Source organism: Clostridium sp., assembly GCF_036569345.1.
Classification (GTDB): domain Bacteria; phylum Bacillota; class Clostridia; order Clostridiales; family Clostridiaceae; genus Clostridium_AD.
The window spans coordinates 1-57,671 of the sequence record NZ_DATCQT010000170.1; the positions used below are offsets into that span (position 1 = coordinate 1).

Annotated in this window: 49 protein-coding genes and 1 pseudogene (1 of these 50 running past the window's edge); 14 read left to right on the forward strand and 36 right to left on the reverse strand. The window is 34.1% G+C overall.

What is annotated here, in order from left to right:
• The 9 genes from VIM70_RS16995 to VIM70_RS17035 form a co-directional block, all read left to right on the forward strand.
• The coding region (locus VIM70_RS16995) for an electron transfer flavoprotein subunit alpha/FixB family protein (protein WP_331946658.1) at nt 1-232 on the forward strand (232 nt) is incomplete at its 5' end.
• Between the two features lie 255 nt (nt 233-487).
• On the forward strand, nt 488-1,852 hold the full coding sequence (locus tag VIM70_RS17000) for a sigma-54 interaction domain-containing protein (RefSeq protein WP_331946970.1): 1,365 nt from the start codon (nt 488-490) through the stop codon (nt 1,850-1,852).
• 241 nt (nt 1,853-2,093) lie between these two features.
• The gene (locus VIM70_RS17005) at nt 2,094-3,641 is read left to right on the forward strand and encodes an acyl CoA:acetate/3-ketoacid CoA transferase (RefSeq protein ID WP_331946971.1); all 1,548 of its coding nucleotides are present in this window, start codon (nt 2,094-2,096) and stop codon (nt 3,639-3,641) included.
• A 175-nt stretch (nt 3,642-3,816) separates the two neighbouring features.
• Nucleotides 3,817-4,233, forward strand: coding sequence for a MaoC family dehydratase (locus VIM70_RS17010; protein WP_331946972.1), 417 nt, complete (start codon nt 3,817-3,819; stop codon nt 4,231-4,233).
• Nucleotides 4,234-4,552: 319 nt separating this feature from the next.
• Entirely contained in the window at nt 4,553-6,100 is a 1,548-nt protein-coding gene (locus VIM70_RS17015) for an acyl CoA:acetate/3-ketoacid CoA transferase (protein WP_331946973.1), read from the forward strand.
• Between the two features lie 145 nt (nt 6,101-6,245).
• Nucleotides 6,246-6,662 carry a MaoC family dehydratase gene (locus tag VIM70_RS17020; protein WP_331946974.1) on the forward strand — a complete coding sequence of 139 codons (417 nt, stop codon included), beginning with the start codon at nt 6,246-6,248 and terminating at the stop codon, nt 6,660-6,662.
• A 981-nt stretch (nt 6,663-7,643) separates the two neighbouring features.
• Nucleotides 7,644-9,041: a GntP family permease gene (locus VIM70_RS17025; RefSeq protein WP_331946975.1), complete on the forward strand. Its 1,398-nt coding sequence runs from the start codon at nt 7,644-7,646 to the stop codon at nt 9,039-9,041.
• Nucleotides 9,042-9,867: 826 nt separating this feature from the next.
• On the forward strand, nt 9,868-11,265 hold the full coding sequence (locus VIM70_RS17030) for a GntP family permease (RefSeq protein ID WP_331946976.1): 1,398 nt from the start codon (nt 9,868-9,870) through the stop codon (nt 11,263-11,265).
• A gap of 431 nt (nt 11,266-11,696) precedes the next feature.
• Nucleotides 11,697-13,094, forward strand: coding sequence for a GntP family permease (locus tag VIM70_RS17035; RefSeq protein ID WP_331946977.1), 1,398 nt, complete (start codon nt 11,697-11,699; stop codon nt 13,092-13,094).
• A 213-nt stretch (nt 13,095-13,307) separates the two neighbouring features.
• Here the strand turns inward: VIM70_RS17035 and VIM70_RS17040 are convergent, their stop codons facing one another.
• From VIM70_RS17040 to VIM70_RS17080, 9 genes are all read right to left on the reverse strand, one after another.
• Nucleotides 13,308-14,249: a 3-hydroxyacyl-CoA dehydrogenase family protein gene (locus tag VIM70_RS17040; RefSeq protein WP_331946978.1), complete on the reverse strand. Its 942-nt coding sequence runs from the start codon at nt 14,247-14,249 to the stop codon at nt 13,308-13,310.
• 256 nt (nt 14,250-14,505) lie between these two features.
• Nucleotides 14,506-16,221, reverse strand: coding sequence for a sigma 54-interacting transcriptional regulator (locus VIM70_RS17045; protein WP_331946979.1), 1,716 nt, complete (start codon nt 16,219-16,221; stop codon nt 14,506-14,508).
• Between the two features lie 175 nt (nt 16,222-16,396).
• Nucleotides 16,397-17,575: an acetyl-CoA C-acetyltransferase gene (locus tag VIM70_RS17050; RefSeq protein WP_331946980.1), complete on the reverse strand. Its 1,179-nt coding sequence runs from the start codon at nt 17,573-17,575 to the stop codon at nt 16,397-16,399.
• A gap of 35 nt (nt 17,576-17,610) precedes the next feature.
• Nucleotides 17,611-17,730: a 3-hydroxyacyl-CoA dehydrogenase family protein gene (locus VIM70_RS17055; protein WP_331947031.1), complete on the reverse strand. Its 120-nt coding sequence runs from the start codon at nt 17,728-17,730 to the stop codon at nt 17,611-17,613.
• A gap of 340 nt (nt 17,731-18,070) precedes the next feature.
• A complete protein-coding gene (locus tag VIM70_RS17060; RefSeq protein ID WP_331946981.1) occupies nt 18,071-19,939 on the reverse strand; it encodes an ATP-binding protein in 1,869 nt (622 codons plus the stop codon).
• 329 nt (nt 19,940-20,268) lie between these two features.
• The gene (locus VIM70_RS17065; RefSeq protein ID WP_331946982.1) at nt 20,269-21,108 is read right to left on the reverse strand and encodes a methyl-accepting chemotaxis protein; all 840 of its coding nucleotides are present in this window, start codon (nt 21,106-21,108) and stop codon (nt 20,269-20,271) included.
• Nucleotides 21,109-21,332: 224 nt separating this feature from the next.
• On the reverse strand, nt 21,333-22,316 hold the full coding sequence (locus VIM70_RS17070; protein WP_331946983.1) for a DUF3231 family protein: 984 nt from the start codon (nt 22,314-22,316) through the stop codon (nt 21,333-21,335).
• 168 nt (nt 22,317-22,484) lie between these two features.
• Nucleotides 22,485-25,181, reverse strand: a complete 2,697-nt coding sequence (locus VIM70_RS17075) for a CheR family methyltransferase (RefSeq protein WP_331946984.1) — start codon at nt 25,179-25,181, stop codon at nt 22,485-22,487.
• Between the two features lie 229 nt (nt 25,182-25,410).
• Entirely contained in the window at nt 25,411-26,856 is a 1,446-nt protein-coding gene (locus VIM70_RS17080; protein WP_331946985.1) for an ATP-binding protein, read from the reverse strand.
• 563 nt (nt 26,857-27,419) lie between these two features.
• Between VIM70_RS17080 and VIM70_RS17085 the strand changes: the two genes are divergently transcribed.
• Together VIM70_RS17085 and VIM70_RS17090 are read left to right on the forward strand one after the other, a co-directional pair.
• Nucleotides 27,420-28,043, forward strand: a complete 624-nt coding sequence (locus VIM70_RS17085) for a DUF47 domain-containing protein (RefSeq protein ID WP_331946986.1) — start codon at nt 27,420-27,422, stop codon at nt 28,041-28,043.
• Nucleotides 28,036-29,034, forward strand: a complete 999-nt coding sequence (locus VIM70_RS17090) for an inorganic phosphate transporter (RefSeq protein WP_331946987.1) — start codon at nt 28,036-28,038, stop codon at nt 29,032-29,034. Before VIM70_RS17085 ends, VIM70_RS17090 begins: the two co-directional genes overlap by 8 nt.
• 126 nt (nt 29,035-29,160) lie before the next feature.
• On the opposite strand, the gene VIM70_RS17095 is transcribed toward VIM70_RS17090, so the two are convergent.
• The 6 genes from VIM70_RS17095 to VIM70_RS17120 form a co-directional block, all read right to left on the reverse strand.
• Nucleotides 29,161-30,219 carry a peptidoglycan-binding domain-containing protein gene (locus tag VIM70_RS17095; protein WP_331946988.1) on the reverse strand — a complete coding sequence of 353 codons (1,059 nt, stop codon included), beginning with the start codon at nt 30,217-30,219 and terminating at the stop codon, nt 29,161-29,163.
• A 469-nt stretch (nt 30,220-30,688) separates the two neighbouring features.
• The gene (locus VIM70_RS17100) at nt 30,689-31,348 is read right to left on the reverse strand and encodes a hypothetical protein (RefSeq protein WP_331946989.1); all 660 of its coding nucleotides are present in this window, start codon (nt 31,346-31,348) and stop codon (nt 30,689-30,691) included.
• Nucleotides 31,349-31,422: 74 nt separating this feature from the next.
• Entirely contained in the window at nt 31,423-32,445 is a 1,023-nt protein-coding gene (locus VIM70_RS17105) for a macro domain-containing protein (protein WP_331946990.1), read from the reverse strand.
• 561 nt (nt 32,446-33,006) lie between these two features.
• Nucleotides 33,007-33,627, reverse strand: coding sequence for a heterodisulfide reductase-related iron-sulfur binding cluster (locus tag VIM70_RS17110; RefSeq protein WP_331946991.1), 621 nt, complete (start codon nt 33,625-33,627; stop codon nt 33,007-33,009).
• A 393-nt stretch (nt 33,628-34,020) separates the two neighbouring features.
• Nucleotides 34,021-35,694, reverse strand: a complete 1,674-nt coding sequence (locus VIM70_RS17115) for a sodium:solute symporter family protein (RefSeq protein WP_331946992.1) — start codon at nt 35,692-35,694, stop codon at nt 34,021-34,023.
• 444 nt (nt 35,695-36,138) lie between these two features.
• Nucleotides 36,139-37,047, reverse strand: a complete 909-nt coding sequence (locus tag VIM70_RS17120) for a choline kinase family protein (protein WP_331946993.1) — start codon at nt 37,045-37,047, stop codon at nt 36,139-36,141.
• Nucleotides 37,048-37,509: 462 nt separating this feature from the next.
• Between VIM70_RS17120 and VIM70_RS17125 the strand changes: the two genes are divergently transcribed.
• The 3 genes from VIM70_RS17125 to VIM70_RS17135 all read left to right on the forward strand — a co-directional run bounded on the left by VIM70_RS17125 (nt 37,510) and on the right by VIM70_RS17135 (nt 40,853).
• A complete protein-coding gene (locus tag VIM70_RS17125; protein ID WP_331946994.1) occupies nt 37,510-38,649 on the forward strand; it encodes a 1-propanol dehydrogenase PduQ in 1,140 nt (379 codons plus the stop codon).
• A 240-nt stretch (nt 38,650-38,889) separates the two neighbouring features.
• A complete protein-coding gene (locus tag VIM70_RS17130; protein WP_331946995.1) occupies nt 38,890-40,086 on the forward strand; it encodes a sensor histidine kinase in 1,197 nt (398 codons plus the stop codon).
• Nucleotides 40,083-40,853 (forward strand): DNA-binding response regulator, encoded by a 771-nt coding sequence (locus VIM70_RS17135; RefSeq protein WP_331946996.1) that lies wholly within the window; start codon nt 40,083-40,085, stop codon nt 40,851-40,853. Before VIM70_RS17130 ends, VIM70_RS17135 begins: the two co-directional genes overlap by 4 nt.
• 192 nt (nt 40,854-41,045) lie before the next feature.
• On the opposite strand, the gene eutM (VIM70_RS17140) is transcribed toward VIM70_RS17135, so the two are convergent.
• The 21 genes and pseudogenes from eutM (VIM70_RS17140) to VIM70_RS17240 form a co-directional block, all read right to left on the reverse strand.
• Nucleotides 41,046-41,345: an ethanolamine utilization microcompartment protein EutM gene (gene eutM, locus VIM70_RS17140; protein ID WP_331946997.1), complete on the reverse strand. Its 300-nt coding sequence runs from the start codon at nt 41,343-41,345 to the stop codon at nt 41,046-41,048.
• 95 nt (nt 41,346-41,440) lie between these two features.
• The gene (eutM, locus tag VIM70_RS17145) at nt 41,441-41,740 is read right to left on the reverse strand and encodes an ethanolamine utilization microcompartment protein EutM (RefSeq protein ID WP_331946998.1); all 300 of its coding nucleotides are present in this window, start codon (nt 41,738-41,740) and stop codon (nt 41,441-41,443) included.
• Nucleotides 41,741-41,762: 22 nt separating this feature from the next.
• Nucleotides 41,763-42,413 carry a phosphate propanoyltransferase gene (locus tag VIM70_RS17150; RefSeq protein ID WP_331946999.1) on the reverse strand — a complete coding sequence of 217 codons (651 nt, stop codon included), beginning with the start codon at nt 42,411-42,413 and terminating at the stop codon, nt 41,763-41,765.
• Between the two features lies 1 nt (nt 42,414).
• Nucleotides 42,415-43,947 carry an acetaldehyde dehydrogenase (acetylating) gene (locus VIM70_RS17155; RefSeq protein WP_331947000.1) on the reverse strand — a complete coding sequence of 511 codons (1,533 nt, stop codon included), beginning with the start codon at nt 43,945-43,947 and terminating at the stop codon, nt 42,415-42,417.
• Nucleotides 43,948-43,992: 45 nt separating this feature from the next.
• A complete protein-coding gene (locus VIM70_RS17160; RefSeq protein WP_331947001.1) occupies nt 43,993-44,637 on the reverse strand; it encodes a BMC domain-containing protein in 645 nt (214 codons plus the stop codon).
• A gap of 32 nt (nt 44,638-44,669) precedes the next feature.
• Nucleotides 44,670-45,344, reverse strand: coding sequence for a cupin domain-containing protein (locus VIM70_RS17165; protein WP_331947002.1), 675 nt, complete (start codon nt 45,342-45,344; stop codon nt 44,670-44,672).
• A 37-nt stretch (nt 45,345-45,381) separates the two neighbouring features.
• Nucleotides 45,382-45,930 carry a BMC domain-containing protein gene (locus VIM70_RS17170; protein ID WP_331947003.1) on the reverse strand — a complete coding sequence of 183 codons (549 nt, stop codon included), beginning with the start codon at nt 45,928-45,930 and terminating at the stop codon, nt 45,382-45,384.
• 1 nt (nt 45,931) lies between these two features.
• Nucleotides 45,932-47,260, reverse strand: a complete 1,329-nt coding sequence (locus VIM70_RS17175) for a 4Fe-4S dicluster domain-containing protein (protein WP_331947004.1) — start codon at nt 47,258-47,260, stop codon at nt 45,932-45,934.
• Between the two features lie 101 nt (nt 47,261-47,361).
• Nucleotides 47,362-47,625 (reverse strand): EutN/CcmL family microcompartment protein, encoded by a 264-nt coding sequence (locus tag VIM70_RS17180; protein ID WP_331947005.1) that lies wholly within the window; start codon nt 47,623-47,625, stop codon nt 47,362-47,364.
• Nucleotides 47,619-47,924, reverse strand: coding sequence for a BMC domain-containing protein (locus VIM70_RS17185; RefSeq protein WP_331947006.1), 306 nt, complete (start codon nt 47,922-47,924; stop codon nt 47,619-47,621). The genes VIM70_RS17180 and VIM70_RS17185 overlap by 7 nt, the downstream gene beginning before the upstream one ends.
• 12 nt (nt 47,925-47,936) lie before the next feature.
• A complete protein-coding gene (eutJ, locus tag VIM70_RS17190; protein ID WP_331947007.1) occupies nt 47,937-48,782 on the reverse strand; it encodes an ethanolamine utilization protein EutJ in 846 nt (281 codons plus the stop codon).
• Complete coding sequence (locus VIM70_RS17195) at nt 48,764-49,444, reverse strand: ethanolamine utilization protein (RefSeq protein ID WP_331947008.1); 681 nt, start codon at nt 49,442-49,444, stop codon at nt 48,764-48,766. Before VIM70_RS17195 ends, eutJ begins: the two co-directional genes overlap by 19 nt.
• Nucleotides 49,422-49,904 (reverse strand): EutP/PduV family microcompartment system protein, encoded by a 483-nt coding sequence (locus VIM70_RS17200; protein ID WP_331947009.1) that lies wholly within the window; start codon nt 49,902-49,904, stop codon nt 49,422-49,424. The genes VIM70_RS17195 and VIM70_RS17200 overlap by 23 nt, the downstream gene beginning before the upstream one ends.
• Nucleotides 49,901-50,254: a BMC domain-containing protein gene (locus VIM70_RS17205; RefSeq protein ID WP_331947010.1), complete on the reverse strand. Its 354-nt coding sequence runs from the start codon at nt 50,252-50,254 to the stop codon at nt 49,901-49,903. The genes VIM70_RS17200 and VIM70_RS17205 overlap by 4 nt, the downstream gene beginning before the upstream one ends.
• 43 nt (nt 50,255-50,297) lie before the next feature.
• Nucleotides 50,298-51,248, reverse strand: coding sequence for a choline TMA-lyase-activating enzyme (gene cutD, locus VIM70_RS17210; RefSeq protein WP_331947011.1), 951 nt, complete (start codon nt 51,246-51,248; stop codon nt 50,298-50,300).
• Between the two features lie 70 nt (nt 51,249-51,318).
• The gene (cutC, locus tag VIM70_RS17215; protein ID WP_331947012.1) at nt 51,319-53,862 is read right to left on the reverse strand and encodes a choline trimethylamine-lyase; all 2,544 of its coding nucleotides are present in this window, start codon (nt 53,860-53,862) and stop codon (nt 51,319-51,321) included.
• Nucleotides 53,863-53,954: 92 nt separating this feature from the next.
• Nucleotides 53,955-55,445 carry an aldehyde dehydrogenase family protein gene (locus tag VIM70_RS17220; protein WP_331947013.1) on the reverse strand — a complete coding sequence of 497 codons (1,491 nt, stop codon included), beginning with the start codon at nt 55,443-55,445 and terminating at the stop codon, nt 53,955-53,957.
• A gap of 75 nt (nt 55,446-55,520) precedes the next feature.
• Complete coding sequence (locus VIM70_RS17225) at nt 55,521-55,823, reverse strand: BMC domain-containing protein (protein ID WP_331947032.1); 303 nt, start codon at nt 55,821-55,823, stop codon at nt 55,521-55,523.
• Between the two features lie 15 nt (nt 55,824-55,838).
• Nucleotides 55,839-56,132: pseudogene (locus VIM70_RS17230) on the reverse strand (BMC domain-containing protein); the annotation flags it as partial.
• 360 nt (nt 56,133-56,492) lie between these two features.
• Nucleotides 56,493-56,759: a hypothetical protein gene (locus VIM70_RS17235; protein WP_331947014.1), complete on the reverse strand. Its 267-nt coding sequence runs from the start codon at nt 56,757-56,759 to the stop codon at nt 56,493-56,495.
• A gap of 4 nt (nt 56,760-56,763) precedes the next feature.
• Nucleotides 56,764-57,671: the 3' portion of a hypothetical protein gene (locus VIM70_RS17240; protein ID WP_331947033.1), read on the reverse strand. Its footprint extends 175 nt past the window's final position; 908 of the gene's 1,083 nt are visible here — the last part of the coding sequence; its start codon lies off the right edge, out of view — the gene reads right to left on this strand; it ends in the stop codon at nt 56,764-56,766.

A 57,671-nucleotide genomic window follows, 5' to 3' on the forward strand; every position in this document is an offset into this window, starting at 1 on the left:
AGTTCAAGTAGGCCAAACAGGAAAAACTGTAAGACCAACAGTATATATAGCTTGTGGTATTTCAGGAGCAATTCAGCATTTAGCTGGTATGCAAGATTCTGATTTTATAATAGCTATAAATAAAGATGCAACAGCACCTATAATGAAGGTTGCAGATATTGCAATAGCTGGAGATTATAGTAAGGTAATTCCAGAAATGATAGCTCAAATCAATACTTTAAAAAATAAATAATTTAATTTTTAATACTATTTAAAAATAAGGTTAAAATTTTTTAATAAAGTAATTTGATGTATAATTACATTAAATTGCTTTATTTTTTTTGAAATTATGGATTAATATACCAAATATTCATAAAAAAAGTACAAATTTTTTCATTAAATATATATAATACTGTAAATCTACTTTTCAAATCCATTAAAATAAACTAAAATAGTAATATTAGAGTACCCTTTTAGACACAATACATATGTGGGAGCTGATATTATAATGGATCTTAAAAAAGATGCTTATGAAATATTAAAAACGATTATAAATAATGATAGTGATGGCCTTCTCATTATAGATGAAAATTCAGTTATAACTATGATTAGCAAATCATATTCTGACTTTCTAGGAATGTCACAAGAAAATGCTATTGGAAAACATGTTACGGAAGTTATAGAAAATACAAGAATGCACATGGTAATTGAAACAAGGGAGCCAGAAACTGCTCAACTACAAAAAATAAAAGGAAGCTACATGATTGCAAGTAGGACTCCTATAATTAAAAATGGAAAATTAATTGGTGCATTTGGTAAGGTCTTATTCAGAAATGTAAAAGATCTAAGCAATCTTAATAATAAAATTAAAAACATGGAAAAGGAACTTCAAACATATAAAACTCATTTAACGCAGTTAAATGTTGCAAGTTATTCCTTTGATGACATTATAGGTTCAAGTGAAACAATCTCCGTTGCTAAATCTATAGGACGAAAGGCCGCTCAAACGCATTCTAATGTGCTTATACTTGGTGAGAGTGGTACTGGAAAGGAACTCTTTGCCCATGCGATACACTTAGCAAGTGAGCGTTCGTATGCACCATTTGTAAAAGTAAACTGTGGAGCTATTCCTTCTGGTTTATTAGAATCTGAGCTTTTCGGTTACGAAGGTGGTGCCTTTACAGGTGCTAAAAAAGAAGGTAAAATGGGTAAATTTGAATTAGCTAATGGTGGAACTATATTTTTAGATGAGATTGGAGATATGCCCCTTCATATGCAAGTAAAACTGTTAAGGGCAATTCAAGAAAAAGAAGTTGATAAGATCGGTTCAATTGGAAGTAAAAAAATTGATGTTAGAATAATTGCTGCTACTAATAAAAATCTTGAGAAATCTATGCACGATGGCAACTTTAGGCAAGATCTTTATTATAGATTAAATGTTGTAACTATTTATATTCCAGCTCTTCGGGAGCGAAAAGATGATATTTTACTTATTGCAAATCACCTTATTAAAAAGCTTTCTAAAGATCTAAATAAAAACGTAATTGGTATATCTAAAGATTCAGAATATTTTTTAAAAAATTATCATTGGGAAGGAAATATACGTGAACTTGAAAATATATTAGAAAGAGCTATTAATATAATAGAAGATAGTAATATTATATCAACTATAGATTTACCAAAAAAAATCACAGGTATAAAAGAAAAAATAATTATTAAAAGTCTTGAGGAAACTATGGCAGCATCAGAAAAGCAAGCTATTATAGATGCACTTAAATCTGCAGATGGAAATAAAACTAGAACTGCCAAAAATCTTGAAATTGGAAGAACAAGTTTATATGAAAAACTTTTAAAATATGATATACCTTTGTAATTGTAGGTATTTGTGAACAATATTTTAAACATTTAGAAATATTGTTGTAATTTTTGAACTAACTGTTAATGTTCTCAATATTCATGTTCTTTTTTCCGTACGATATTTTGTATTAAATATACAGAATACCGTATAAAAGCACGAAATTTTACCGATTATCTGTTTTTTTGCATTGTTTTGTTGGCATGATATTTGCTTGTTATATAAATAACAAGTTTCATTAATATAGGGAGGTAATAAAATGGGAAAAATTATATCTAGTGATGAAGCAATCGCTTTAATAAAAAATGGAGACACAGTTGCAATTGGGGGATTTTTGGGTTCCGCTCACCCTGAGGAATTGACCATAAAAATTAACGAATCTTTTCTAACAAAAGGAATCCCTAATGATTTAACTTTGGTATTCGCAGCTGGACAAGGCGACGGAAAAGAAAAAGGTTTAAATCATCTTGGTGAAGAAGGTTTAGTTTCAAAGGTAATAGGTGGTCACTGGGGACTCGCACCAAGACTTTCAAAATTAGCCCTAGAAAATAAAATTCAGGCTTATAATCTTCCTCAAGGAGTAGTATCTCACCTTTATAGAGATATTGCAGCAGGCAAACCTGGAACTATAACTCATGTTGGTTTAAAAACTTTTATAGATCCTAGAATTGAGGGTGGTAAGTTAAACGATATCACAAAAGAAGATATAGTTAAGGTAATTAAAATTGAAGACAAAGAATATTTGCTTTATAAAGCTTTTCCTATAAATGTTTCAATTATTAGAGCTACATATGCTGATGAGAGTGGAAATGCCACTATGGAAAGAGAAGCTGTAACACTTGATGGTTTATCTATGGCCCAAGCAGCTAAAAATTCTGGAGGAATCGTAATACTTCAAGTTGAAAAAATTGTAGCGAATGGTACTCTTGATCCAAGATTGGTTAAAATTCCTGGAATACTTGTAGATGCTATTGTAATTTCAAAACCTGAAAATCATATGCAAACTTTTGGTGAACAATTCAATCCATCTTATAATGGAGACATAAAAATGTCAGTAGATGGTCTTAAGCCGCTGAAACTTAATGAGAGAAAAGTAATAGCAAGAAGAGCAGCTATGGAACTTGTCCCTAATACATGTACTAACCTCGGTATAGGCGTTCCTGAAGGAATATCCATGGTAGCGAACGAAGAAGGCATTGGTAACGAGATGACACTTACTTTGGAATCAGGTGGAATTGGTGGAATTCCTGCTGGTGGCTTAAGCTTTGGTGCTGCAATAAATCCTGAAATCATACAAGATCAAAGTAGTCAATTTGATTTCTATGATGGAGGAGGTCTTGATGTAGCTTTCCTTGGTCTTGCTCAATGTGACGAAAAAGGAAATATTAATGTAAGTAAATTCGGACCTAAAATTGCAGGTTGTGGCGGTTTTATTAATATAACCCAGAACTCTAAAAAAGTTGTTTATTGTGGAACTTTTACAGCAGGTGGTTTAAAAGTTGAAGTAAAAGATGGAGAATTAAACATAATTAAAGAAGGTAAATCCAACAAATTTATTAAAACTGTTGAACAAATTACTTTTAGTGGTGAGTATGCTATGGATGTATCTCAACCAGTATTGTATATTACTGAAAGAGCAGTTTTTGAACTTACTAATAAAGGCCTAGTGCTTACCGAAATAGCTCCAGGAATGAATCTTGAAAAAGATATTTTAGCTCATATGGATTTCAAACCAATAGTTTCAAAAGACTTGAAGCTTATGGATAAAAGAATTTTTGAAGATAAAGTTATGGGATTGAAATTATAAATTTCATTCTTAATAATTTTAATTTGTAGATAACATGTTTGCATCTATGGGAGTTCTATAATAAGTAAAATTAAATATTATACCAATGATGCAAAATTTATGATCTTAATATGGTGGTATACTTTAATACACCATTAACAGATATCTTTAATAAAATAATAAGGAGGAATTATTAATGAAAGGTTTAACAATGAAACAACTAAACATAGGCGATAAAGACTCTTTTGAAAAAACTATAAGTGAATCTGATGTATATCTATATGCAGGAATAACTGGTGATTTAAATCCCGCTCATATAAACCAACGTCATGCAGAAACAACCATGTTTAAAGGAAGAATTGCACATGGTATGTTAACTGCTGGTTTGGTATCAGCAGTACTAGGAATGAAATTACCTGGACCAGGCACCATTTATCTAGGTCAAGAGCTTAAATTTACAGCTCCAGTTAGATTTGGAGATACAATAAAAGCTGAAGTTGAAGTTATTGAAAAGAAAGAAGAAAAAAACATCATGAAATTAAGCACAACATGTACTAATCAAGATGGAGTTGTTGTTCTTAAAGGTGTTGCAACCGTTATGCCTCCAAAATAACAAACAAATTTTTACAATATAACAGCTAAATTAAGAACGATATTCTTTAAATTAAGAATATCGTTCTTTTTTATGAACACATTGTTAATCTATCCCTTTTTATTGTTCAATTTTTAATACATATATTCATTTTTTAAATATTTATAGTTCATTAAACCGTACATAATTCTAAACTAAAAATACAAATTCATAGATAATAACAAATAAATTACAAAAATAGCCTGTTTAGAGGTGTTTTTAGGAGTTTTTTTTTTTGGCATAATGTTTGCTAGTTATAATTTTGAGAAACTTGATTAATATTTTTATAGGAGGCAAAAAAATGAAAAAAATTATGTCTAGTTCTGACGCGATTGCTTTAATCAAAAATGGTGACACTGTTGCAATTGGAGGATTTATCGGGTGCGGTCACCCCGAAGAATTAACCATAAAAATTAATGAGTGTTTTCTTGAAAAGGGAGTTCCTAATAAATTGACTTTGGTATATGCTGCAGGCCAAGGAGACTCGAAAGAAAAAGGCTTAAATCATCTTGGTGAAGAGGGTTTAGTTTCAAAAGTAATAGGCGGTCACTGGGGACTTGCACCAAGGCTTGCAAAACTAGCTATTGAAAACAAAATTCAGGCTTATAATCTTCCTCAAGGAGTAATTTCTCACCTATATCGTGATATTGCAGCAGGTAAACCAGGAACTATTACTCATGTTGGTTTAAAAACTTTTGTAGATCCTAGAATTGAGGGCGGTAAGTTAAACGATATCACAAAAGAAGATATTGTTAAATTAATTGAAATTGAAGGCAAAGAATACTTGCTTTACAAAGCTTTCCCTATAAATGTTTCAATTATCAGAGCTACATATGCTGATGAGAGTGGAAATGCTACTATGGAAAGAGAAGCTGTTACTTTGGATGGTCTAGCTATGGCACAAGCAGCTAAAAATTCTGGAGGAATAGTAATACTTCAGGTTGAAAAAGTTGTAGCTAATGGCACTCTTGATCCAAGAATGGTTAAAATTCCAGGAATACTTGTAGATGCTATTGTAATTGCAAAACCTGAAAATCATATGCAAACTTTTGCTGAATCATTCAATCCATCTTACAATGGCGAAATAAAAATGGTAGTAGATGGTCTTAAGGCTTTGAAACTTAATGAGAGAAAAGTAATTGCTAGAAGAGCTGCAATGGAGCTTGTTCCTAGTTCCGCTACTAACCTTGGAATAGGAGTACCTGAAGGAATAGCCATGGTAGCAAATGAAGAAGGTATTGGTAACGATATGATACTTACTTTGGAATCAGGCCCAATTGGTGGAATTCCTGCTGGCGGTTTAAGCTTTGGCGCTGCAATAAATCCTGAAATCATACAAGACCAAAGTAGTCAATTTGATTTTTATGATGGTGGAGGTCTTAATGTAGCTTTCCTTGGACTTGCTCAATGTGATGAAAAGGGTAATATTAATGTAAGTAAATTTGGACCTAAAATTGCAGGTTGTGGTGGTTTTATAAATATAACTCAGAACTCTAAAAAAGTTGTTTACTGTGGAACTTTTACAGCGGGGGGGTTAAAAGTTGAAATAAAAGATGGAAAACTAAATATAATTCAAGAAGGTAAATCTAATAAATTTATAAAGACTGTTGAGCAAATCACCTTTAGTGGTGAATATGCTGTTGATGTAGACCAACCAGTATTGTATATTACAGAAAGAGCAGTTTTCAGACTAACTAAAGATGGTGTTACTTTAGAAGAAATTGCACCAGGAGTTGATCTTGAAAAAGACATTTTAGCACATATGGATTTTAAACCAATAGTTTCAAAGAACTTGAAACTTATGGATGAAAGAATTTTCAACGAAAAATTAATGGGCTTGAAATTTTAAAAATATTTAATAACTATTAAATATTAAATAATCATAATTAATATATTTTTAATTATGATTATTTGTATCTATAAATGCCTCATAATAATCAAAAATTAAAGTTACCCTTAATGAACTTTTGTAAAATAAAAAGGAGGAATTATTAATGAAAGGTTTAACTATGAAAGAACTAAATATTGGGGACAAAGATTCATTTGAAAAAACTATAAGTGAATCTGATGTGTATCTTTATGCAGGGATAACCGGTGACTTAAATCCCGCTCATATAAATGAGCGTGAAGCAGCGACAACAATGTTCAAAGGAAGAATTGCACATGGAATGTTAACTGCCGGTTTAGTATCAGCAGTACTTGGCATGAAATTACCTGGAGCGGGAACGATCTATTTAGGACAAGAACTTAAATTCACAGCTCCAGTTAAATTTGGAGATACAATAAAAGCTGAAGTTGAAGTTATTGAAAAGAAGGAAGATAAAAATATTATAAAATTAAGTACAACATGTACTAATCAAGATGGAGTTATTGTTCTTAAGGGTGTAGCAACTGTTATGCCACCTAAATAATAATTTAACAAAGTTTTATAATATAATGGCTAACTCTAAAGAACGATATTCTTAAAATTGAGAATATCGTTCTTTTTTATAAACATTTTGTTAATATATGTTCTTATTTTGTTCCATTAAATAAACACTTAGTCATTATTTTTATATTTTCCGTTCTTGAATCCGTACATACTTCGATATTAAAAATACAAATTAGCTTATAAAGCCACAAATCAGCTTATAAAAACCCTACAATGACAATAATAATTTGTTTTTTTGTTGTTTTATGCCTTTTATTTTGGCATAATATTTGCTACTTATAGTTATGAGACACTTACTTAATATTTTTATAGGAGGTGAAAAACAAAAAAAGGTTTAAATTATCTTGGTGAAGAGGATTTAATTTCAAATCTAATAGAACGTCATGGGTACTTACAGCAAGACTTTCAAAATTAACTTTTGAGACAAAATTCAATCTAATAATCTTCCTAAGGAAGTAATCTCTCACCTTTATAGAGATATTACTGTAGTAAACCTTAAATTATAACTCATGTTGGTTTTAAAACTTTTGTAGATCCTAGAATTGATAGAGGTAATTTATACGATATACAGAAAGAACATATCGTTAAGATAATCGAAATCGAAGTCTAAGAAATATATATTTTGGTTGTATTGTCAGACTTCAGTTTGAAAACGTTGTCTCAAATGCCACTCTACATTGAAGAATTCAAACTTCTAAAGTACTTGTGGATACTATTGTAATTTCAAATCCTGAAAGGCATATGCATAAATATACAATCCATCATACTTGGAAAATAAAAATGGTAGTAAATAATCTTAAAAGTTTTGACCTAAATGAAAGATAAGTAATTACAAGAAAGACGAACAAGGAAATATTAATGTAAGTAAATTTATCTAAACACAGTCTTTGTAGTCATAATGTTATTAACTTAATTTTTAGTAAAATAATAAAATATAACTATATTAATGGAGGTTTTTTAAATGTTAGGAGTTATCGGAATTTTATTGGCCTTATGCCTATTAATGTTTATGGCATATAAAGGTTTCTCAGTTATTGTTTTCGCCCCTATTTTCGCAATCTTAGCTGCTATATTTTCTGGAATGGCTATTTTGCCAACGTATACAGAAATATTCTTACCCAATCTTGGTCATTATGTAACAATTTATTTTCCGTTCTTCCTTTTGGGAGCAATATTCGGAAAAACAATGGAACAATCTGGCGCTGCAAAATCCATCGCCAAGGCTATCGTAGAAAAATTAGGAAAAGAAAGAGCAATACTATCAGTAGTGTTATCAGCAGTTATCCTTACTTATGGTGGGGTAAGCCTTTTCGTTGTAGCATTTGCAGTTTACCCATTTGCTGCATCCATTTTTAAGGAAGCAGATATTCCAAAAAGACTTGTTCCAGGCACAATTGCACTTGGTGCTTTCACATTTACAATGGATTCTCTTCCTGGAACACCACAGATTCAAAACTCAATCCCAATGAAATTTTTTAATACAGATCTTTATGCCGCACCTGTTATGGGAATACTCGGAGCAATTATTATTATGACATGTGGTATCGCCTATTTAGAGTGGCGTAAGCGTACAGCTCAAGCAGCTGGAGAAGGATATGGTGAAAACCATACTAATGAACCTATTATGGTAGATGATGATAGTTTGCCAAATCCATTTTTATCAGCAATACCATTGATTGCAGTGCTAGTTGTCACACTTATTCTTCAAAAATTAGTTTTCCCACATTGGGATATTATGGCTTTAGTAACTAAGGAACCTTACAATATGTTGTCAACAGGCGTTGTAGGAACCATGAATAACTGGGCACTAATGATTTCACTTATCGTAGGAATTCTTCTTGCAATGTTAATTAATCCTAAACGTATGCAAGGCAATTTAGCTAAGGCTATAAATGCTGGTGCTATAGGATCACTGTTAGCTGTTTTAAATACAGCATCTGAAGTTGGTTTTGGTAATGTTATAAAAACACTTCCAGGATTTCAATCTATAGCACATGCTTTAACAAATATAAATCCTCATGGTAGTCCTCTATTGTCTGAAGCAGTTACAGTCAATGTTCTATCTGGTGTAACCGGATCAGCTTCAGGTGGAATGAGTATCGCTTTGGATACTTTTGGTAAGCACTACTTAGCTTGGGCAGCAAATACAGGTATAAGCCCTGAATTGCTTCATCGTGTTGCTGCTATGGCATCTGGTGGAATGGACACATTACCTCATAATGGAGCAGTTATTACACTACTCGGAATTGCAGGTTTAACACATAAACAAGCATATAAAGATATATTTGCAATTACACTCCTAAAGACAGGAACATGTTTCCTTTTAATTGGATTACAATCAATTTTTCATTTTGTTTAAATTCAAAAAAAATATTCTTATATCAAGATGGAGTTCTTATTCTTAAAAGTATTGAAACAGTTTAGAAAATTTTTTTCTATATAAACATGTAATTTAAAGAACGGTATTCTTAAACTTATGAATACCGTTCTTTTATTTGTACACAATGTTAATATGTGTATTTATTGTGTTCGTAAAAACTATCACTTTGGTATATTTTGTATTAATAATGTACGCAATTTAATACATATTTCTGTATATAATATGTAAAGTTGTATACGAAAACATATAAATTGCAATAATAGTCTATTTTTTTAGTATTTTTTTATATATTATTTTTGGCATAATATTTGCTAATTATTATTTTGCAACCGTAATTAAATACTAAGAGGAGGTAAATAAATTAAAAAAATAATATCTAGTTACGATGCAATTAGCTTAATTAAAAAATGAATACACCATTGTAGTGGGTGGATTTATAGATAATTCTGCTAGTAACCCTGGAACTATACCTCAGGTTTGTCTAATGACTTTGTGGATACTAGCGTTAAGGGTGGATAGTTAAACGGTTTCAAAAATATATTGTTAAAGTTATTGAAATTGATAGTGAAAAAAATTCTAATGGAATAATACTACTACAAGTCGAGAAAGTTTTAACTGCTATAGTGATTTCAAAATCAAAAAATCACATGCAGACTTTGCCAAAGAATATAATTCAATATTATTTGGCAAACTAAAAAGTATAAAAATTCTGTATTTTATAACATGATATATTAATATAATTTATTAAATGTGTAAATGTTTCAAAAAAGACAGGATAAAATTTAAATTAATGGAGGTTTTATAAATGTTAGGAGTTATCGGTATCTTATTAGCATTATGCCTATTAATGTTTATGGCATATAAGGGTTTCTCAGTAATTGTCTTTGCCCCTATTTTTGCACTTCTCGCTGCCATATTTTCTGGAATGGCTATTTTGCCAACATATACAGAAATATTCTTGCCGAACCTTGGTCATTATGTAACAATTTATTTTCCGTTCTTCCTATTGGGAGCAATATTCGGAAAAACAATGGAACAATCTGGCGCTGCAAAATCCATCGCCAAAGCTATCGTAGAAAAATTAGGAAAAGAAAGAGCAATGCTATCTGTAGTATTATCTGCAGCTATACTTACTTATGGTGGTGTAAGCCTTTTCGTAGTAGCATTTGCAGTGTACCCATTTGCTGCATCCATTTTTAAAGAAGCAGACATTCCAAAAAGACTTGTTCCAGGCACAATTGCACTTGGTGCTTTTACATTTACAATGGATTCTCTTCCTGGAACACCTCAAATTCAAAACTCAATCCCAATGAAATTTTTTAATACTGATCTTTATGCTGCACCTGTTATGGGCATACTCGGAGCAATTATTATTATGACATGTGGTATCGCCTATTTAGAATGGCGTAAGCGTACAGCTCAAGCAGCTGGAGAAGGATATGGTGAAAACCATACTAATGAACCTATTATGGTTGAAGATGATAGTTTACCAAATCCAATTTTATCAGCACTACCATTAATTTCAGTGCTAATTGTAACACTTATTCTTCAAAAATTAGTTTTCCCACATTGGGATATTATGGCTTTGGTAACTAAGGCACCTTACAATATGCTTTCAACAGGCGTTGTAGGAACCATGAATAACTGGGCACTTATGATCTCACTTATCGTAGGAATTCTTCTTGCAATGTTAATCAATCCTAAACGTATGCAAGGCAATTTAGCTAAGGCTATAAATGCTGGTGCTATAGGATCCCTTTTAGCTGTTTTAAATACAGCATCTGAAGTTGGTTTTGGTAATGTTATAAAAACACTACCAGGATTTCAATCAATAGCACATGCTTTAACAAATATTAATCCTCATGGTAGTCCACTATTATCTGAAGCAGTTACAGTAAATGTTTTAGCAGGTGTAACTGGGTCAGCTTCTGGTGGAATGAGTATCGCTTTGGATACTTTTGGTAAACACTACTTAGCTTGGGCAGCAAACACAGGTATAAGCCCTCAATTACTTCATCGTGTTGCTGCTATGGCATCTGGTGGAATGGACACATTACCTCATAATGGAGCAGTTATTACACTACTCGGAATTGCAGGCTTAACACATAAGCAAGCATATAAAGATATATTTGCAATTACAATCCTTAAAACATCAACATGTTTCCTTTTAATTGGATTGCAATCAATTTTCCATTTTGTTTAATTAATAAAGTTAAATATGTTTATAAAGAAAGGTATTCTTAAACCTTAAGAATACCTTTCTTTTTTTAATTAAATACTAATTATTTTAAAAAACGCTAATTATATTAAAAACTTTGTTCTTTTTACCCTATATTTAAATATACTGAATATGTAAAGTAATTAAATATATTTAATTACTTTTGTAAACGCTTAAAGCAGAAGGATCGATCATTATTCTGCCACTTCATTTTGTTAGCAATTATCATATTGTTTTTTTGAAATTGCTATTCTATTAGTATTTAACACAGAAAAGGAGGTTGGTTAGACGTTTTTACAAGAGATAATTTAGTTAACATAATATGAATTTAGAGTCAACCCGATTGTTGAAAATTATTGGTATTATTTCTTAATCATTATTGATATATAAAATCTAAATTAATGGAGGTTTTATAAATGCTAGGAGTTTTCGGGATCTTATTGGCCTTATGCCTATTAATGTTTATGGCATATAAGGGTTTCTCAGTAATTGTCTTTGCCCCTATTTTCGCACTGCTCGCTGCCATATTTTCTGGAATGGCTATTTTGCCAACGTATACAGAAATATTCTTACCGAACCTTGGTAAATATGTTACAATCTATTTTCCATTCTTCCTATTGGGAGCAATATTCGGAAAAACAATGGAGCAATCTGGCGCTGCAAAATCCATCGCCAAAGCTATCGTAGAAAAATTAGGAAAAGAAAGAGCAATACTATCTGTAGTATTATCAGCAGCTATCCTTACTTATGGCGGGGTAAGCCTTTTCGTTGTTGCATTCGCAGTGTACCCATTTGCAGCATCTATTTTTAAAGAAGCAGACATCCCAAAACGACTTGTTCCAGGCACAATTGCACTTGGTGCCTTTACATTTACAATGGATTCACTTCCTGGAACACCACAAATTCAAAACTCAATCCCAATGAAATTTTTTAATACTGATCTTTATGCCGCACCTGTAATGGGAATACTCGGAGCAATAATTATTATGGTAGGCGGTATTTCCTATTTAGAGTGGCGTAAGCGAAAAGCACAAGCAGCCGGAGAAGGATATGGCCAAAACCATACTAATGAACCTATTATGGTAGATGATGATAGTTTACCAAATGCATTTTTATCAGCATTACCACTTATCGCAGTGCTAGTTGTCACTCTTATTTTACAAAAATTAGTTTTCCCACATTGGGATATTATGTCTTGGGTAACTAAGAAACCTTACAATATGCTTTCAACCGGTGTTGTAGGAACCATGAATAACTGGGCACTCATGATTTCACTTATCGTAGGAATCCTTCTTGCCATGTTAATCAATCCTAAGCGTATGCAAGGCAATTTAGCTAAGGCTATCAACGCTGGTGCTATAGGGTCCCTCTTAGCCGTTCTTAATACAGCATCTGAAGTTGGTTTTGGTAATGTTATAAAAACACTTCCAGGATTTCAGTCCATAGCTCATGCTTTGACAAATATAAATCCTCATGGTAGCCCACTATTATCTGAAGCAGTTACAGTAAATGTTTTAGCAGGAGTAACTGGATCCGCTTCTGGTGGAATGAGTATCGCTTTGGATACTTTTGGTAAACACTACTTAGCTTGGGCAGCAAACACAGGTATAAGCCCTGAATTACTTCATCGTGTTGCTGCTATGGCATCTGGTGGAATGGACACATTACCCCACAATGGAGCTGTTATTACCCTACTCGGAATTGCAGGTTTAACACATAAACAGGCATATAAAGATATATTTGCAATCACTCTCCTAAAGACATCAACATGTTTTCTTCTAATTGGATTACAAGCAATTTTCCATTTTGTTTAATTTATGAAATTAAGTACAAAAGGCGCTAATCAAGATAGGATTGTTGTTCTTAAAGGTGTTATGACTGTGATGCACTATAAATAATAATTAGAGAGTTTTTCTAATTTAAATATTCAAAAAAAGAACGGTATTCTTAAACTTAAGAATACCGTTCTTTTTCAAACTAAATGCTAATATTCATATAAAAACTCAGCGTCATTGTATTGCTTCACCCTATTTTTTTTCTATATCTCTTTGCAGAAAATATGAAAGCACTTCAACACGCTCCTTTTGCTTAATTTCTAGTTCTTCAGGTGCCCAATTATAAAATCCTTTTCCACTTTTACACCCTAAGTTACCATCCTCAACTTTACTTTGCAATAACTTAGAAGGTTTTGCGTCATTACATAAATCTTTAAATAAATACGTGGATATATTATTAAAAATGTCTAATCCACCCAAATCTGCGCTACATAATGGCCCTGTAACAGGTAATCTCCTTCCATGTCCATATTCGATAGCTTTATCAACTTCTTCAGGTTTTGCCCATCCTTGTTCAACTATATACATAGCTTCGCGAAGAAGTGCAAGTTGCAAGCGGTTTCCTATAAACCCTAAACATTCCTTTTCCATTTTTACTGCTTTCTTACCAATAAATTCAATCCATTCCATAGTTATATCTATTGTATCTTTAGAAGTTTTTTTACCAGGAACAACTTCTACTAGAGGAATTAAATATGGTGGATTCCAAAAATGAGCAATAACTACTCTCTCTGGAGATTTTACATTTTTGGCTATATCTGTTGGGCTAAGTCCTGAAGTATTGGAAGCTAATATTATATTTTTTTCAGAAATTTCATCTAACTGTTTAAATATGCTCTGCTTAAGTTCCAAATCTTCAGCTAAAGACTCTATTATAAAGTCAGCGTCTTTAGCTGCTTCTTCAATGGTTTTAACTCCTTTTATCTTACTTAAGATTTCCGCACATTTACTCTCATCTAATTTCCCTTCTGCTTTTAAAAGATTTAAACTAGATTTTATACTGTTAAATCCTCTCTCCAAACTTGCATCAGATCTACCATACATAACAACGTTTAAGCCCGCTTTTGCAGATAACATTGCTATTCCATGTCCCATTGTTCCAGTACCTAAAACTGCTATATTTTTTATGTTCATTATTTATCATCCTTTCAATATAATAAATTATTATTTACATCTTAACTATAAACATGAAATTTCCTATCATGTTTACATCTGTTTATATGAAATCAGCTATTGTTACATTGCCTACATAATAATTATCATTTTGCATATTTATACTCCAATGGTTCTACTTAATACTTTCTAATAAAAACATTTACAAAGCTATATCAGTTATCACAACTGATATAACCTCTTCTAATGTCAATTAGAGAATTGCATAAATTAAATATCATTTATTATATTCTAAGTTGTATTCCTCTATTTTCTTATATAAACCTACCCTACTTATCCCTAATATTTTAGAAGTTTTATTTTTATTCCATTGATTTAATTTTAAGCAATTATAAATAACCTCTTTTTCAACATCTTTTAGAATACATTTTAAGGATTCATTCTCGGTATTGTATTGGCGTTTAAATTTATTTTCTATAAATTTTTCAGGAAGATGTTTTGGCTTTATAATTAAATCTGCATCTAAATAGTTAATAGCTCTTTCAATTACATTTTCTAATTCACGAATATTTCCAGGCCAATCATAATTAGTCAAACACACAATAGCTTCTTTAGATATACCTTCTGTATATATATCAAGTCTATTAGCCACCTTACTTCTTAGTGTATTTGCTATTTCTGGGATATCTTCCTTTCTTTCTCTTAGAGGTGGCAATACTACCCTTATTACATTAAGCCTATAATATAAATCTTCTCTAAAAGTACCATTTTTTACGCCATCCTCAAGGTTTTTATTTGTTGACGCAATAATTCTTACATCTATTTTCTTAATTACCGTCCCCCCTACACGTTCTATTTCTTTTTCTTGAAGCACTCTTAACAGCTTAACCTGCATGCTTAACGGCATGTCCCCTATTTCATCGAGCAATATAGTACCACCGTTTGCTATTTCAAACTTACCCATTTTGCCACTTTTTTTAGCTCCTGTAAATGCTCCTTCTTCATATCCAAACAGTTCTGATTCAATCAATTCTTGAGGAATAGCGGCACAGTTAATTTTTACAAATGGTAATAAGCACCTATCACTTGCATTATGAATAGCATTTGCAAATAGTTCTTTCCCCGTTCCGCTTTCTCCGATTAATAGGACATTTGAATTTGTATTTGCTGTACGCATCGCGATTTCTTTCGATAGTTTAGATTTTACAGAGCTACCAATAATATGTTCAAATGAATATTTAGCTTTACTTTCGTTATCAGATTCTATTTTATAGAATTCTAATTCCTTTTGTAGGTTATTTATTTTTTTGCTTAAGAAAAGGAAATCATGTATATCCTTAAAGGCTGCTTTTCCTACAGCTCCGACAACCTTTCCTTCCTCGGTTATTGGAATTCTCATTGCAATCACTTTATTACCCTTTATATCCTGGATATCCCCTATCTCCATTTTTCCTATTTCCAGAACCTTTGTCATTCTAGTGTTTTCTATTATTTCTTCCACATGTTTTCCCTCAGGATTTTCACAATTAAGGAACTCCTTATAAGCTTTACTCATCATAGTAATAATGCCTTTTCCATTCACTACAACTACCCATTCATTTGCTGTATTCATAATAGTATTCAAAATATCGATATAAAGTTTATTAGCATCCATTTCATTTTTCATACTTTTTATTATAGTTATATCTTGAAAAACTGCAAAAGCACCTAAAACATTACCGTTCCTAGTTATTGGAATTCGGTTTGTTTCAAACTCCCGCCCATTAGAAATAAAATTCTGTTTAACTTCACCTATTCCAGTTCTTAAAGTATTTATAAGATTAGTATGTGGCAATACTTTCTCTATAGGTTTTCCTAAAACGTTTTCACGACTGGTGCCAAGTAAATCTTCGGCAATTTTATTAATTAATACTATATTTCCATCATTACTAATAGCAATAACAGCCTCACTTATGTTATTTATTAAACTTGTAAACGTTTTGTTGAAAATCACAAATACCACTCCTAAATATAGATAATTATATTAATATACAAATTCTTATAATATTAACTTTATTATACTCTAGATATGTCTAAATTCAAATTAATATTATTATAGTAAAAACAAATTAGTCTCATAAAAAATCTATGAGACTAATTTGTTTTCTATTTAATACATATTAAGAAATTTATCTTTCAATTACTATTGCTGTTCCTTGCCCACCACCTATACATAATGTGGCTAACCCTTTTTTCGCATCCCTTTTGATCATTTCATGAATTAACGTTACTAATATTCTTCCTCCAGAACCTCCTAGAGCATGTCCGAGTGCTATTGCTCCACCATTAACATTCACCTTTTCCATATCCAAGTTTAAGTCTTTAGCAACAGCTAAGCTTTGTGCTGCAAATGCCTCATTTAACTCAATTAAGTCCATATCCTCTACCTTTAAGTTAGCCTTTTCCAATGCAGCTCTAGTTGAAACAACTGGACCATATCCCATAATTGCTGGGTCTAGTCCTTTAGATGCAAAAGAAACAATTTTTGCTAAAGGTTTAATTCCTAATTGCTTTGCTTTATCAGCACTCATTATTACAAATGCTGCTGCTCCATCATTTATTCCAGACGAATTTCCAGCAGTTACTGTTCCATCCTTTTTAAAAGCTGGTTTTAACTTAGTTAAGTTTTCTATGTGAGATCCAAATTTAGGATATTCATCTTGCTCAAAAATTATCGCATCTCCTTTTTTTTGTGGAATACTAATAGGGACTATTTCATCTTTAAATTTACCTTCTAAAATTGCTTTTTCTGTTTTAAGTTGAGAATTCAGAGAAAAGTTATCTTGCATTTCCCTAGTAATATTCCATCTCTGCGCTATATTCTCAGCAGTAACTCCCATATGATAATCAAGGAATGGATCTATAAGGGCATCTTTAAATATCGCATCTTTAATTTTTCCATCACCCATTCTCTGACCCCATCTATTTTCTGTCAAAAGGTACGGGGACATTGACATGTTTTCCATACCACCTGCAACAACAATGTCACTATCTCCTGATAAAATCATTTGATAAGCTAAAGATACGGCTCTTAATCCTGATCCACAGAGTTTATTAATCGTAAAAGATGGAACCTCATAAGGTATTCCTGCTTTTATAGCTGCTTGTCTACTAGGATTTGGTCCACCGTCTCCTTGGAGTACATTACCCATAACTACTTCATCAATAATTTCAGGTTTTATACCTGCTCTAATAATAGCCTCTTTAATTACTGCAGCTCCTAACTTAACCGCTGAAACATTTTTAAGACTCCCTCCAAAGGATCCTACTGCTGATCTTACCGCACTAACTATAACTACTTCTTTCATAACGATGCCTCCTAAATTAGTATGATGAATTTCTTTTATTTTGCGTATTCAAAAAAACCTTTTCCAGTCTTTCTACCAAGCAATTTTCCACTTACCATTTTTTTAAGCAGTGGATTTGGTCTGTACTTTGGATCACCAACATCTAGTGTAAACACTATCTTTGTTTTATTTGTATAATAAGCATATATCATACCAAGTATAATATAATATGTGATTATTTATTTAATCATTCCCAATCTAGCTTATTACTATATCGTAAGGCTCCATTTGTTATCCCCTACGTAATTGTACTTATAAATTATAGATAATAAAATTGTACATTATATTTACACTTTTTTTTGTTTTCTATCTAAACTAAATAGATTCCTTGAAAACAAATACTGTATATTTTATTTACATGTTATCATTTTTTAAAATAAAAGCATTGCTGTTAAATGCAGCAATGCTAATGGTCCTTATGTTAACAATTAAACTTACGTACTCACTGTATCATTATCAAAATATATCTGAAAGTTCAACTTGCAAGTCTTCTTTTTTATTTCTAATTGTATTACTAATAAATATATTTTCTTCATTAACTTTTCTTGTAGGAAGGTAAACTGTAAACGTACTTCCTTTTCCAATCTCACTTTCAACATGTATACTTCCCTGATGCAATTCAACAATTGCTTTAACCAAACTTAGGCCTATCCCTGTCCCTTCAGCATTTCTTGATAACGATTTGTTTACCTGCCTAAATCTATTAAATATCATATCTAATTCATTACGTTCAATACCTATGCCATTATCCCTTACCGAGATTTCAATTAATTCGTTTTTATCTTTAACATTAACAAAGATTTTATTTTCCTCATCAGAAAATTTAATTGCATTTGATATAAGATTTAATAAAATCCTCTCTATCTTTTCTGGATCACAAGCAATAATTTTTTCTTCTATATCTGTATCAAAAATTATATCTAAACCCTTAACATCAGTGTATGCTGCAACTGAATTCACTATTTCCTCTACAATTTCCACTATGTTGTAGTTTGATAAGTTAAGTTCAAAAAATCCTGCTTCAATTTTTGATAAATCCACTATGTTATTAATGAGTTTAGATAATCTATAACAATTTTGCATCATTGAGTTAATGTATTTAAAGATAGATTCCTTATTTTTATCTAAGGATCCATTCTTACAATACATATTAAATAATTGTATTGTTGAATATATCACATTCAATGGCGTTTTAAGTTCATGAGATATATTAGCTAAAAATTCTTCTTGAGACTCCAATGCTTTTTCCATTATTTTATTAGATTTTATTTCAGTTGTAATATCGATTATTAGCATAAGTATTTCTTGTATTTCTCCATTTAGTTCAAACACTGGCTCAAATATAACATTCCAATATATCTCATCCCCATTAATTAGATGAATTTTTTTATTTATATACTTTATTTTCTTCTCTGTAATAACTTCATTAATTTTCTGCAAGTATTCATCATCTAAAAAGTTCGTAATTATATCTGAAATTTTAGTATCCCTTATTTGCTTTGCTGATTCTATATGTGGCATAAATTTTTTTATAATATTTAGTGCCCTTTGGTTTATTTGTAAAATCTTTAAATCTGGCGAAGATAGGCTTATTACAGGCAATTCAAGATTATATATAAGTCTATCCAAAAATTCATTTCTACTTTCTACAATTTCTATTATTGCTTCTAATTCTTTTTTCTGTTCTTCAATTTTCTTAGTTTTACTAAGCATGATTTGGTTCATTATATTAAGTTTGTCATTTTGATTTCTTAACAATAATTCACGTTCGATTGCATCAACTACAGTAGTTAATGTCAGTAAGAAAAATGGATTGTGAAGTATTACGGAAGTCATAATACATATACTCCCTAGTATATTATTAATATCTGTATAATGAAATGGAACTCCATAGCAAGCACTATTATGTAAAAATGTATGAAAATGGTTAGTGCCAATTAACTGTACTGGATGATTTTGTTTTAGTGTTAAACTAACAACATTTGTACCCATGTCATCTTCGCTAAATTGAATACCAGTCCTAATTCCTAATTTAGTCATAGTCGATTTTATTGTTTCATCACCTAGAGTATCCAATAAATAACCGTTTTCGTCTGAAATAACAATTATTATAGGAGTACCTTCTAATGATTTTATTATTTTTTCACTAAAGAATTTTACAACCTCTAAGATGTCCTTATAAGTTTCTTTCTTTTCTGTAAGTTTTAGCTCTGACATAATATTTTTAGGTGACTTAGATTCATTAGGATTCATACCTAATTCGAAGCACCTTTTTTTAGATTCTATAATATAAGTTGGCTCTTGCTGATAATCTTGCTGCAGCATATGTTGCATTCCTCCTATGAATCTGAAAGTAGGTATATGTTCGTTTTATAATTAATACTATAATAATTATACCTTTTACTTTTTATTATAATAATTATACCCTATATTTCTATATTAATTCGCAAACTTTGTCAATTTTTATATAAAATTGTAATTAAATTTTAACATATCTCTCTTTCAGAGACAATACATTGATTTATATTAAATACAATAAAACCCTAGACTAAATAATTAGTCTAGGGTTATTAAAAGTTCATTTGTACCTTTTTTTATGGCTAATGAACTTCCTTTTATAATTTCATTTCCCCCATTCGTTATAAAATCTTATTTTATTGGTTAAGGTTTTCTGAAAGCTGTAAAAGTTTTAAAGATAATTCATTTAATTTTCCACTATTAATAGCTATTTGCTCCGCTTGCATAGATTGTTGCTCAGTTGTAGCCGTATATTCATTAATAAAGATAATAAGATTATTTATGTCTTCTTTTATCTTAGTTAAAGTTCCATTTATTTGATTAGCTGAGTCTTTACTGTTGGATGCAAGTTTTCTGATCTCTCCTGACACTACGGAGAAAGTTCTTCCATGTTCACCTGCTCTCGCAGCCTCAATAGCAGCATTAAGGCCTAGTAGATTAGTTGTATCTGAAATTGTTTTAATATATTTAAGTACCCCATCCATATTTGCAATACCCACTTTAGTACCATCAACTAAGCGGCTAACATTTTGAGTGTTGGCAAACATCTCTTCAGTAGAACTTGCTAATTCCTGAGAAGATGCTGCTAACTCTTGTGAAAAATTACTAAGCTCATTAGCCATCTCTATTACTGTGCTTTCTTTTTCTAATGAGACTGCATAGGTTAAAGTACCCACTGCATTTCCTGTATTATCATTAACTAAAGGTACGCTATAAACTCTAATTGGAAAACCATATACTTCCTTTGGGTATTTTGCCTCTTGTTTTTGTTTAGTTCTTGCAGCCCTTGCTGCAGCGCTATTTTCAAGCAGATTCACACCTACTTTAACATTTAGCTCAAAAGTTTTAGCCGGATGTATTAATACATATTTCTCTTTATCTGTAAGAAAAATTGTATTATCAGAAATAAAAAGGTCAGGTAATATATTGAATATAGTTTTAAATATAGAAAAATATTCTTCATCTTCTACAATCATTTTAACTTCTCCTTTTTCCTAAAATATTATTAATTGGCTTTATAACTTTAGAAATATATTATTATAAAAAAATAGTTAAATATGTATTATATTAATAATATACCATAAAATAAGGAAAATGAAAACAGTATTGGAATTCTAAAAATAGAAAACGCCATGTATTAGTTATTACAACTAGTACATGGCGTTTTCTCTCTTTTTTCACTTCAAAATAAGTAATAATTTTATGTAACTGGCTCGCCGTAAATTGGGATTGCTCTTGTCCAACCCTTCATTTTTCCATACTTCAGATATTTATCGTAATACTCTAACTCCGAATCAAGGATACCGGTCCATAACTTACGCAATTCCTCGTTCCTAATTGTCTCAATAATTGCTCTGAGATGAGCATCTAAGGATGATAATTGCCAGCTTAAAATAATTCGGTACATAAACTTATCCGTGATCATTTCAGGATCTATTGGTGTCTTTACTGGCAGTGCCGATCTGTTAGGTAACGGTATATTAAGCTTTAGTGCTAAATCCTCTAGCTTTTTAACCTGCTTGTTATAAATATATAACCCATGTTGAAGTATTACCTTAAACTCAGTATCATGAGCAAAACCCCCGAATATACCTATGAGTTCAATTTGTTCATATCTCATAACAATATGATCCCAAATATGAAATGCTTCTGACGTGGAAAGCGCTTCTTTTTCTTGTAGAATAGCTGTCTTATATGTAGGATACGTCTCCTCCCAGCCCTTTAATTTACCAAACTTATAAAGGGTATCAAAATCCTGAAAATGAGTTTTTAAATCTTGTATGATAATACTTCTTAAATTATCATTCGTACTAGTTGAGCGAACTGCATGGCTAAGAGACATCAACTGCGCTACAAGGTCATGGTATATCTTTTTATAGATATAATCATCTGTTATATCATTAAGACGGGTTGCAAACTTAACGTCCACCGGAGGTCTGTTTGGCATTATGATACGAAATTTTTCACCTAATTTCTCTAAATTATTTATTCGATTTTCAAAATTTTTCTGAAATCCATTTAGGACTACTTCCCAACCTATGTCATGAACAAAGTTCTTAAATAATTGAACTGTTTGAGTACTAACATATCTTGCTCTTAGAAGACTATATATATTATATGCCTCCTGGATATCTATAACGTCTTCTCTCTTTTTAACTTTCTTTATTAATGAAACTATATCCAATCTTTCACCCCTCAATTGTAAATATTGTTATTATTATGTGTAGAATAACTTTTATATATACAATTAGGGATAAAATACTTAGGGGCATGAAAATAAATAACCAGTCAAAGTATGACGCAAAATAGACCCCCATACTCACTTGTTATTTACTTGAATGTCCCTTAAAACTTACTTATGCGACCCTTCCTTAGAAGCAGCGACTTCTCTTTGACCCTTTTGTACTTCACCTAGCAACTTGTTATTTGCCAGTAATAGTTCGTGCTTCAAATCCAATTTTGATTTACTGAGCTTCGCCTCTAGCTCTTTGGATTTAGTTATATCTACAAAAGTTATGACAACACCATCAACTTCGCCTTCTAACGTTTGGTAAGGAAGAATACGGGCATTAAACCAACTTCCATCGCGAGACATAACCTGTTTTTCAACAATAATCAACGTATGTTGCACAGATCTAACATCCTCTGTAAGTTCAGGATAAATAAGATCTGATGCAATATCGGTTATTGGCCTTCCCACGTCACTTGCAATAAGCCTTGAGACTACAGTCATTTGGCTTGTGAATCGCTTAACGAGCAACGTGTTATCTAAAAACAAAATGGCAATCTTCGTGCTGTCCATCAGATTCATCATATCGCTTGTGACTAGTGACAGATTTTCTAACTTTACCTGTTGTTGAAAATTAATCGTCTTTAACTCTTCATTTGAGGACTGTACTTCTTCCTTAGTTGTTGTCAGTTCCTCATTTGTCGACTGAAGTTCTTCGTTACATGACTGCAATTCCTCATTGCTGGCTTTAAATTCTTCTTGCGATATCTGCATTTCTGCACCAGCAACTTGCCACATTTGACGAGTTTGTAGTAGTTCTTGCTCTAGTTCCTCTTCCCGCTTATTACTTGCGGGAATTTGTCCGGTTTGCCTTACTACGTCGCATTCAATAGGGATGGTCACGTCAGTAAAAATAATCATTACCAGCCCTCGCAGCTCCTCCGGCTCTTTGAGAGGATTTACTGAGATATCAACCATCAGTGTTCCACCTTCGTTCAGTACAACAGCATTCTTGGAAGTAATTTCCTTATTCTGTCGTACAGCCTTGTAGAAGGTATCATTAAGTTTATAGTTTAACCCTTCACGTGCCATGGCAAAAATATTCCAATTAACCTTACCAGCAGCCGGTTCCAAGTACTTACCCGTTCTCCCAGTAATGTAGAGGATATCACCTTTACCATTGACGAGCAAAGTTGCAGGTGAGTAATATTGCAAAATCAGTTTATCCGCTAGCGACTGCATGTTCTGAACCTCAGCTGACGGCTGGTTAACTTCAGGCTTATACGGTGCAAAGGAGTTAGGAAACTCTATAGGCGAACTCTGAATTAGAGGTCGCAGCCTCTGATAGATCCGTGATTTTAGATCAAGTGGTTTAAAAAGCTCTGTAAAGTTCCCAACTGACTCTGCGCTTCCTAAAAACAAAAATCCGCCACTATTAAGACTGTAGTGAAAAAGTGGAATGAGCTTTTTCTGGATTTCTGGTGTTAGGTAAATAAGCAGGTTTCGGCAGATCATTATATCGATTTTTGTAAATGGTGGATCCTTAATCATGTTTTGCTGAGCAAAGATGACCATATCCCGAATCTCTGCTGCAACCTGGTATCCACGATCCACTTTGATAAAATACTTATTCAGGCGCTCAGCGGACATATCTTTTGCTATATTAGCTGAGAAAACTCCCTCCCGAGCTTTATCAATAGCTTCACTATCAAGATCAGTAGCAAAAATCTGAATAGAAAAGCCTTTGGAATTTTTTAACTTATCTATCACATCTTTAAAGACAATCGCTAAGGAGTAAGCCTCCTCACCAGTGGAACAACCAGATATCCAAACTCGAACCGTTTCATTTGGCGATCGCTGCGCTAAGAGTGCAGGTATTACTTTGTCCTTTAGAAGTTCCCACTCCGCCTGCTCGCGAAAGAAACTGGTAACCCCAATTAAAAATTCTTTAAATAACAAATTCAGTTCCTGAGGATTATCCTTTAAAAAATGGACGTAAGCGGCTATATCATCAATTTTATGAATGCCCATACACCACTCAATCCTACGTTGAATAGTATTTTTTTTATATGAAGAGAAATCATGCCCTGTATGTGATCGTAACATTCCTATAATATTGTCGAAGTAGTTCTTGAGTTTATCTGCACTATGTTTATCTTCTATAACCATAGGTGGCTTGTGCTCGAGATAGGAAATAATTTTTAAAGGCATTGTCTTTACCGTGGATATAACATCTGCAAGACCTGCATCAATGGCACTTTGAGGCATGTCTCCATATTTAGCAGAGGATGGTTCTTGAATAAAGGTGCTTCCTCCTTTTTCCTTAATTTCTCTTAGTCCTACTGTACCATCTTTACCCATACCTGAGAGTATGACGCCGATACTCCTATCCTGCTTATCCTTCGCCAGGGAGCAAAAGAAGAAATCTATGGGCTTACGCAGATTGTGAGGCTCAATAAATTCAGAAATATGTATCACATTATTTTTAATAGACATATTCTTGTTTGGTGGAATTACATAGACAAAATCCGGCTCAACAGATATGTTCTCATAGGCCTGTACAACTTTCATACTAGTATCACTTTTAAGTAACTCCACCAAAATCTTCTTACTATTCTTCTCCATGTGCTGAACAATAACAAAAGCCAATCCACTATTTTCAGGCACATTACTGAGGAAATCTGACAAAGCATTCAATCCTCCTGCGGAAGCTCCTATGCCAACTATTGAAAAATCTGTTTTTGCGGTATCAATTTTGGGAGCATTACCACCAGAATTTTTAGTAATTACGTTTGTTTCAATGTTCTTATCCTCTTTCATCATACCCCTCCATTTATAGATAGATCGATTCACACATCACTTTATCTTATTATAACAAATTGTTTGCACAAGAGTATAATAGTTTTTATATTATTTCTTTTATCAATCTATTTTTACTATTTAAGAAGTAGAATCTCCCACTTATATAGGTTAGGGGATAACAATTGATAATTGTTATCCCCTAATAGGCCTGCAATGTGATCATACTATAAAATATATTCCATTCTATCTAATTTAAGGAATAGATATCAGAAAACTCAACATGTATTCTCTCAATTCTTTCCTGTAATTCAGCTTCAAATATTCCACCTATACTGCTTTCTTTAGGATGTACTATTACTGGAAACACAATGATAAACTCTGTCCCTTTGCCATATTCACTAAATACAGAAATTGTGCCTTTATGTAGCTCCACAAGTGATTTTACTATAGAAAGTCCTATACCACTACCCTCCTGTTTTCGAGTAAGTGACCTATCTACCTGCCTAAATCGATCAAAGATAATATCTAACTTATCACTTGGAATACCTATGCCTGTATCTTTTATTGATATTATAATATTTTCTCCCTTATCATACATATTTACTTTCATACTCCCCCCTGGTTTTGTGAATTTTATTGAATTAGAAAGAAGATTTAGTATTACCCTTTCTATCTTTTCTGGATCACATGACATTATACAATCCTCTATATCAGTATCAAAAATTAATTCAATGGATTTAATTTTAATATATTCAGATACTGACATAGTAACACTCTCAACAACATGGACAATATTACAGTTCTGCAGATTTAACTCAAAATAACCTGAATCAAGTTTTGTAATATCAATCATATTATTAACCAGGCGTAATTGTCTGTAACAATTCTGTTTCATTATCTTACTATACTTTTTAAATTTTATTTCTTTATCATTAACATCACTGCTACTTTCATATTTATCCAAAAGCTGTAATGCACTTAAAATTACATTTAGGGGCGTTCGGAGTTCATGAGAAAGGTTAGTAAAAAACTCTGTCTTTAAAGTTTCTGATAAAATCGATTCATTTAGTAATTTCTTGTTTGTTATATCCACAAGAGATAAGACGACTCCTTTAATTGAATTTTCAATTGTACAATACGGCGTACATTTCATTAAATACCAGGTTCCATTTTTGCTTTGAATTTCCTTCTCATACGGCATATGATTTCTTAATACTTCACTTGCACCCATATTTAAATCATCATTTTTGAGATTACTTACTATGTGATGCATTGGACGCCCAATATCCTGTGCCTTAAGGTTTATCTCTTTAGTAATGCTTGGTGTAAACTTTCTTATACAAAGATTTTCATCAAGAAAAATAGTTCCAATATCAGTACTGTTTAAATAGTTTGTCATATCACTGTACAAATCAGCCAATTCTTGATTTTTATATTGAAACTGGGTGTTGATTTTTAGTAATTCATTATTAACTAATTGATATTCTTCGTTTGCACTCAAGAGTTCTTCATTGTAAACAAGATGTTCCTCATTTGATAACTGGAGGCATTCCTTGGTATGCTGTAGCTCCTGTTCAAGTTGTATAATTTTCTCATTTAACTTTATTTCAGAATCATATTTACCTATATACTCATTATTATCATTCTTATAATTCAAACCTATACTTGGCATTATATTTTTAATAATGCACATCTCCTTTTGTTTAATTACTCAAATTTATTTAATAATATTATTAATTATTCTATTACTCTATATACTTTTATTATAGTTACATTCTATATATATCCATAACTTCCCTTTAATTATAGTGCGTTTATCATTATATTTCACTCGCAACTTTCGTCAAACTCTGCACATAGAAAAACAAGAGATTTCTCCTGCTTAAAAACCATAAAATCAATGATGTTTATGTTTGGGAAAAAACACAAAAATACTGTATCAGTTGCTTCAACAATACAGCATTTAGTTCTGAAAATACATTAAAGTATATATACTATTATATACTTTAATGTAAGATAATTATCATTCTTATAAATTATAAATTAAAAGACTCTATATATTTTCTTACCAATGTTAAGTTATGTTAAGCTATGTTAAGCTATGTTAAGTTATGTTAATTATGTTAATACAACATTGTGCTTTGTTAAGTAATATCATATAATTAGGGGTGTACTGTTTTAAACATATTTAATTATTTATTCTGTATTAATGGTTTTATTATACAGCATAATTTTATTTATCAAAGGAGGAACAATATGTTCAATTTCAAACCAAAAGACAAGGTATTTTTCGAACTTTTTTCTAAGGGGGCCGATGTTTTTAATGATTCAGCAAAAGAACTACAATTCCTAATGAATGAACTTGATAATCCAACGGGGAGATTAGATAAATTAGTAAACCTTGAGCATGAAGGAGACGTAATAACTCATGAATTAATTGAGTATACTAAAAAAATGTTTATAACTCCGCTAGATAGGGAGGACATATTCAATATAACAAAAGGAATAGACACTATTACTGATAATATCGAATCAACAGCTAATTTATTCTACATGTATAATGTGACTACTGCTACACCAGAATCAATAGAACTTGTTGACAAACTTATAACTGTTACTTCTGTTCTTGTTAATGTTATTTCAGAATTAAAATATCTTAGTAAAAGTACAATATTAGTAAAAAAAATAATTGAAGTAAACACTATAGAGAACGAAGCAGATTTGATCTATAGAAAGGCTATGAGAAAACTTTTTAAAAACCCAGAAGATATTCTAACTGTCTTGAAATGGAAAGACTTATACCAACATTTAGAGGATAGCATTGATGCTTGTGAAACACTTGCAAATGAAATTCGAGGAGTTGGCATGAAATATGCTTAATTCTACCATTATAATAATTGTTATACTATTAGCGCTTAGCTTTGATTTTATAAACGGCTTTCACGATACGGCTAACTCTATTGCTACTTCAATTGGAACTAAAGTACTTACACCTATGAAGGCATTGTTAATGGCTGCTGCTTTAAATTTCCTTGGTGCTATGTTAAATACGGAGGTTGCGAAAACTATAGGAACAGGAATAATTAATAATGGTATAGCTACTCCCAAAATTATAGCTATAGCTCTAATAGGAGCCATTACCTGGAACCTAATAACTTGGTATTTTGCTATACCTAGTTCCTCTTCCCATGCACTTATTGGTGGACTTTTAGGTGCTTCCATAACTTCACATAGACTTGATTTTTCTGTTGTCAATTGGAAAGGTTTTTTTGATAAAATAATAATTCCACTTATATCTTCACCAATATTTGGACTTATATTTGGATTTTTATTTATGTTTATACTTACATGGCTGTTTCATAAAGCAACACATAAAAAAGTCACTGGAGTATTTAAAAAATTACAAATTTGTTCTGCTGCTTTAATGTCATATAGTCATGGTTCAAATGATGCTCAAAAATCTATGGGTGTTATAACTATGGCTCTAATTGCAGGAGGATTTTTAAATGGAAATAACTTTGATATACCATTGTGGGTGAAAATTGCCTGTGCATTAGCAATGGCATTAGGTACAATGACCGGTGGATGGAAAATAATAAAAACTATGGGTGTTAATATGATAAAACTAGAACCGATAGATGGATTTGCCGCTGAAACTGCAGCTGCACTTACTATTCAAGTTGCTACAGCACTAGGTGCACCAGTAAGTACTACTCACGTAATAAGTAGTGCAATAATGGGTGTTGGGTCTTGTAAAAGGCTTACCGCCGTTAGATGGGGCCTTGCGAGAACTATACTTATGGCATGGGTTTTAACTATTCCTTGCAGCGCAATTATAGCATCAATAATTTCGCTTGTGTTTTACAGATAAATAGATAAAACTTTGTTTTTATCTTTACGATTTTAATTAAAAAGAAATCAACCCTCATCTCCATGTTTCCCTGTGTATAGAAGGAAATATGAGATGGGGGTTGATTAATTTAATTGTTCTATATACTTATTTAACTGGTATTGTTACTGTAACACGATTCGCATAGGCACTTTTAATTGCACCTAAGAAATCTCCATGAGCATCACTAAGTGACATAGTAGCACCTGTTACAACATCTGCAAGACCAGCCTTTTCTGTAGCAGTAAGTTTATTATATTTAGCAAGATCTGTTACATTTGTTGTTGTAGCTTTTATTGGACGACCAGCTGTAGTTGTATATTTTGCAAACCAAGCGTCTAATTCAGCGACAGTTTTACCAACAAAGAATTTTTGGTAGAAATTCATTTGCTTGTACCACTCATTAGTTGCATTCATTCCATAAGCATCTCCACGTTGACGTTTAGTTTTCCATGCACTTACTTCAGCAGTTGCTTTATCCAATGTATTTTTAGGTCCCACCGTAACTACTCCTGTAACAGGATCAGTTATATTATATCCAGGAGTACCAGGCCATCCTGAAAACTCTGGCATTGATGCCCCATCATAATTTGGAGTGGCAACTTCATAGGCATCTAAATATGCATTTAGGATTCTTCCATTCGCATCAAAGCTAACATCCGCCATAGCAGTGGTAATACTGTAAACTGGCATACCTGTGGTATCAGCTCCAGGACCATTTCTAAATACTGTAGTATTTCCTAATCCTTCAGAAATCTTTACAGATGTAGGAGTTACTACTACTGGTGGTGTCACAACTGGAGTTTTTAGTGCTGCTAATTGTACATTTATTCTTGACAAAGTACCTCTACCTGCTACTCCATCCATATTAATACCATATTTCCATTGAAAGTTCTTTACGGCTGCCTCAGTAGCTTTCCCAAAGACACCATCAGCTGTAAGATTGTATGCACGAATTGCGTTAAGTGCAACTTGTAATCGTTTAACATCACTACTGTTTGAGCCGTATGTAACTGCCCAAGTTGTGCTTAATGGAGCCACAGACATTGTTTGTGCTGAAACAACACCCACACCACCTAAATTACCCAGTCCTGAACTCCCTGCAGCAAATGAAAGTGTCATTGCCACTGTTAATGCATAAGCAACCGTTGTTAATGTTTTTTTCATTATTTTTCCCCCTTTAATATGTTTTTAAAAGTAAAAATATATTGTTGTAAGATTAAGAACTAACAACTTAGTTTGTTAATTATCAAACCATAAAAAAATATTTGTTTCCTAAAATCTTACATCTTTATTATACAAAAAAATAATGGTAAATACAAGTATATTTGTTATATTCTTTTGAAAAAGATTGTTTATTTAAAATATTCTCATAATTTCTTTAATATTTTTCATTATAAATACATTTATTCTATATTGTGTATATATATTTAATTAATTCCATCTAGATTCAGAATTAATAAGACTTATTCTATTGAACGTTTTAGATTTATGGATTTAGTAAAAGGTTTCAGCTCAATATTAAGAACATTAAAACCCTTAAATTTATTACACTGACCGTTATAAATAAAATCGGATTTTTTTAACGCTAGTTTGATAAATATAGCATTAATATTGTCGATAAACAATTAACAAACTATCTACTTCTATTTTTACTTCGGCGTGTAAAGTCATCCTCAATCTCTGCTTTCCAACTCTTTGTAATTGCTCTACTTGCACGAAGTTCAGATACAACATGACTAACTGCATCATAATTCAATCTCGTGCCCTCTCCATCAGCATTATAATTGGCTGCTCTGTCTGAGCTAATACCAACTTTTGCTGCTGTTGAAATAGCGTCAATATTAGCTCCTATGAAAATGAATTCCCATCCGTATTTTTCTTTCTGCCATTCAACCATTTTTTTTATTTTTTCATAATTGTACTCTTTGCTAGCATTTTCCATTCCATCAGTAGTGATTACGAACATCACCTTATCTGCACGCTCTTGCTCACTAGTATTTCTCTGTACATTCCCAATCTTATTAATCGTCTTTCCAATAGCATCCAAAAGTGCAGTGCACCCACAAACAAAATATTCTTTTTCTGTCATAGGACGAATACCTTTAACATTTATTCTGTCATGTAATAATTCATAATTGTCATCGAAAAGCACTGTGGTGATAATTGCGTCTCCTGGCTCTTCCCTTTGTTTTTTGAGTAATGAATTGTAGCCTCCTATAGTGTCCCTCTCAAGTCCTGACATAGAACCGCTCCTATCAAGTATAAATACCAATTCCGTTAAATTTGTTTTCATCTTGTTAACCCCCTTACTTAATAATTAAAGGATAACAAAATTACGATTCTAATTGGTCGCTTTCAAAGCGACAATTATACGCCAAGTAGAACTTGCTCAAAGGCAAACAATGCCTCATTTATCTCGTAGATGTTGTAATTGCCTTCTTCTATGAAATACTCAATAATTACATCAAATTTATTGCTGTGAGACAATGTGTATCCAGCTTTATTTAGCAAATCACGTGTTTCATCCAAACTCAACCTAATAGCTATGGCAAAGGCTATTGATGTAACTTTACTAGGGTTGTAGCCTTTACAACTTCGGATTTTAGAAAACAACTTTCGGTCTATATTTGCCTTCTTATAAGTTTCAACATCTGTCATTCCTTTTTCATCAATAAGCCTCAACAACATTTTTGAAAAAGATTCATCGAGTTGACTTATTACCTCCTCAAGACTACGTTTTCCATTTATTTGTGGCAGAGGATCACAAACATCACCTTCTAAATAATTCTCATGAATATCTTCAAATTGATGATATTCGTAAGGCTCTATATTCCTTTGGCGTTCGCTATGTTGGTGCTCCTCAACATAGTTATCATCAATATATTTTTCAATTGCAGAAAAAAGTTTTCCACTCAAAACAAAGGCTTTCTTATCATAGACTACTAGATAAACCGTCATCTCATGGTTTATTAGAAATTCGCCTATTGCAGAAATTGCTATCTGTAATGCCTTATCTTTCGGGTAGCCATAGATTCCGGATGATATCAACGGGAAGGCGATAGATTTGCACTTATATTTCAAAGCAAGTTTTAGTGAATTAATGTAACAATTATGTAGCGAATTTGCCTCACCCGAGTTACCACCGTCCCATATAGGACCAACTGTATGAATAATGTACTTTGCTGGAAGGCTATAACCACTTGTGATGACTGCTTGACCAACATTGCACTTTCCGAGTGCATCGCATTCCTCTTGAAGCTTTTCAGCCCCGGCGCCAGAGAATATTGCTCCACATACTCCACCCCCCATTTTTAGTGCCGTATTTGCAGCATTTACAATTATATCTATTTTCATTTTTGTTATATCATTTCGGATTATTATCATGGGCATATTAGCTTTTCTCCCTTCAAGAAATTTCTTGCTGTATCTCTTCATTTATTTAATTTAATTACTCACCATTTATTATAATAATTCTATATACATTTATAATTATCCTTTTAAATCTACACAAAAATCAGAACTCCAAAATTACTCTTAGAGTATATTAACTAATCTTTAATTTTATAGGATTGATTTAATTACACTTCTTTCAAACTGATACACTCAATATATTCAACAATTATCAAAATAAAAAAAAGTGCTTTCCAGCACTTCTTAATTTTCTTATTAAACTGTTTGATTGTAATCCGTAATATTATACATTTATATGCCGAAGTAACACTACTACTATGTTCTCCCATTTATAAAAACCTGTTATTAAAGGAAATATAGCTTTGCCATCAACAGTAGAATATATTATGTCTCAAAATATTTTAACGCTATGCACATATACCGTCAGGAAAATGATTTCAAAAAGCTGAGAGTATTTCCAAGTCAAACTATGGCTAATTGTGTTATAAGATGTGCTAATTTTTTAGCCTTCCAGTGATGTCTTTACGATTATTTCAAATTTTAATGTGCCTCAATAAAGTCTTCCATCTGTTTGTGCCAACCCTGAGTTTCATAATTATCTATTAGTGTATCTTCTCTAAACAATAAATCAATAATAAATCGTGGTTTTTTGCCCCCAATATGCATAGATTTGACACAGGAAACACAAGAAACCACAACTTCCTCACAAGGCATTTGTTGTGCACGTTTTTTCATCAGTTCATTGACCTGTTCTACCGGCAGATTCCCATAAAAATGGTCTCCGCAACAAATTGCTTTGGTTCGTGTTAACTCAGGCTCAATAACCCTTATATTCATCCTTGCTAATAATTTACGGATGGCATTCTGGTAACTCTCATCTGTGCGGCTGTAGCAAGTATCTTGTATAGCCATTTCTATGCCCTTATAGTCAGGGAAATTAAAAGTTTCACTATCGGCCAATACCTCCCAAAATAATACCGTTGCGATCCCTTCGTATAATTCTCTATAACTTTTGTCACAGGCTGAACATACTGTAATTACCCGTGTGCCGTGCTCCAATTTAGAATCGTGAAAGCAACAAGTCAAAAGTGTAGGCATTTCGCCAAACTCTGAGACTATAAGCGTTTTAAGTTTATCTACAAGCTCCGGTTTGTACAACATTAAAGTGCAACCTGGTGCAAATACTTGATTCATAATTTTGTCCTCCCTTAGTGTTTATGTGTAGCTTGTACCTTTACATTTATATCATACTTAATAATTAACTTATTACCCTTTTGAAAGAAGTATTAATCCCTTTGCTATAAGAAGAAAAATTTTTCTATTTGATGATACTAATGTGTAAATGACCTTAATTTGTTTAAATTACTATCACCATAGGTAAATATTACTAATGAATGTTAAATAAATGAGAAAGATTGAAAATAAGCAGTAGATAACTATCAATTTGATTAGTTATTTACCGCTTACTTATCTAAAAACAAGTTTTTTCTCAATTATATTATTATGCATTAAAGCAACTATGATAATTTAACCCTTATATGCATGCCAATATGCTTATGACATGTCTTTAAAGAATTCTTCATTATTATCACATGGCTTATCAGCAATTGCCCCTAACAATTTTGCCGATGGAGGTGGTGCTAAATAAGTACCTATGATAAGACCGACCATCCCTGCAAGTACACCAATAACACAATATCCCAATAAAGTACTAGCTAATGCACCCTTTCCAAATATCCAGTCAAATACAGGCATATTATAAGAAAATTTCCATACCTTGTATTCTAAAATGAAAAATATAAAAGTGCCTAATGCTCCACATATTCCACCTGTCATTACACCTCTAAGGTTAGCACGTTTCCAAAACATAGAATATAACATAATGGCAACTGCAGCACTTAATAATCCTGATGATAAGAAGTAAGCATCATTAAGTGAAGACCCAAATGACGGAATGTTATAAAGCCAAGCCAATCCCATATTTAAAATTATAATTAACACTGTAATAATACGAGACCATTTTATAATTTTCTCATCACTCCAATTTCTTTTCTTATAAATCAGAGGTTGTAAAACATCGTAAGACAAATTCATAGAACAAACATTACTATAATTTGCTACTGTTGACATACTATGTGCTGAGAGAAGAAAGATTAAAAAAGACTTAAGCAATGGAGACATATAGTTATTAATATAAACTGATATTAAATCATAACCACCTTTATCTCCCAAAGCAACTGCAGCAGCTAAAACTCCATGATTCAATACTGGCTTAAAAATTATAAGTCCAAATAACCCTATAAGTGAGGAAGGAATTACTATTACAAATGCATTGAAAAATAAGCTATATATACCTCCCTTAATAGCAGCCTTTGTAGAAATAGCAGACTGAGCTTTTAACCAAAAATCTTCTGCCCCACCCCATCCTGGAAGGAGTCCAAACATAACAACTAGTGGTAATGCTATTGAAGTGTATCCAAAAAGACTTGTTGCTGGCTTTACAGAATTATATGGATATCCAGCACCATTAATTACATTTTGATGACCCAACATTGTCCATATTGTTGTGCCGTTACCACTTGCAATTCCTCTAGCTGCAGAGTACATTGAAATTACAACCACAAGTAGAATAGTTGCTCCCATGAAAAACTGAAGTATATTTGCGTTTATTACAGATCTAAAACCACCTAAACACAGATATATAGCGATAGGTACCGCATAAATTACAATCATCCAAAATACGGAAATATGTAATGCTGGCGCCATTATAAGTGATGCAGCATACAACTCAGCAGCGGACCAAATTGTATAAGAGAAAATATTTATGAATGCTGAAAAAACACGTGCAGACATACCAAAACGATTTTGCAACATTTGGCATTGAGAAATAGCTTTGATTCTCCTTATAAAAGGTACCATACAAATTTGAATAACCATTGATAACAACCATGGAATAGCCACAAGCCATAAGCCCGCCAAACCTTGATCATAAGTTGCCCATGTCATCCAGGTAATCATACCTATTAACATCCAACCAGATGCAATAGACATACCTACCATATATGCAGGCTGACTACGACCAGTAATCCAGTAATCGTTACTTTCAGCCTCGGCATTTTTACTTTTTTTCTGTTGAATATAAGCCCTAGAACCTAAATAAATACAAAAGCCTAAATAAACAAACAAAACTAACCAAGACCATATTGGATTAACATTTCCATATTTCATAATCCTTCACTACCTCCCTGTAAAATCTTTAGTTAATAGTTATTTCGATTATGGCACTCTACTAAACAAAACAATATAAACCGTTTTCATTAACAATATATTGCCGCCTGGAACTACTATTTCACTCTATGTTAATTGTAACTGAATAAGAGATTTTTTTATGGCATAAATTTCAGTGTTTTACTGCATTATATCCGCTAGCTTTTTGAAGTTTTTGTACTATCAGTACTTTATTGCACTAATAGTATTAAATATTATTTTTTAATCAATACATTATAAGAGAAAATTAATTCTCTTAGGTACCTATTAGATTATAAGCATGTTGTGTGAACTGAAAAAGAGGCCATGCCGTGTTTCAGGCATGACCTCCGGATTTTGAAATTTTATATGTAGAATTCTCAATTCACATCAAAACACACCTTCTCCACCAACCGTTATGGATCCCTAATTCTCTACCATATCGGAAATGGAATAATCTGATGAAACAGTGATTGCCTTTACATTCTTTTGAAAGCGTTCGTATCTGGCGCAGCAATAGTCTAAGAAATCATCGCCACTGTAGTGTCTAATCATTGCCCATACCATCCAAAGCAAGTCCTGCGCTACCATAAAGCATTTTATTTTTAATAATTCTTCAGGTGTCAGAGATTGACCATAGTAGTCAAAAAGAAAATATTGAATTGCCTCTCCAGTCAATCTGGATTCAAGAATATACGCGGCCACATCCCAGCTTGGATCGTTCATACCAGAGTATTCCCAGTCTACAAGGTAAGTTCTGCCATTGTCATCTGCGACAAAGTTTTCAGGCACTGTGTCATTATGACATGGGACAGAAATTATATTTTTTATATTCTTTTGCATAAAATCAATCAATTGTTTTTTCAAATCAGCGTAGTCAAAGAAAAAACCGCCATTAAGCTCTTGAATAATCTGTTCATATTTATTCAACTCCGTTTGCCAATCGAAGGTATTAGGAAACTGCTTTGGGTTGGCATGAGTTTTTTTCAAAAGACCAGAAACAGCTCTCAGGTTTGTAATACTACATGGATCAGTAAGCGCAATGTTTTTGCTGTTTTTAATGTATACACTGAATTTAATTCCACTGTCCTCATCAAAATAAACGCATTCACAATTCAAACCGACCTCTGTTGCGATACAATTGTTAATTTTTTCAATTTTACGGTCGATCATCTCATTAGTCATGCCACCCGGCTGCCGTACAACATACTCGGTTCCCTTAATATTCATAAGGTAGTTGTAATTGGTAAGTCCGCCTGCAAAACGAGATTTATCGAATATAATGCTATCATCATTAAAAAAAAGACGCAATTTTTTTTGTACTAATTCTTCCATTAATTCCACCACACATATTTCATTTTTTCACTTTATAATAAGGATACACAAACGCCGAATAAACATTTTTTTTATATCGATAGTATATTACACTTATTCCTAATTGTAAAAGGTATTTTCTCAGAATAAATGCTGAATATATAGTTATTATATCACATTTCTATCTCAAGAAAGATAAAATTGATAAATTACAACTTTAAAGTCGCTTTTGTTCAATAAAAACAATATTGTACAATGTCTGATTTTAAATAGGTACAATAGTACTAAAACTATATATTTAATCTGCAATAAACTAAATGTTTTATATGATAACATCATATTATCAGTAATTTTTTAAAAACACTTATTAATAAAACAATGTCCATAAAAATCTATAAATATACAATAAGTGATATGTTATATATTGATTTTATTTGCTGAAAATAAGTCTTATATTAGTAGCAAAAAATAGGAGGTAAAATCATGGAAGATAAGTTTAAACTGAAATCCAAGGTTTATTTTAATAAGCAATCCATACAACTTTTAGAACAGATTTCTGGAACTCGGGCATTTATTGTCTTGGATTCCATAATGGGAAAGTTGGGATATCTTCAAAATGTGGTAGATTACCTACATAAAGCAGGAATAAGCTCTGTTGTTTTTTCGGAGGTTCGCCCTGACCCTGATGTCAATGTGATTGTAGAGGGGATGAGACTATACGGCGAAAGCGATGCAGATGTACTAGTGGCAATGGGCGGAGGCTCTGCCATCGATACCGCTAAGGGTATCCTTTATTTTTCGTGGAAACTAGCAAGCGCAGCAGGTAGTGAAATGAAAAAACCATTATTTATTGCAATTCCTTCCACAAGTGGAACGGGCTCAGAAGTAACGGACTTCACCGTTATTACATCAGGTGGGGAAAAGGTGTGTATAGTAGATGATTTTATCGCACCGGACATTGCCATACTTGACTCTACATGTATTCAACATGTTCCAAAACGTGTGGTTGTAGATACGGGCATAGATGTCCTTGTTCATGCGGTGGAATCCTATGTTTCCACAAATGCGACCGACTTTACAGACGCTCTTGCGGAAAAAGCAGTGAAACTTATCTTCGAGAACATTGAGAAGCTTTACAATAATGTGAAGGATTCCAATGCAAGGGATCGTGTTCAAAATGCTTCCTGCATGGCAGGGATGGCATTTACTAATTCAAATCTTGGTATCACTCACAGTCTTGCCCATGCTATGGGGGCGACTTTTCATATTGCACACGGTCGCTCTAATGCACTCTTACTCAGTGCGGTGATGGAATACAACGCCGACTTAAGGGGAAGTGCTAGCAGTTATGCTGCGGGAAGATACGCAAAACTGGCAACGATTCTGCAACTTCCGGCCAGGACAAACCGTGAAGGCGCTGTGAACTTTATGCAGGCTGTAGACAAACTGAAAAAAGCTCTTGGAGTCGAAGATAATATTCGAAAACTTGGAGTTGATCAGAACGCGTTTGAAAGTGCTCTAGAGCATATGGCAGACATAGCTATGCTCGACAGGTGTACTCCCACAAATCCCAGACAGCCTTCTAAGGAAAATCTGATTCGTATTTATCAAAAATGCTATTGACGAGTGTCCAAAATCATAAGAAATTTGAGATAATAAAAACAGCTAAACCATGTGTTTTAGCCTGTTTCTATGTTAAAAATCCTCAAAAAACATATCATTAGTTATTTACTTTTATACTGTTGTACATTATAATTATTAGTAAGCCATAACCAGATTCGAAAGAGACTTACCAGCCAGAGAGCTTCAACAATTTATTTCTTTTGATTATAAATTACATGGCGGAAAAGGTGTGCTAAAAGCATGAATAAAACTAATAGTTTGCTTGAAAAGTTAATAGCCTCCAATAATTTATATACACGTTATATGAGTATATTATCTCTGTCAGATCTTCCCCTGTTTTTAATAGATAATAATGGAACTATTTTGTTTGAGTTTATTCCATCGCCCGATTTTTGTACCTATATATGCCAAGAAAATAAAGATCAAGTATGTTCTGAATACAGATGCCAACTCAAACCTGGCGGCAAGGATAGATTTGTCTGCCGATATGGACTTGAAAACATACTTTATCCTATAACGTTGCAAGATGATACTTTGGGTTATATAGCCGGTGTACAAGCCTATTTGGAGGGTACAGAATATCAAAAACACATGATTGATGTCCAGTCTCTTGAAGCAGAGAAAAGTCCAGAATTGGAATTTATAGCTAAATCAATTTTCTCGCTCAAAACAGTGGAATCTAATAAAATTAAAATACACGAGCAGTTGTGCGGTCACATTGCCAAAAATATTTCTCTAGACTTATCCCAAAGCATCAGTCATACAGATGTAGATGCCGTACGTTTGTCCATTGAAAAGGAAATACTAGAGAAAAAAATTAATGATCTAGAAGCTAAAAACATGTCTCTGATGATTAATCCCCATTTTTTATTTAATACCTTGAACTGTATCGCTCGAATTGCGTATTTTGAGCATTCTCAAACGGAGGAACTTATCTATTGCCTTTCAGATTTGTTGCGCTACAATTTAAAGCATGACAAACAGCTACACACCATTGGTGCCGAAATTGACAACATTGAGAAATATCTGTATATCCAGAAGGTAAGATTTAAAAACCGTCTGGTATATGAAAGTGACATCCCTGAGAATATTAAGGCTTACAGAATACCTAACATGGTGATACAGCCCCTTGTTGAAAACGCTGTAATCCATGGCATCACCCCAAAACGTGATGGAGGTAAAATCAGTATTTATGCGGAAGAATATAAAAACGATATCGTTATTTCTATTATTGACAATGGAAATGGTTTTCCAAAAGATGTTTTAAATAACTTGCAACAATTTGAAAATAAATCAGGTCTAGGGTTTTGGAATACAGACAAACGGCTAAAACAATATTACGGGGAACAATACGGATTGAAAATAGTAAAATCTGACTATAGCGGAAGTACCGTTACCATCACGATACCAACTCAACCTATTGGGGGTGCGCAATGATTGTGGTCTTAATTGTGGAAGATGAAATACTTGAACAAGATTTTCTCAAAACAGTTGTACTTGAGGATCTTATGCCTGAGGATAAGCTACTGACCTGCGAAAGCGGAATTCAGGCCGTCAAGTTAGCAAAAAAGTATCGACCGGATATTATCATAATGGATATAATGATTCCTGAAATGGATGGTCTGAGCGCTATTGAAGAAATAAGAAAATTTCTGCCAAATGCGTGTATCACGATTTTGTCCGCCTACTCGGAATTTCCCTATGCACAAAAAGCAATTAGACTTCATGTTTTCGAATACCAGTTAAAACCTATCAAGCCCGCCGTCTTCAAACAGATTTTTCACAAAATGCTGGATTCGGCAGCCGAATGTCATGTGCTAGTTGAGGAAAATATCGAGGAAAAGACCACTGAACACAAGGAGTACCTGAATAACTTTATCGACGAATCTGTAAAATATATTAAAGAGCATTTTCGTGAAAGATTGACTCTGGAAATGCTTGCTTCTAAGGCGTTTATGAATCCCAAATATTTCAGCCATATTTTTAAAAAGGAGATGGGTGTCGCATTTACAGAGTATGTAAATAATCTGAAAATTCAATATGCCTGTAGGTTGCTCGAGACAACTAATTATCCTGCTTACCGTATTTCGATTGATTGCGGCTTCTCTGATCCATCTTATTTTAACAGGGTATTCTGTGCAAAGATGAACATGACTCCTAATACTTATAGGAAACATGAATGTTCATCAACACCGAAGGATTAAACTTTCGGTATTAGTCTAATAATAATGCAGACACATAAATTAATTTTACATCACTTGCGGGCCTTTTGGGACCCGCATTTAATTTTTACAAAAAAATAAGGGTTGTTACACCCTAAATTTTTTTAGTTGTGCAACAGCCCATATTTAATTAGCAGTTATTATTTTAATATCGATTAAATGTCAAGATGCAATCTATATTATATTTTCTTCCCTTTTTATCATTTTAGGAAGAATAGCTTCAACTTCGCCGTGTGGACGAGGAATAACATGAACAGAGATTAATTCGCCAACGCGTTGTGCTGCAGCAGCACCAGCATCAGTTGCTGCCTTTACAGCACCTACGTCGCCTCTTACCATAACTGTTACAAGGCCTCCACCAATATATTCTTTACCAATTAGGTAAACATTTGCTGCCTTTACCATTGCATCTGCAGCCTCAATACTGCCAACTAAACCCTTTGTTTCAATCATTCCTAATGCATCTTGTTTCATCTTTTTTCCTCCTAATATTTTATTATTTTTATATTATGATTTTAGAATCATTGCTAACTATAATTTATGTTATTTATTCTCATGCACGTCAGAATTTATTTTGCCTCTTCTTCTCCTTTTGCCATTTTAGGAAGAATAGCTTCAACTTCACCGTGTGGACGAGGAATAACATGAACAGAAATTAATTCGCCAACACGTTGTGCTGCTGCAGCACCAGCATCAGTTGCTGCCTTTACAGCACCTACGTCGCCTCTTACCATAACTGTTACAAGGCCTCCACCAATATATTCTTTACCAATTAGGTAAACATTTGCTGCCTTTACCATTGCATCTGCAGCCTCTATACTACCAACTAAACCCTTTGTTTCAATCATTCCTAATGCATCTTGTTTCATCTTTTTTCCTCCTAATATTTTATTATTTTATTATTTTAATTTTTGATAATGAATTAAGGTTCATAGCATTTGCCTCTTCTGTGTCAATATGACATTCTAGTGCCGAGGCATCATTTGCTCTAATGGCAACATTATTGTAAGTACCACCGCGTGGCCCATCAACTTGAATGCTCACTATCTGTCCATCATGCACTCCAAAACGAATTGCATCTTTAGGCACCATGTGGATATGCCTTTGCGCAACAATCAAACCTTCTGTAGTCTGAATAGATCCCTTCGGACCAATTAATGTAATTCCCGGTGTTCCTTGTAAATCACCTGATAGCCTTGCTGTTGAAACTACTCCCAGTTTAAAGGAATCTCCTGTTAGAACTTCCACTTGTGTCTTACTACGCACTGGACCAAGAATTCTAACTTTCTCAATCGCACCCTTAGGGCCGCATAATGTTACTGTTTCCTTACATACAATTTGTCCAGGCTGTGATAAATCTTTAATCTTCGTCAACTGATACCCTTCCCCGAACAAACTTTTCAAATCTTCTCGAGAGAGGTGAGCATGACGGTTGGAAACGCCCACTGGAATTCCATACATATCCTCTTTCACTTCTGAAGAAGACAAATTAGATTGGACAGCCTCCAGCAAAAGCTTAAGGGCCGCTTCATATTTGTCCATTTTAGTTAGCTCCCTTCATTGCTTCTACTAGTTCACTTACTAATTTCAAAAGCTTTTCATTCTCAGTGCAACCATCCTTAGATGAATTGCTTGTAACACTGCATCCCACGCCCTTTTGAACTTCACAATTTCCTGAGAGTTCAGGATGGTTGAAAGCAGAATCAGCAGAAGCTAATGTACTGCAATCCTTAATGCCATATGCGACTCTCTTTATATTAATCAAATGCATTGGACCAACATTTTCAGAAACAGAACTTCCTCCCCATGTACCACAACCTAATGTAAATGCAGGTAAAAGTCCTGTACTTAAACCAGTACCACCTTGAGTTCCACCGGTATTAACCAAAATACGAGATGCCGGCTTTTTAGCGAATTTCATTACCATATCTCTATCTTCAGTATGAATACTCATAGTGTGTCCAATACCATTTTGAAGCAGTTTAATGCTGAGGTCACATGCCTCATGCCAATCTTTTGCTGTATAAAAAGCGAGTACTGTTGTCAGTTTTTCGTATGATAGTGGATAAGCATCACCAACGCCTTCCTGCTTACCTATCAGAACCTTCGTTCCTTCTGGAATCGAAATACCTGAAGCAGTTGCAATTACCTGAGGAGATCTTCCTACAAACTTAGCACTCATACTATGCCCACCATTTCTAAATAGTAAAGCACAAACTTTTGAAGTTTCTTCTGGTGTCATAAAATAGCCACCCTGGTTCTTGAATTCAGCTACTACCTGATCGTGGTTGCATTCTTCAACTATAATAGACTGTTCTGATGCACAAATTGTACCATAGTCAAAAGTCTTACTTGAAATAATATTTGTGACCGCTTGTTTAACATTAGCAGTTCTCTCAATAAAAGCAGGAGAGTTACCAGCACCAACACCCAATGCAGGCTTGCCTGAACTATAAGCGGCTTTTACCATTCCTGGGCCTCCAGTTGCAATAATCATAGAAACCTCTTTGCATTTCATTAACTCATTTGTAGCTCCTATAGATAAAGTTTTAAGACAGCTAATAATATTGGCAGGAGCTCCTGCCGCTACTGCTGCATCATTCATAAGGTTTACTGCCTTCAATGTACATTTTAATGCAGCTGGATGTGGTGAAAATATAATTGCATTACGTGATTTAATTGCAATTATTGATTTGTAAATAGCAGTTGATGTTGGATTAGTCGATGGGACAATACCCATAATCAAACCAACTGGTTCTGCAATATCAGTTACCCTCTCAGCCGCATTTTCACTAATCACACCAATAGTCTTCATATCTTTTATTGCATTATACACAATAGTAGAAGCCATATGGTTTTTATAAGCCTTATCCTCAACTTTTCCAAAACCAGTTTCTTCCACGGCCATCTTTGCTAGACAAACCACATTTTCTTCTGCTACTCTAACCATATTGCACAAAATCCTATTTACCTGTTCTTCAGTATAATCTGCAAATTGGTCTGTCGCAATTTTTCCCAAGCGTGCAAGATTTCTTGCTTCTTGTACAGAGCGTAAATCTTTATCAAAATTCTCCATCTTGTGATTCCTCCATTCATTTTCTCATAAAATTTTTATAATACTTTAATTATTTCCGTAATATTCTTTGAATTTTGTAAGCAACAGTCTCTTGTTAGCCTTTGAGACTGACCTTCCCGCGATTCCAAAATTCTTATAATCACGAGCTAGATTTCGAAGCTCTATCACTTTAAACTTACTCAAAATCTCAATAGACTCTTCCAAACCGAACTCTAGTACCATCTTATCTACATCTTCCTTATTAGGTATCTGGCTCAAATCCATTTGCAAAGGTGTAGCTGTTTTTACCTCAGCTACTATTTCAACTTCAACCGAAACATCTTTAGTTTCTTCCTCAATTATTTCAACTTCAGATTCCACTTTAGATTCAGTTTTTGCTGACTGAGCAATTAATATTTCTTCATTTTTCAGAGGTGTTGCTGATATAATCACGTTATCCAAGTTCTCATGTGGATGAGGTATCACATGCTCAGAGACCAGAAGTGCGTTATTTATTCTTCTAACTGCCGCTCCACCAGCCTCTACAGCAGCTTTCACCGCAGCCACATCACCTGTTACAGCGATCATAACAAGACCTCCGCCTACATATGTCTTTTCCACGATATTCACATCTGCTGCCTTGAGCATTGCATCTGCACTCTCAATAGCTACAACGAGTCCTATTGTTTCAATTAACCCAAGTGCCTGCATTTCCTACTCCTCCTTAACTTTATTCAAGCGTTCTAATATGTAGCATAGAATGCTTTCATCTTGTCAGGTGAACCAAATGCTAATTTAGCTCCCTTAGGGAAGAATACTGAGTCACCCGGATGTGCAGTATAAATCTTTCCGTTCACGGTTACTATAAGTGTGCCTTCCACAACATGGTAAAGCTCTTGGCAAGTGGTTTCCCAGTCAAAGGTACAACCTTCAATTGTAATAACTCCTGCATTCATTGAGCAACCATCATCTGCATTTATAATTTCCTGATAAAATACTTTGTCGTTAGGATTTCCAGTATCCAAAATATCCATCTTTACTGAATTACCACGAACTACCTTAAGTCCACTACAATCAACCTCAGCAATATATGGCTTTGCAGGAGAAGAATCAAACATTCCATTTAAAAGTCCTTTATCCATCATTGCCTTGAATACCTTATAAATCATATCTGTGTCAACTTCACCCTCACTAGCTTTTGACGGCTCAGAAGTTTTTCCTTCATTCTTAACCTCACATACATTAGTTTCGGAATTCTTTACCTCAATGGCATGGGCTTCATTAGAAAACTCCATTCCAAAAGCTCTCGCTGCATCTTTAGCTGACGGAGTGATAATTGTATCACTATCAATATAAAATACTTTTTGTCCTTGCTTTTCAACATCTTCAACATCTTTTACACAAATTAATTTTTTCATTCCTTCACATCCTTTCATAAATATAAGTTCTTATATATTAGAACAAAGATGACATCAATCTGTCGGACGGCGAAGGTATAACCTCTGCATTTACTAACAGACCTTTTTCTTTTGCAATAGCCTTTCCTGTTTCAACACCGGTTTCAACTGCAGCCACATCGCCGGTGAAAGTAAAGAATGACTTACCGCCTAATCCATTGCCTAAGCGAAGCTCTATAGGTTGCAATTCTGCAGCTTTCAGGATTGCGTCCGCCGCGATAACCATCGTTGCCAAGGAGAAGGACTCCATAATTCCTAGTGCTTGAATTTCATCTGGCATCGTCGCACCTGTAATTGCTGGGAATACTAAAGGACTGACATTTGGTATAATAATAGAATCAACCAAAAATTCTTCTGCTAGCCGCTCACCAATACCTACTGAATCTTGAACTGATGCAACATCTCCCTCAACAATAACTATATACTTGCCAGGACAAACAGAACTAGCTGTGACTACTTCGACATCAGAAATTTTTAACATCTGATCTGCTGCATATATACCTCGTGCAATACTTGTAAACTCAACCATTCCTATTGCTTTCGACATATCAGTCCCTCCTTATCGTAATAAAATCATTTCCACTTTCCACAACTGTTCCTGAAATGCTTGCATGAATAGCAGCACCCAAACTACCTTCAGGAATTTTTCCGATTAGCTGTCCTAGCTGTACATGATCAAAAGCAGATACAACGGGAACTGCAGGTGCCCCTACATGCTGCCTTGTTGCAATATGCACAAATTCAGGTTTAATTTCAACTTCAGTCATAGGAGCTTTCTTGTCAAAATCATGTAAACCTAGTCTAGCAACAAGACGCTTGCTTGGAACCAAACGATACTCACGGCTTTTGCGAGAAGCATATTCTGACTGCATCGGCTTATATTTTATATTCTGCTGAGCCAATTTTTCTTTAAAATATAGATTTGCAGATTTCGGATATAATCCCACCGGACATGAGAACAATTCACATAAATTACACTGGCAACATAGTTGTGAAACCTTCTGCCCTTCAACATCAGTTAATGCATAGTTTAAAGCTCTCATCATCTTATGCGGTTGAACATTATGTCCAAGAAGGTAACGAGGACACATATCCGTACACATACGGCACTGCTCACAAGAAGCCCTATTCACTCTTCTTGCCTGTTCTAAATTCATAGATTTTTTACGAATTAGAAAGTGATTTTTTTTCAAAATTACAAATCCTTTATTCTTCTTTGTTACATATCCATCTAAATTACTCATTACAGGTCCCATCATTGGACCACCATCAATAACTGAATAATCATCAAAATTTTCTACACCACTCAGCTTAAGAACATCTATAATAGGTGTGCCAACTGGCACCTTTACGGTCAATCTTTTAGGTATATCTCCTGCAACTGTGATGTATTTTTCTGTAACTGGTTCTCCCATAGAAGCGTGGTATATATTTAATGCCGTTTCTGTATTGACTACTACACATCCAACTTGAATTGGGATACCCATTTCTGGAACAATTCTTCCAGTCATTTCATAAACCAAAACTTGTTCATCACCTGCTGGGTAAACATCCGAAAGCTCTTTAACCTCAATGAAATCGCCTACTTGCAGCTTCTTAATTCTCTCTCGCAAAATAGAAATTACTTCTTTATGCTTATCCTTTATACCTATAAGCGCTTTTTTTGCGCCAACTAACTTTCCGGCTGCTTCAAATCCTTTAATCACTTCATCTGGAAACAACTCCATCAACTGTTGATCTACTCGCAAAAGCGGTTCACATTCAGCTCCGTTAAGAAGTATATATTCCGACTTTGATGCTAGTTTAACATGGGTAGGAAACCCTGCACCCCCTGCACCAATAACACCGGCTTCTCTCACCATATCAAGAAGACTCATTCTTACCCCTCCTGTCGTTCTCTGGGGCACATAAGAATTATTAATTTCTATCTCTTCTGTACTCCAGCGCAAAACAATTATTATTATTTTGCCTAATGAATTTATCCGAACTCGCAATCTTCATCAATTATTCCAACAACAACCGCATCAACTGGGATATCATCATCACCTAACATTCGACGAGCCGATGATCCCGTGCTGACAATAACTCTATCTCCAATACCAGCACTTATGATATCTACAACAATCAAACGCTGGCCGGCACTGCTACCACCAATTACTTCCGCTAACATAAACTTTAGTCCATTAAGTGATTCTGCTTTTCTTGTTGCCCACACATTATCAATTAGTCTTGCTGTTAACATAGATCTTTCCTCTTTTCCAGCTTACATTTAATCTCTTCAATTGCGGATTCAACAGATGAAGTATCGCCAAAAATCGCAATCATTATCATATTCTGTGGACAGCTTCCTCTAATATCTTCTACTGTGACACCAACTGCCTTTTCAGCAATATCCGCTGCGCAAATCATATCTATCATTCTACCTTGCACAAGACCAACCGCATCAACACAAATCTTATTTGTGTCAACTCCCGTCCCCATGCGCCGCATAAGAATATCTACTGTACCCTGCGTAGGGGATTTAATAATTCTAAACTCCATACCAAATTCCTCCTACCATATACTTGTCTGCGTGCAACTAAGTGCTATTCCCAAAGGGGTTACAAACATAGGATTTTGTGGCTTATGAGTGAAAACACCTGTCTGTTTCTCTATAATTTTTTCAATACCGGTTAGGCAGCATGTTCCGCCTACTAAACATATTTCATCTACATCATAACCTTTGATATGCTGATTAATAATAGATGCAATTTTTTCAACTACCGGCTTAAGTACTGGTAACAGTTCTTTGTGATTTTGAGGATCGCGCTTAAACAATTCTCCATCTGCAAAAGACATTTTATATGCACCTGAAACAACCAATGAAAAATGTGTACCTCCTGTTGGTTCATCCGCAACGTAAACAACTTCTCCATCCTTTAGAATCGAAATACCGGTTGTTCCACCGCCAACATCCACAACAACACCATCCTGAATTTTGAGGACTTTATTTGCAGCCGTAGATTCATCAAGCACATTTGTCACTTCAAACCCAGCAGCCTGAACCACATTTTTTACTGCTCCTGAATCCAAAGCATCCGTCCCTGGCGGAATAGCAGCTGCTGCATAAATCAATTCTGTACCCATTTTCTCTTCAATTTCCTGCTTTAGCTCTCTAACAATTTTAATTGCACCCATATAATCGACAACCATACCATCTCGAACTACATCTGCATAACGGTAAGCACCTGCCACCGGTTTATAGTTTTCATCCAAAACTGCTAAAACAACACATGCAGTACCTAAATCAACTCCTGTATAGTAAACAGAAGATTTAGAAGCAATAGGATGTTCCACTACATATTCAAAATCCCGGACAAGCTGATCACAGTATTCAAAATTCAACTTTTTCTCTGGCATTCTTTACCTCCTAAAACCGAACAAATCATTTGGGACAAGGTATTAACAATCTGATTAACCTTTCCGATAACTTCTGTGCACAACTCATTCTCATTTTCACTGCCCTCATATAATTCTAAAACAGCTGGCTCAATTTCACGAAGATCAGAACGTAACCTATGCAAAATTATGATTTTCCTTCCATTTTTAAGTTGCATATGCAACTCTGTGATTTCAAAGCAATCATCCAAATCATCTGAAAAATTTTTCTCATTAATCCCTGTGCATTCCGTACAGCTAAGGTTTTCAACTGAGCCTTTACCCTCTACTTCATTTTTAATGTTTACGAACTGTTTGCCTAAATTAATAATGCTCTGTGCAAGAGAAACATCCCCACCCAAAAGTTCTTCATAAGATTGAAGGAACAATGTCTCCGTTGATTTCATCTTGCTACGAAGTTTTTTCTTTTTCCAATTATTCTTTCTCTCAAGTTGTACTGATGTCTGCTTTACATTTGCATTATTTTTTTTTGTATTAGGATCAGTATCATTCATATTGATTCCCCTATCCATTAGAAACTGACGTGCTCCAGGTGTAAGTCTTGCTCCCGGTTCTAATTCATAAGTTGTAAAAGGTTCTATTTTATTGAAATCCCGTAAATCATTTTCGGTTATAAATTTCATCTAAGTCCCCCTTTACTTTTTTTTCAAAAGTAAATAAATATTCTTTTAAAGCTTCTATGCCTATACCACTCGCAATACTAATCTTAAAATATGGCTTAGGTACTCCTATCTCCTTCAATTGTTGGATACACAAATTCTCATTTTCCGCCATTAAATCAATTTTGGTTATTACACCAATTACAGGACATTTAAACACTTTGGCGAAACCAGGCGAATAAACACTCGCACATCTTGACTGATCAATTAAAATCAAAACATGTGATGCATCCTGTGCGGTTGCAATTAAATGTTTGTACATCCATGCGTTTTCAATATAAGAACCTGGAGTATCTATAGTATTCTTTACATAAATAATATCCTGTGTCTTCCTAAGTGGTCCATCATAATCATTAAGCGAGTTAACCAATGAAGTCTTCCCACAATTTGTCGGTCCTATCACCATTATTCGTTTCTTTCTCATGTTCTTGTAATAGGAGCTGTCGTAAAGTCCAACAAATTTTTCAATGTATCATTTACCGCACTAAGTGCTGTTTCAACGCTCTGCACATCACCGGTGATAATTACAGACCCTGTAAACCGATCCAGAAATCCAATTTCAACATCCGCAGCCTTTGTTGCAACATCAGCTGCAATTATAGCGGCTTCGAACGGTGTTATAGTCAAAATTCCAATTGACCCTTTATCGTCTAACCCCAAACGTTCATATATATCCGGCATTGGTGAGGCAATAACATGAGCGATTGTAACCTGCTTCCCTGGAACTGATTCTTCTATGACACGTTGTATAGCTTTTTCACCAACTGTTCCCATAAAAGTTACCTCTCAATCTATTTTCTATTCTAACAATCGTTTATCAGTGTTTGATAACCTTAACTGGAAAATCATACTTTTTAATCCAGCTCTCAATCATATTAAGTTCATCGCTGTTTAAGCTTGGATCTCCCTGTATTGGATACTCTATTCCTAACTGTGTATACTTATTTACGCCCAATTTATGATAAGGAAGTAAATCTATACCTTTAAAGTTTTTATAATCACGGAAAGGCATTAAAAATGCAATTACTCTATCAATCTCATCCTGATTATCATTTATCCCTTTTAAAAGGGGCATTCTCACCTTCACGTTATACCTACGATGAAGAAGTTCCTTTAAATTTTCCAGAATCCTTTCATTGTGTACTCCAGTAAGCTTATAGTGGCGTTCAGGATCAATGTGCTTTATATCAAATAGAAATAAATCTGTGAACTCTGCAACCTGAAGTATCGCTTCCAGTTTTGCATAACCACAAGTTTCAATGGCGGTATTAATTCCTTCTTGCTTACATACCATAAGCAAGTTTGCAGCGAATTCTGGTTGCATCAATACCTCTCCTCCGCCTAAAGTAACACCTCCACCTGACACATCATAAAAACTAACGTCCTCTTCGATAATTTCCATAAGCTGAGAAATAGTTTTTACCTCCCCCACAATAGATATTGCAGACTCAGGACAAACATCCTCACACTTACGGCAACCTATACAATCAATGCTATGCACTACCTCATGTTTCAGCTCTTTCGAAATAGTATGTTTTCCAACCGGGCAAACAGACACACAGGCACCACAATCAATACAAGAGTCTCTTTTAAACATTACTTGATATTTTCGTTCCATTCCTTCAGGATTCGCACACCACTTGCAACGCAATGGGCATCCTTTAAAGAATACCAGTGTCCTTACTCCCGGACCATCATACATATTGTATTTTTGCACATTGAAAATGAGTGCTTTTCTTTCAATAATAGCTACATTCGCATTGCTCATAATATCTAATCTCCCGTTTGATTCATTTTTGCTATCCAAATATATAATTTAAAGTCAATGGAATTCCATTTTAAAAATGTGTTAGCATAGTTCTACTGATAATCTCATCTTGAACATCCTTACATAATTCAACGAAGAATGCACTGTAACCTGCTACTCGAACTATCAGATCACGATAATCTTCCGGATGTTTCTGTGCTGCAAGCAAGGTTTCATTATCCAGATAATTAAACTGCATCTGTCCATTTCCAAAAATGGAAGCGGTACGTAGTAATGTAAGAATACCTTCTTCGCCTTCTGGTGTATCTAGTAGGCCCGCCATAAGTTTAAAGTTATGAACCATTCCTATATTCATACTGTCACAAGACATCTTGGAAACAGATTTGATAATAGCAGTTGGTCCCTTAGTATCTGCTCCTTGAGTAGGACTGATACCATCGGATAATGGTGTCCACGCCTTACGCCCGTTAGCAGACGCACCAAGCAACTGACCAAATGGGGTATTGTTTGATATAGACAACGTACCATGGCTTAGGACAGAATAAAGAGTCTTGTAGCAACGGTGCTCCCTCTCTGTGAAGTTAATCAAATCTGCAGCAATTAAATCTGCATAATCATCATCATTACCGTACTTAGGAGCTTTCAAGCAATCACTTCTAACCTGCTCATATCCTACAAATTCAGCTTTCAATGCTTCATTTAGTTGTTGCAGCGTATACTTCTTATCATCGAATACTAACTTCTTAATAGCAGCCATAGAGTCTGTATAAGTAGCTAGTCCTGACCACACAACACCAGGTCCGAAGTTGTACATAGCACCACCGGCAGAAACATCTCTGCCGCTCTCCATGGTTCCCTCATACATAATGGACATCAGAGGTTTTGGAGCCAATTCTCTGTGGACACGCTGAGTGATAACTGTAGCAATACTACTCAACTTAGTAATATATTTGATTTGTTCCTTAACAGCATTATCAAACTCTTCATAAGTTTTATATTGGCTTATATCTCCTAGATCAGGGCAAACCTGTTTTTTGTACCATAGTGGAACACCGTGGTTCAAAACCAATTCAATACAGATAGGCCACTGGGTATAAGCAGTTGAAGTCCACTGATACAGACGACCTGCCTTCTGAGGTTCAACACAACCCATTAAGCAATAATCCCTGGCATCTTCTATTGAAACACCTTTCGAAAGCATCATCTTAATATGTGGATCATCAAAATGACAAGCTGGGAATCCCATACCTGCACGAACTACATCAACAATTTTCTTCAAATACTTCTTAGGTGACTTGTTGTGAATACGTGTGGCTAAAGATGGCTGATAAATTTTAACATGACGAACAGCATCCATCAGTAGGTAAGTAAGATCATTTGTTGCATCAAGACCATCACGAGTAACACCGCCAACGCACATATTGATAAATGGCTGATAACCTGCAAAGAACTTAGAACCACCTTCACTTGTAATCCACATCATCTCAGACATTTTAATTAGCATACTTCCAGCTAGTTCAAATGCTTCAAACTCATTCATACGACCTTGCTCTATATCTGCCTTGTAGAATGGATACATATATTGATCAACACGACCGATAGACATACCAGTTTGATTCTCTTCAACTACCAAGAGAGATTCAATAGTCCAAACGGACTGAATTGCTTCCCAGAAAGTACGAGGTTTATGTGCAGGAACCCTTGCATTAATTTCGGAAATCTTCAATAATTCTTCCTTACGCTTAGGGTTCATTTCCTTAGCAGCTAGTTGCGCAGCATAATCAGATAAACGCTTAGCATAAATCATTACGCCTTCGGTAGTATCAATAACTGATTTATAGTAATAAATTTTTTCAATATCATCGGGATTTTCGTAATTTAGCTTTTCCAAATGATCTTTTGCTTCTTGTTGAATATCAAGCATTCCCTTCTTCATAAGGATTACATCATATCCAGGGTTTGAATCTCCACCACCGTTGACTGCATGGTAAGAACAATCTGAAACAAAAGATTCGCCGGAAATTTCCCAAACACCTGCTTCGCGAAACTGATCTTCACAGTATTCATCAATGGATTTTCCTTTCCAGAATGGGAAAAGTTCTTCACGCATAAATTTTTTATCTTCGTCAGAGATATAAAACGGATCTTGCGGACGTGTTCCAATGGTATCAATTTCATCTTCCATCCATCTCCATGCAATATCAGGAGAACAAGCTCCAGCACGAGGTGCACCACAAGGAGCTCCTACAATCAGTTCATCATCTTGAATTAATAAAGGTGCTGTCTCACAGCAATATTTAAAGCTTTTACCACGGAATATACTTTTAGGTATTCCAGGATTTTCCTTTGCAATCTTAGTAATTGCACGAGCACGATACGTTGTGATAGTAGGCTTCCATTGTAAATAACTATCTTTCAATCTCTTCAAACGTTCTGTAATACCATTTGGAACTTTTCCATCATTGTCGCTAGATGCCACATAACTTGCCGATGATTCACCTTTTGTAATTTCTTTCGAAACACCTTCAAACATTTTCATTAAAGATGATCGTTCTTCAGCAGACATATTTTTAGTAGCTTCTGCAAATTTATTTGTAAATTCACGAATATCCATATCTTTACCTCCCACTTTTTTTATTAATTAATTTACTTTTATTTTTTATAATCTTCATTTAAATTCATCATTCTCAAAATGCAACTACACCACTATTTAATCTCTTTAAGGGCTTTTTTCAAAATATTCTGCAACATCTGTATATCCCCTAAATTATTTTCCTCTGGCTTTTCCACATTTTGCAGAGGGATTTTCTCCTCTATCAACTTTCCATTAATAATATCCTCTATCTTGCGCACACCATATCCTACTTTTCGTATATAAATAAGATTCATTGGTGAAACATTATCGGAGGTCATACCTAGCCCTGCCGATCCGCTACCTAGAGTCATAGCAGGGAATAAATTAGTTGTAACACCCATGCTTCCAAGCGAAGCCGGTGTATTAACAAGTACCCTACCCACTGGTTTTTTTAATGCAAACTGGCGAATAACCTCTTCGTTTTTTGAATGTATAACAAGGGTGTGTCCGTGCTTCTCACTTAATAGCAGCTCAATGCACTTTTCACAAGCATGCATCCAATCGTCTTCGATGTAATAAGCCAGAACTGGGCAAAGTTTTTCTTTCGAATAAGGATTAGTCTCGGAAACATATTTCTGCTCGGAAATCAGCAATGTTACACTATTTAGAACAGGAAAACCTGCTCTCATAGCTAATTCTTGTGCTGATTTACCGACCATTTCTGGGTCCAAACTCCCATCAGAACGGAAAAAGAGAGAACCAAGTTTTTGTGCCTCTTCATCTGTCATAAAATAAGCACCATTATTTTTCAACTCACGTTTTACATCAGCTGCAATGCAACTGTCTACAACAATAGATTGTTCCGCACCTGATACTATTCCGTTATCAAATGTCTTACTAGTAACAATGTCTCTCACTGCCTGCTTTACGTCAGCTGTGCGTTCAATAAATGCCGGTCCATTGCCCGTTCCTCCATAAATGACAGGTTTTCCAGACTTATATGCTGTTTTAAGCATTCCTGGTACTCCTGTGATCATAATCAAGGATGTTGCTTTATGATTCATTAACTCTTTTGTTCCAGTAGGTGTCACAGTGTGTAAATATGCAAGGGCCCCTACTGGCAATCCATATCCATCTGCTGCTCGAATCATAATGTCAAGTGCCTTGCAAATTGTCTTCTTCGCCCTAGGATGTGGAGAAAATATAATCGCATTGCCAGACTTAATTGCAATTAAAGCCTTGTAGATGGTGGTAGAAACAGGACTGGTTGCTGGACATAATGCAATAATCACACCCCTAGGTACACCTACATCCATCGTTTTGCTTTGCCTGTCCTCATCAATAATACCAACGCAACGCATTCCTCTAAGTTTAATTGGCAAATACTCACAAGCAAATCGATTTTTGATAAGCTTATCTTGCCATTTACCATAATCAGTTTCCTCTCTGGACATCATGGCAAGTTCACATGCATACTTTCCAATTTCTTCAGCAATACGTTCAACAATTTCATCCAATTTTTCTTGTGGAAAACTCGCTAGTAGTTTTTGTGCTTCACTAGCATTTTCGGCAAGAATTCTAGATTCTTGGATGGAGAGCAAATCATTGTCAATAATATTCATTTCTGACTCTCCTTTTCACTTTCATTAACTAAGTGTTGTACTTTTTTAGTTTTTGAATTTCTTGTCAGCCACACATTAAGCATTCAAAGTTTCAAGTGAATAAAGTGCAATAATTTTTTCAAGGTCTTGATGTGGACTTGCAATAACAACTGAGCTATAGACTTCAGCACCCATATCTAATACAGCTTTTACGCCAGTATCTACAGCAGATTTGCAGGCTCCTACATCTCCACGAACCAACACGGAAATATAGCCAGAAGCTACATTTTCGAAACCAATCAATTCAACATTTGCAGCTTTACACATTGCATCTGCAGCCTCTAAAACAAAAACTATGCCAAATGTTTCTATTAAACCTAAAGCTTTATATGTGCTCACCGGTAATGCTTCCTTTGTATCAATGTCATATACTGAAACAATGCTTCCAATATCTTTAATCGGTCTTGGCATAACATTTTGTGCTGTTAATGTACCTATCGCTTCGGCAGCAGCAGCTCCTGCTTCCACAGACGCCTTAACAGCAGCAACATCACCCTTTACCATAATTGTAACAAGAGTGGAACCTATATTCTCATATGCTACTAATTCAACATTAGCAGCTTTCAGCATTTTATCTGCACCCTCAATTGCAGGTACCATCCCTAATGTTTCAATAAGGCCTAATGATTCTTCTCCATAATACCTCACTACATATTCCCCCTTAAATGTTGTTTTTGCGTATTTTTTTACACATACTTATTAATGGTCTTGATTTTCTTATAATTTAACTTAATAAACAATACATTGTAAAACGTTTTCGGTAATAATTATTACCGCCTCGAATTAATATTTCACTTTATCTTAATAATAACTGAACAAGACGGTTTTTCATGGCATAAAGTGTGCTATTCTACCGCATTATATCCATCAGTTTTTAAAACTTTTGTACTATCGTTACTTTCTTGCACTAATAGCATTAAATTCTGTTTTTTAATCAAGATATTATAAGATACTCCGCAAAAATTGGCATTATCTTAACTCATATAATTCATATAATAACTCAAATCATTAATCCTTAATGTACTTATTAATTGTAGCTGCGCCTTCATCATTTGCATGATAGTAAATTCTTAAATTACCTGACTTATCCATATCACAACTTTTTTCTTCAAGAAGGCCATTCGCTTCAGCTGTCATTAAAGCTGAGATAACACCGTTTTTATTAAAAGCTTTGAAGTTACCATATTGACCTTTTAAAGCTTCAATAACGTCGTCTGCACATGCTCCTTTAATTTTTGTAAAATGTTTTAAAATAGCATAATTAAGTGGTTTCATACAATTACGCCTCCCTTTTTTTAAATAAATCCATTGGATTCATTGCGATTATCAAAATACCAATTGCCATTAACACAGCACAAGCCCAAGATATAGGAGAGAGTGTCCAACCTTTTATCCCGAAACCCACACCAAGTATTATCCAGCAGCAGAACGGTCCGAAGAAAGAGTAAGTGCCATTGGTTGCCATACCAAGCGCAACACCAGTCATACTAGAACCCTTATACCAAGTCATATATGAAAGATAAGCACAAAGACCACTAACAGTAAACCAAATCATAGCAGGACCGCTTGTAAATGCTTGACCAATAACATGGAATGAAAGACCTCCATTGCCTCCTATAATAGCTATGAGAGGAATAAATATAATTAAATTTGTAAGGCCTGATGTTGTCTGACGAATAGCAATACCAATCTCTGAATCTACCATTGATGTACTATAACCAGCTATACAGCCCTCAATACCCCAGCCAACAGCAGCTATAATAGCAGCAATAATACCTATCACTGCACCTTTTTGTGCACCTCCAGTAATACTTGAGATACCAATAATAGCACTTGCAGAAACGCAGATAACAATACCTAAAATCATACGTTTTGTTAATGCTTGTTTATATAAAACTCTGCCTAAAATAGCGCCAATAGCTGGGCAAAGGGCAGAAATTGGAACAATAATTGAACCAGCTGATGCAAGACCAATAACATAAGCTGAATTGGCAATAGGGCCTCCCATAAGTGCAGCTAACATAATCATGCGGCCCGGTTTAGTATTAAGAGTTCTAAAGAAATCTCCAAGTTTACCCCTAATGCCTGCCATAACTAATGCCCAAACTGCACTTAAAGTATCATTTACGCCACATCCAAGTGCACCAAGCACATATACAACAGCAAATGCAGATAAACCAGTTTTAT

Coding starts and splice junctions, on each gene's coding strand:
- VIM70_RS17170 (WP_331947003.1), bottom strand. CDS start 45,930: ATGTCGAAAGCAATAGGAATGGTTGAGTTTACAAGTATTGCACGAGGT.
- eutM (WP_331946997.1), bottom strand. CDS start 41,345: ATGAAACAAGATGCATTAGGAATGATTGAAACAAAGGGTTTAGTTGGC.
- VIM70_RS17185 (WP_331947006.1), bottom strand. CDS start 47,924: ATGGAGTTTAGAATTATTAAATCCCCTACGCAGGGTACAGTAGATATT.
- VIM70_RS17200 (WP_331947009.1), bottom strand. CDS start 49,904: ATGAGAAAGAAACGAATAATGGTGATAGGACCGACAAATTGTGGGAAG.
- VIM70_RS17020 (WP_331946974.1), top strand. CDS start 6,246: ATGAAAGGTTTAACTATGAAAGAACTAAATATTGGGGACAAAGATTCA.
- VIM70_RS17105 (WP_331946990.1), bottom strand. CDS start 32,445: ATGCCCATGATAATAATCCGAAATGATATAACAAAAATGAAAATAGAT.
- VIM70_RS17035 (WP_331946977.1), top strand. CDS start 11,697: ATGCTAGGAGTTTTCGGGATCTTATTGGCCTTATGCCTATTAATGTTT.
- VIM70_RS17205 (WP_331947010.1), bottom strand. CDS start 50,254: ATGGGAACAGTTGGTGAAAAAGCTATACAACGTGTCATAGAAGAATCA.
- VIM70_RS17220 (WP_331947013.1), bottom strand. CDS start 55,445: ATGAATATTATTGACAATGATTTGCTCTCCATCCAAGAATCTAGAATT.
- VIM70_RS17155 (WP_331947000.1), bottom strand. CDS start 43,947: ATGGAGAATTTTGATAAAGATTTACGCTCTGTACAAGAAGCAAGAAAT.
- VIM70_RS17235 (WP_331947014.1), bottom strand. CDS start 56,759: ATGAAACCACTTAATTATGCTATTTTAAAACATTTTACAAAAATTAAA.
- VIM70_RS17030 (WP_331946976.1), top strand. CDS start 9,868: ATGTTAGGAGTTATCGGTATCTTATTAGCATTATGCCTATTAATGTTT.
- cutC (WP_331947012.1), bottom strand. CDS start 53,862: ATGGATATTCGTGAATTTACAAATAAATTTGCAGAAGCTACTAAAAAT.
- eutJ (WP_331947007.1), bottom strand. CDS start 48,782: ATGCCAGAGAAAAAGTTGAATTTTGAATACTGTGATCAGCTTGTCCGG.
- VIM70_RS17160 (WP_331947001.1), bottom strand. CDS start 44,637: ATGCAGGCACTTGGGTTAATTGAAACAATAGGACTCGTTGTAGCTATT.
- VIM70_RS17150 (WP_331946999.1), bottom strand. CDS start 42,413: ATGGACAAATATGAAGCGGCCCTTAAGCTTTTGCTGGAGGCTGTCCAA.
- eutM (WP_331946998.1), bottom strand. CDS start 41,740: ATGAAACAAGATGCATTAGGAATGATTGAAACAAAGGGTTTAGTTGGT.
- VIM70_RS17075 (WP_331946984.1), bottom strand. CDS start 25,181: ATGAAAGAGGATAAGAACATTGAAACAAACGTAATTACTAAAAATTCT.
- VIM70_RS17090 (WP_331946987.1), top strand. CDS start 28,036: ATGCTTAATTCTACCATTATAATAATTGTTATACTATTAGCGCTTAGC.
- VIM70_RS17025 (WP_331946975.1), top strand. CDS start 7,644: ATGTTAGGAGTTATCGGAATTTTATTGGCCTTATGCCTATTAATGTTT.
- VIM70_RS17100 (WP_331946989.1), bottom strand. CDS start 31,348: ATGAAAACAAATTTAACGGAATTGGTATTTATACTTGATAGGAGCGGT.
- VIM70_RS17095 (WP_331946988.1), bottom strand. CDS start 30,219: ATGAAAAAAACATTAACAACGGTTGCTTATGCATTAACAGTGGCAATG.
- VIM70_RS17015 (WP_331946973.1), top strand. CDS start 4,553: ATGAAAAAAATTATGTCTAGTTCTGACGCGATTGCTTTAATCAAAAAT.
- VIM70_RS17010 (WP_331946972.1), top strand. CDS start 3,817: ATGAAAGGTTTAACAATGAAACAACTAAACATAGGCGATAAAGACTCT.
- VIM70_RS17060 (WP_331946981.1), bottom strand. CDS start 19,939: ATGCTGCAGCAAGATTATCAGCAAGAGCCAACTTATATTATAGAATCT.
- VIM70_RS17080 (WP_331946985.1), bottom strand. CDS start 26,856: ATGTGCATTATTAAAAATATAATGCCAAGTATAGGTTTGAATTATAAG.
- VIM70_RS17135 (WP_331946996.1), top strand. CDS start 40,083: ATGATTGTGGTCTTAATTGTGGAAGATGAAATACTTGAACAAGATTTT.
- VIM70_RS17000 (WP_331946970.1), top strand. CDS start 488: ATGGATCTTAAAAAAGATGCTTATGAAATATTAAAAACGATTATAAAT.
- VIM70_RS17125 (WP_331946994.1), top strand. CDS start 37,510: ATGGAAGATAAGTTTAAACTGAAATCCAAGGTTTATTTTAATAAGCAA.
- VIM70_RS17180 (WP_331947005.1), bottom strand. CDS start 47,625: ATGTTAACAGCAAGACTAATTGATAATGTGTGGGCAACAAGAAAAGCA.
- VIM70_RS17175 (WP_331947004.1), bottom strand. CDS start 47,260: ATGAGTCTTCTTGATATGGTGAGAGAAGCCGGTGTTATTGGTGCAGGG.
- VIM70_RS17110 (WP_331946991.1), bottom strand. CDS start 33,627: ATGTTGTACAAACCGGAGCTTGTAGATAAACTTAAAACGCTTATAGTC.
- VIM70_RS17005 (WP_331946971.1), top strand. CDS start 2,094: ATGGGAAAAATTATATCTAGTGATGAAGCAATCGCTTTAATAAAAAAT.
- VIM70_RS17085 (WP_331946986.1), top strand. CDS start 27,420: ATGTTCAATTTCAAACCAAAAGACAAGGTATTTTTCGAACTTTTTTCT.
- VIM70_RS17050 (WP_331946980.1), bottom strand. CDS start 17,575: ATGAAAGAAGTAGTTATAGTTAGTGCGGTAAGATCAGCAGTAGGATCC.
- VIM70_RS17115 (WP_331946992.1), bottom strand. CDS start 35,694: ATGAAATATGGAAATGTTAATCCAATATGGTCTTGGTTAGTTTTGTTT.
- VIM70_RS17040 (WP_331946978.1), bottom strand. CDS start 14,249: ATGAACATAAAAAATATAGCAGTTTTAGGTACTGGAACAATGGGACAT.
- VIM70_RS17130 (WP_331946995.1), top strand. CDS start 38,890: ATGAATAAAACTAATAGTTTGCTTGAAAAGTTAATAGCCTCCAATAAT.
- VIM70_RS17195 (WP_331947008.1), bottom strand. CDS start 49,444: ATGAAATTTATAACCGAAAATGATTTACGGGATTTCAATAAAATAGAA.
- VIM70_RS17065 (WP_331946982.1), bottom strand. CDS start 21,108: ATGATTGTAGAAGATGAAGAATATTTTTCTATATTTAAAACTATATTC.
- cutD (WP_331947011.1), bottom strand. CDS start 51,248: ATGAGCAATGCGAATGTAGCTATTATTGAAAGAAAAGCACTCATTTTC.
- VIM70_RS17120 (WP_331946993.1), bottom strand. CDS start 37,047: ATGGAAGAATTAGTACAAAAAAAATTGCGTCTTTTTTTTAATGATGAT.
- VIM70_RS17165 (WP_331947002.1), bottom strand. CDS start 45,344: ATGAAAAAATTAATTTGTGTAAAAGATGTTGAAGATGTTGAAAAGCAA.